Below are 56198 nucleotides of genomic sequence, written 5' to 3' on the forward strand. Positions count from 1 at the left end.
GCCTTCATCCCCAAAGGCATCAACCGCATCCTCCTGGCCACTGATGGTGACTTCAATGTCGGCGTCAGCGACTTCGACAGCCTCAAGCAAATGGCTGTGGATAAACGCAAAACCGGGATTTCGCTGACGACACTGGGTTTCGGTGTGGATAACTACAATGAACACTTGATGGAACAACTGGCCGACGCTGGCGATGGTAACTACGCCTATATCGACAACCTGCGCGAGGCACGCAAAGTATTGGTGGATCAGTTGAGTTCAACCCTCGCCGTGGTGGCGCAAAACGTCAAACTGCAGGTGGAATTCAACCCGGCGCAGGTCAGCGAATATCGCCTGCTCGGCTACGAGAACCGTGCGTTGAAGCGTGAGGATTTCAGTAATGACAAAGTCGATGCCGGCGAAATCGGCGCAGGACACACGGTGACCGCGCTGTACGAAATTGTTCCGGCGGGCGAGCAGGGCTGGCTGGAGCCGCTGCGTTACGGCAAATCCGACGCTGTTGTTTCGGCAAAGAGCGGAGAATTAGCAATGCTGCGTGTGCGTTATCAGCGTGCCGAAGGTGGGAAAAGTCTGCTGATCGAACGACCCATCGCCAATCAGGTTGCAACCGCCAGCGAGGATCTGCGTTTTGCCGCCGCCGTGGCCGCGTTCTCCCAGCAGCTCAAAGACGGCCGTTATACCGGCGACTTCAGCTTGAAGGACACAGAGGCATTGGCCCGTGGCGCTCGCGGCGATGATCGCTTCGGTCTGCGCAACGAGTTCGTGCAACTGGTCGAACTGGCGCAGAGCTTGCGCAGAGCTTGCGCAGCTCAACCGCATCGAACGCGTTGGCCACTGAACAACGGATCAAATAAGTGAGTCGTCTGAAAGGCTTCATCAGTCAGCTGTTTGCCTCGGCAGACAGCTCAACCGCCAGCAGCGATGAATCGCTGCTGGCGCGTTATCGCGAGGGCGACAGCGCGGCGTTCGAGATCTTGTACGCGCGCCATCGTCAGGGTTTGTACCGGTTTCTGCTCGGTTTGAGCGGCAAACCGGAACTGGCCGACGAGGTGTTTCAGGAAACCTGGTTGAGCCTGATCCGCAGCAGCAGTCAGCCACAAGGGCGGGCGACATTTCGTACGTGGTTGTTCCAGATTGCCCGCAATCGCCTGATCGACCACTGGCGCAAACACGGTGCCCGGCAACCGCTGCACGACAGCTACGACGAGCAAAATCACGCGGTCAGCGATGAGGCAAATGATCCCGAACAACTGCTCCGCCTCAGTCGTGACAGCCAGCGCCTGGAAAGCGCCTTGCAAACCCTGCCTGCCGACCAGCGCGAGGTGTTCTTGCTGCGCGCCCACGGCGACCTCGACCTGGCACAAATCGCCAGCCTCACCGAAACACCGCTGGAAACTGTCAAAAGCCGCTTGCGCTATGCCCAGCAAAAACTGCGTCGGCTGCTGGCCGAGGAGGTACTGACATGACTGACGCCCGCCAGACACCGGAAGACTCGGTGATTAAACATGTTCGCGAACAGCACAACGCCGAACCGCCAGCGCACCTTGATGCGTTCATCCTCAACGCTGCGCAGCGTCAAACCCCTGCGATGAAGCCAAGCCTGTGGCAACGCTGGCTCGACGCTTGCCGTAAACCCCGCTGGCAGGTTGCATTCGCCAGCCTCGTCGGCGTGGCATTGATGCTGTCACTGGTACAGCGCGCTCCTGAGCCGCTGCCTCATTACGACTATGCCCCAGCCCCCAAACTTGCCGTACCGATGACCGACACGGACTCAGCGCAACTGCACCGATTGTCCGCTCCGGCCGGCGCCATGCCGGCACCTGCGCCGATGATGGAAATGGCCGCGCCGATGCAAGATCAAACCATCAGCGCCGATGAAGCCAGATTCAGCAAACGCGCCGCCGCCCCGGCCAACGGCCTCGACGCACAACTGCGCGAAGTCCTGCGCCTGCGCGAATCCGGCCAATCGCAAGCCGCCGACAGCCTCTTCAACAACCTGCACAAACGCTACCCGAACGCCGATCTCGACGCCCGTCTTGAACAGTTGCGGAAAAAATGACCACTTGTCCCACCAGCCATTTGGCATTGCCCCGCAAAAACGCGCACTATCGGGGCATTGCCAATGCGCTGGAGGACAACGTGGCAGCAAAAATTGACCGCATCGCCCAACTGCTCAACTGCCCGGAGAAGGGCGAAGAGATGCGGCGAGCGATTACCGAGACGCGTAAGGAATTTCTGCTTAACCAGTCGGAAGAGGATGTCGTTGATGAAGACGACGTTTTTGAGGAGGTTGAGGAGGAAGAGGATGACGATGATTACGACGAGTTTGACTGGACGACGGAGTAACGTCGTTCCGGTCCATTTGCGTCATCCACAAAAAAGCCCCGGACCATCACAATCCGGGGCTTTCTCATTTAAATCAATGGTGCACCAGGCGGGATTCGAACCCACGACCCCTGCCTTCGGAGGGCAGTACTCTATCCAGCTGAGCTACTGGTGCAGCGGGCGACATCATACCTAGGTCGGCTCGGGGCGTCCATGCTGGGTTTTGGGGCGTATTGTCAGTGCGCGTGTCCGCGCAAATCGCGGTATTCCATAAAGCGGTAACGTCCTGCAAAACCCTCGCTTGGCGCTTTCTCGGGACTGTTCTATGGTTTTGTTGCGGCTGAGGCCTTTGGCTCGTTGATCTGAAAAATTCCACAAACACGCCGTTTTTGTTCTTTTTTTCGAACGACCTATTGTCCTTTAACCCCTTTGATCCTACGATCCGTTTGAGATTTCAAACGCTCGTTGACCGGGCGTTGAAGCGCCGGTGTTTCGAATCGTGCACGATTGATGCGCCACACCCGGTCACTGATTTCCCTGACGGCAGCCTTGCGAGGCGCCTTTCTACAATCATAATTTGCTCCGCGCAGGCCGCGGTGCTGTTAAGGAAAGCCGACATGCAGCTTAAAGACACCCTGTTGTTCCGCCAGCAAGCCTTCATTGATGGCGCTTGGGTCGATGCGGATAACGGTCAGACGATCAAGGTCAACAACCCGGCCACCGGCGAAATCCTCGGTACCGTGCCAAAAATGGGCGCTGCCGAAACCCGCCGTGCCATCGAAGCTGCTGACAAGGCGCTGCCGGCCTGGCGTGCCCTGACCGCCAAAGAGCGTGCCGGCAAGCTGCGTCGCTGGTTCGAACTGATGATCGAGAACCAGGACGACCTCGCGCGCCTGATGACCCTCGAGCAGGGCAAGCCGCTGGCCGAAGCCAAGGGCGAAATCGTTTACGCCGCTTCGTTCATCGAGTGGTTCGCCGAAGAAGCCAAGCGCATCTACGGTGACGTGATTCCGGGCCACCAGCCAGACAAGCGCCTGATCGTGATCAAGCAGCCAATCGGCGTGACCGCCGCCATCACCCCGTGGAACTTCCCGGCGGCGATGATCACCCGTAAGGCCGGTCCAGCACTGGCTGCCGGTTGCACCATGGTGCTCAAGCCTGCTTCGCAAACTCCGTTTTCTGCTTTCGCGTTGGCCGAACTGGCCCAGCGCGCGGGTATTCCTGCGGGCGTGTTCAGCGTGGTTTCCGGCAGCGCTGGCGACATCGGCAGCGAGCTGACCAGCAACCCGATCGTGCGTAAATTGTCCTTCACCGGTTCGACCGAAATCGGTCGTCAGCTGATGTCGGAATGCGCCAAGGACATCAAGAAAGTCTCGCTGGAACTGGGCGGCAACGCGCCGTTCATCGTGTTCGACGACGCGGACCTGGATAAGGCCGTCGAAGGCGCGATCATTTCCAAGTACCGCAACAACGGCCAGACCTGCGTCTGCGCCAACCGTCTGTACATTCAGGATTCAGTCTACGACGCGTTCGCCGAGAAGCTGAAAGTGGCTGTGGCGAAACTGAAGATCGGCAACGGTCTGGAAGACGGCACCACCACTGGCCCGCTGATCGACGAAAAAGCCGTGGCCAAGGTGCAAGAGCACATTGCCGACGCCGTAGCCAAAGGCGCCACCGTGCTGGCTGGCGGCAAGGCGATGGAAGGCAACTTCTTCGAGCCGACCATCCTCACCAACGTGCCGAAAAACGCCGCTGTGGCCAAGGAAGAAACCTTCGGTCCGCTGGCACCGCTGTTCCGCTTCAAAGATGAAGCCGAAGTGATCGCGATGTCCAACGACACCGAGTTCGGTCTGGCCTCTTACTTCTACGCTCGCGACCTCGGTCGTGTATTCCGCGTCGCGGAAGCGCTGGAATACGGCATGGTTGGCGTCAACACCGGGCTGATCTCCAACGAAGTCGCGCCGTTCGGCGGCATCAAGGCCTCGGGCCTGGGCCGTGAAGGCTCCAAGTACGGCATCGAAGATTACCTGGAAATCAAATACCTCTGCCTGGGCATCTAAGCTCGGACAAGGATCGCTGCAAACGCAAAGGGCACGAGAGCGCTGTCCCTTTGCGTGGTTTCAAACCGGAATTTTCTCTGCGGCCAGGAACGCCGTGGCAGTCGATCATCGCATGCTGCCACCGTCGATTTCTCCCGCTTAATCCTTGAACCACGCCGCCCGATGAGCGGCGAATGAGGACTGTAATGAGCAAGACTAACGCTGAACTGATGGCCCGTCGTACCGCAGCTGTTCCACGTGGTGTTGGCCAGATTCACCCGATCTTCGCTGAGTCGGCGAAGAACGCCACCGTGACTGACGTTGAAGGTCGTGAATTCATCGACTTCGCCGGCGGCATCGCGGTACTGAACACCGGCCACGTGCACCCGAAAATCATCGCCGCCGTGACCGAACAGCTGAACAAGCTGACCCACACCTGCTTCCAGGTACTGGCTTACGAGCCGTACGTTGAGCTGTGCGAGAAAATCAACGCCAAGGTGCCAGGCGATTTCGCCAAGAAAACCCTGCTGGTCACCACCGGTTCCGAAGCCGTTGAAAACGCCGTGAAAATCGCCCGTGCCGCCACTGGCCGCGCCGGCGTGATCGCCTTCACCGGCGCTTACCACGGTCGCACCATGATGACCCTGGGCCTGACCGGTAAAGTCGTGCCGTACTCGGCCGGCATGGGCCTGATGCCAGGCGGCATCTTCCGTGCGCTGTACCCGAACGAACTGCACGGCGTGAGCATCGACGACTCGATCGCTTCCATCGAGCGTATCTTCAAGAACGACGCCGAGCCGAAAGACATCGCCGCAATCATCATCGAACCTGTGCAGGGTGAAGGTGGTTTCTACGTTGCGCCGAAAGAGTTCATGAAGCGTCTGCGTGCCCTGTGCGACCAGCACGGCATCCTGCTGATCGCTGACGAAGTACAGACTGGCGCTGGCCGTACCGGCACCTTCTTTGCCATGGAGCAGATGGGCGTTGCTGCCGACCTGACCACCTTCGCCAAATCCATCGCAGGCGGCTTCCCGCTGGCCGGTGTGTGCGGCAAGGCCGAATACATGGACGCCATCGCCCCGGGTGGCCTGGGCGGCACTTACGCCGGTAGCCCGATCGCTTGCGCCGCTGCGCTGGCGGTGATGGAAGTGTTCGAAGAAGAACAACTGCTGGACCGCTGCAAGGCTGTCGGCGAGCGTCTGGTTACTGGCTTGAAAGCTATCCAGGCCAAGTATCCGGTGATCGGCGAAGTCCGTGCTCTGGGCGCGATGATCGCGGTCGAGCTGTTCGAAAATGGCGACAGCCACAAGCCGAACGCCGCCGCTGTAGCGTCCGTTGTGGCCAAGGCGCGCGACAAGGGTCTGATCCTGCTGTCCTGCGGCACCTACGGCAACGTTCTGCGCGTCCTCGTACCGCTTACCTCGCCGGACGAGCAACTGGACAAAGGTCTGGCGATCATCGAAGAGTGCTTCTCGGAGCTGTAAGCCGCGCACTGTGTGATCGGATAGACAAAAAAACCCGCTTCGGCGGGTTTTTTTCGCCCCGTGAACATATCAATTGCTTTAGCGCTGTATCGAATGGCCAGCATTGGCTAAGGTTCAGGCATTGCAAGGGAGAGCGCGCATGACTGCCGTTGATTTACCCGCCGTACCCCGAGTGCTGATTGCCGAGGCCGATCCGTGGTCCCGGGACCTGCTCAAACAAGTGCTTCTGAACGTGCGTTGCGATGCGCGGATAGACTTGTGTGCCGACGGGCAGCAAGCCCTGTCATTGCTCAGTGAAGTGCCGTATGACCTGGCGATCGTTGATTGGGAGTTGCCCGGCATCGATGGTTTGAGCGTGCTGCGCAGCGTGCGCCAGCGCAAACGCAATCCGCCGCTGCCGTTCATCCTGATGAGCAACCGCAACGATAGCGCCAGCGTGCGCGAAGCGCTTCCGTTGGCACCGACGGCCTATCTGACCAAACCACTGAACATGGAAAGCCTGACCGAGCGTTTGCAGGGTTTGCTGCTGAATGCCGGTGAAGAGGTTTTCTGTGAAGTACCGGCATTGGCGCCGGGCATGACCTTGTCGGTGTTTCTCGAGCGACGTCGTGAGCAGGCTGACGGTGCGCCGTTGATGACCGATGTGCAGGTGGCGGTGAAGCGCAGCCTCAACCCCAATGGGCTCGATCTGAAGCTGTTGGAAGATGAGATCAAAACCGACCCACAAATCACGGCGGTGCTGATCGCTGCGGCCAACAGCGCGGCGCAGCACCATGGCGCGCCGGTGCAGACACTGGCGCAAGCCCTGCATCGGCTGGGCACCGGGCAGAGCATGAACCTGATTCTGGGACTGGCACTCAAGCGCAGCGCCAGGCTCAGCGATCCATGTCTGGCGGACTATGCCGAACGTTACTGGGGGTTGTCGCTGCACACCGCTGAATATGCGCGCACCCTCGCGCGGCTGCTCGATCTCGATCAGGAACGCTGTTACTGCGCGGGCATGCTGCATCGCCTGGGTGATCTGGCGTTGCTGCGTTGTCTGCAGGAGTGGAAACAGGCCGGCGGAGAGCTGGATGAGTGGGAGGAGGTGGGCGACGCGCTGGCCGAGTTTGGTGCGGCTTATGGTTCGGCGTTGCGTACCCGATGGCGCCTGCCGCTGGAATTGCGGGAGCTGATTGCGTCGGTCTACCAACTCGGCGGCGGGGTGTATTCCCGTGAGGCGCTGGTGATGAACATGGCGGCGCAGATGGCGCATCTGACCGAGCATGAAGGCGTTGAGGAACTGGCGAAGAGTCGCACGGCGCGGTTGCTCAAGATCGGGCTGCCAGAATTGATGCGGATGCGTAAATAACCTGACTTACGCAAACCCATGTAGGAGTGAGCCTGCTCGCGATAGCGGAGTGTCAGACACCAACGGTTCGTTTGACACTCCGCTATCGCGAGCAGGCTCACTCCTACAATGGATCTCTGTGTAGCTGAGATACGGGTCAGGCAGAAATGATGCGGTTCTTGCCCTGTCGCTTAGCCTCATACATCGCCGCATCCGCGCGGGCGAACAGGCTGTCGAGGCTGTCGTCTGTCTCGGTCAGACTGGTCAACCCCTGGCTGACGGTGATACCGAATGTCTGGCCATCATGGCTGAAGCTCAACCGCTGAATCTCCTGCTGCAGCCGCTCCGCCACTTGCATGGCCATGTCCGGCGCACAACCGGGAAATACCGCTGCAAACTCTTCGCCGCCAATCCGCCCGAACAGATCCCCTCGACGTAATGACCCGCGCCCGCACTCGGCAATCCGCTGCAACACGTTGTCGCCTTCGGGATGACCGTAGGTGTCGTTGATCATTTTGAAGTCATCGATATCCAGCAGCAGAAAGGCCATTTGCGCACCCTGCACCCGCGCTACTTCGAACTCGCGATTGGCGCACTCGAAGAAGTGCCGGCGATTGCTGCTTTGTGTCAGCACGTCGGTAGTCGCCAAACGGTGCAGCTCGGTTTCCATCTGCTTCTTGTCAGTAATGTCTTCGGCGATGCCGACGATGATCACCGGCTGACCGGGTTCGTCCTGACGGTTGATGAAGCATTTGTCGCTGAGCCAGCGCACCTGGCCGTCGGCGGCGATGATCCGGTATTCGCGATCTTCCACCGCGCCTTTGTGCAGGACTTCGGCGAGGCTGCGTTCGGCGTAGTCGAGATCGTCGGGGTAGATGCTGTCGCGCCACTGGTTGTAGTCGGCGAGCAGCAGGCCGGCGGAGCGGCCAAAAATCCGTTCATAGGCGGGGCTGACGTACAGCACCTGCCGGGTTTCCCAGTTGAAGGCCCAGAGCACGGCGTTGACGCTGACCAGCAAGGAGCTGAACAGCTGCTCGCGTTCGCTCAGACGAGCGACCTCACCTTGGGCGTGCATCAACGCCATGAGGGTTTGCGCGGCCTCGGGCCACTGCGGGAAGGATGAGTCTTTTTGATTGTTGTTGACCATCGGCACAGATCTCAAAGGACGTGCCGCAATTCGACAACGGCCACAATACAGCCCGCCGGGATGGCGAAGTGTCTTTGAGATAGGCGATTTTTGGCGAAGTTCCGAAGGGTGCACCCGGGAGCCGGGTGCACCGATCAACGGTCTCAGACCGCTGCAGGACGCAACGAGTAGGTTTTCAACTGATCAGCAAATTCGCGCAGGGACTGGATGCCGCTGGCTTCTGCCTCGTGAATCCACTCTTTGATGGCAGCGAGCATGTCGTGGCCATTTGCACTGGTCTTGACCCAGATCTGCTGCAGGGCCAGGCGTTTTTCGTAGATTACCTTCAGCGCCTGGCTGTGCTCGAGCATGGTCTGGATGCGCAAGTGATGACGATCTTCCAGCAGGCTGGTTTCCCGCGACAGCAGACGTTTGGCGCGGTGGAACTGGTGACGCACCGAATGATCGACCTTGGCCAGCTCTTGCTTGACCAGCGGGCCGATTACCAGCTTGCGGTACTGGGCCATGATCTGGAAGCGGTTGTTGAGGATGGCCATGGCGGTGTCCATGTCCAGATTGCCCTTGCCTTCGACACGGTGGGCGATCGGCGTCACACGCTGGACCTTGGCCAGACGCAGGAAACAGAAGACTTTGATCCACGCCCAACCGAGGTCGAACTCCCACTTTTTCACCGAGAGCTTGGCCGAGTTAGGGTAGGTGTGATGGTTGTTGTGCAGTTCTTCGCCGCCGATCAGGATGCCCCAAGGCACCAGATTGGTCGCCGCATCGCGGCATTCGAAGTTGCGATAGCCGACCGCATGGCCCAGGCCATTGATCACGCCAGCGGCCCACACCGGGATCCACATCATCTGGATGGCCCAGATGGTGATGCCGATGGTGCCGAACAGCAGCAGGTCGATAACGCCCATGATCGCCACGCCCAACAGCGGGTAGCGGCTGTAGACGTTGCGCTCGATCCAGTCTTCGGGGCAGTTCTTGCCGTAGATGCGCAGGGTTTCCGGGTTCTGCGCTTCGGCGCGATACAACTCGGCGCCGGTGCGCAGCACGGTGGAAAGACCTTTGATGACCGGGCTGTGCGGGTCGTCTTCGGTTTCGCACTTGGCGTGATGTTTACGGTGGATGGCGGTCCACTCGCGGGTGTTCTGCGCCGTGGTCAGCCACAGCCAGAAACGGAAAAAGTGCTTCAGGCCGGCATTCAGCTCCAGCGAGCGATGGGCCGAGTAGCGGTGCAGATAGACCGTGACGGCGACAATTGTCACGTGGGTCATCAGCAGGGTGACTGCGACCAGAGACCAGGCCGACAAGCCAAGAAAACCTTCGTACCACATAGGCTATAGGGCCCTCGATAAAGATAAAAACAGCCGTTGCATTATCACCAAGCACACAGATAAAACCAGTCGCCCTTTCAGATAAGAGTCGCTGGATGTTTCTTGACCTATAATTCCAACCTTTTTGTAGGGACATGGACAGCCGAATGCGTGCCACTTACCGCGATGCTTTGCGTGCAGCGCTGCTCTATCTCGTACTTGCGGTTGTCTGGCTGCAGGGAACTGATCATTTATTAAACAATTTCTTCGATAACTCCGTCGATCTTGCCCGATGGCAACTGATCAACGGTTACGTGTTTGCGGCGCTCAGCGCCGGGCTGATCTTTCTGGCGCGGGCGCGCTTGTGCGAGTTTCTCGGAATCGGTGCGCGGTTGCGCGAGCGCCACGCTGATCGCGAACGCCTGCGTCAAGCGGCGGCCGTGTTCGATTGCACCCGCGAAGGGGTATTGGTCACCAATCACCAAGGGCTGATCGTGCACGTCAATCGGGCGTTTATCGAGATCACCGGTTATCAGCGTGAAGAAGTCCTCGGGCAGCAGCCGAGCCTGTTCAAGTCCGGCCATCATCCACCGGGTTTCTACCAAGCGATGTTTGCCACCCTGGAGTCGCAGGGCGAGTGGAGCGGCGAGATCTGGAACCGGCGTAAAAGCGGCGAGATTTATCCACAGTGGCAAACCATCCGGGTCATTCACGATGATCAGGGCGGGCTCAGCCATTACGTTGCGGTGTTTTCCGATATCAGCGCCATCAAGGATTCCGAGCATGAACTCAAACACCTGGCGCACCACGATCCGCTGACCGATCTGCCCAATCGCCTGCTGTTCAGCGACCGCGCCGAACAGGCGCTGGCTTCGGCGCAGATCCACAGGCGCGGCTGTGCGTTACTGATGCTCGATCTCGATCATTTCAAAATGATCAACGACAGCCTTGGCCATAACGTCGGCGATCGCTTGCTCAAGGCAGTCGCGGCGCGCCTGCAAGAACTGTTTGGCCCCGGTATTACCCTGGCGCGCCTGGGCGGCGACGAGTTCGCGGTGTTGGCAGAGAGTTGCCCACAGCCGGTGCAGGCAGCGGCGCTGGCGCAACGGATTCTCGATGCGCTGAAGGAGCCGTTCAGCATTGATGGCAATCAGTTGTTCATCAACGCCAGCCTCGGCATCAGCCTGTTCCCCAGCGACGCACTAAGCGCCGAGCAACTGTTGCGCAATGCCGATGCGGCGCTGTTCAAGGCCAAGAGCAGTGGCCGCAACGGTTATGCCTTGTATACCGAAGAACTCACCGCCCACGCCCAGCAACGTGTGGAGATCGCATTCGAGCTGCGCCGGGCGCTGGAGCAACAGGAACTGCGGGTTTATTACCAACCGGTGCATGACTTGAAAACCAGTCGCTTGATTGGCGTTGAAGCGCTGGTCCGCTGGCAGCATCCGCAACGTGGTCTGGTCTCGCCTGCGGAGTTCATCCCGATTGCCGAACGCACCGGTTTGATCGCTGAAATCGACGCCTGGGTCATGCAGCAGGCGTGTCGGCAAATGTGCCAATGGCAGCAGGCCGGAGTGGTGTTGTCGTTTGTCGCGGTGAATGTCTCGTCACGGCTGTTTGCCCGGCGCGAGTTGTACCAGCAGGTGGCGCAGGTGCTGCACGACACCGGACTGGATCCGGCATATCTGGAGCTGGAAGTCACTGAAAGTGCGGTGATGGATGATCCGGAAGTGGCGCTGGAGCAGATGCACCGTTTGCGCGAATTGGGTATTCGCCTGGCCATTGATGATTTCGGCACGGGTTACTCGTCACTGCTGCGGCTCAAGCGCTTGCCGGTGCAGAAACTGAAGATCGATCAGGGTTTCGTTGCCGGGTTGCCGTGGGATGAGGATGACGTGGCGATTGTCCGGGTGATCATCGCGCTGGCCCGAAGCATGGGCATGCAGGTGCATGCCGAGGGCATCGAGCAGGTTGAGCAGGCGGCGTTTCTGCTTGAGCAGGAATGTGATCTGGGGCAGGGCTATTGGTTTGGGCGACCGGCTCCGGCGCAGGAGATTGATTGGGCGAGAACTCCGGTGATTAGCTAAGACAGGGGCAAACTTGTTCCTGCGCTCAGCAAAGGGGCGCTCTGCGTCGGCCCAAAATCGCAGCGCAGAGCGCCGCCGGCTGCATTCCCACGCGGAGCGTGGGAACGATTAGCTTTTCAGTTATATAAACATTCTTAAATAGTCTTTTTAAGAATATCTGCGCCTCTCTTATATTGCTCCTACGCCGAACGCAGTGCCGCCCACTGCCAGGCATATCCCATTCAAAGGAGCAGCACCATGAGCGCATCCCTTCGCAGCGTTGACGGTCAGGACGAAACCACCATCTTGCGTGAAATCCAGAGCGCCCTGCGCGATCTGCGTTTCGGCGCGGTGGAGATCACTGTGCACAACGCACAAGTCGTGCAGATCGAACGCAAAGAGAAATTCCGTTTGCAGCAACCGGGCAAACAACCGGGCTAAAAGATCGCAGCCTGCGGCAGCTCCTACAGGGGGCTATGCGTAGGAGCTGTCGAAGGCTGCGATCTTTGAACCGGCAACACGATTCCCGAAATACATAAGAAAAAGCCACCACCAAGAATTCCAGGAGCTTTCACCATGTCGTCGATTCGCCGTTACGCTTTGGCCGCCCTGGCCAGCGCTGTGTTTGCCGGTTCCGCGGTTGCCAAGGATTACGAACTGCTCAACGTGTCGTATGACCCGACGCGCGAGCTGTATCAGGACTACAACGCTGAGTTCATCAAGTTCTGGCAGAAAGATCACGCCGGCGACACCGTGAAAATCCAGCAATCCCACGGCGGTTCGGGCAAACAGGGCCGCGCGGTGATCGACGGTCTGCGCGCTGACGTCGTGACTCTGGCGCTGGCTGGCGACATCGACGAAATCGCCAAACTCGGCAAGACCCTGCCCGCCGACTGGCAGAAGCGCCTGCCGGAAGCGAGCACGCCGTATACCTCGACCATCGTCTTCCTGGTGCGCAAGGGCAACCCGAAAGGCATCAAGGACTGGGGCGATCTGGTCAAGAACGATGTTTCGGTGATCACCCCGAACCCGAAAACCTCCGGTGGTGCGCGCTGGAACTTCCTCGCCGCCTGGGCCTACGGCCTGAAAGCCAACGGCGGTGACGAAGCCAAAGCCAAAGAATACGTACAAACCCTGTTCAAGCATGTGCCGATTCTCGACACCGGTGCACGCGGTTCGACCATTACCTTCGTCAACAACGGTCAGGGCGACGTGTTGCTGGCCTGGGAAAACGAAGCGTTCCTGGCACTGAAAGAAGATGGCGGCGCCGACAAGTTCGACATCGTCGTGCCTTCGCTGTCGATCCTCGCCGAGCCGCCAGTGGCCGTGGTCGACAAGAATGCCGAGAAAAAAGGCAACGAGCAGATCGCCGAAGCCTACCTGAAGCACCTGTACAGCCCGGCCGGTCAGGAAATTGCCGCGAAGAACTTCTACCGTCCGCGTGATAAGGACGTGGCTGCCAAGTACGCTCAGCAGTTCCCGAAACTGGAACTGGTGACCATCGACAAAGACTTCGGCGGCTGGAAAACCGCGCAGCCGAAATTCTTCAACGACGGTGGTGTGTTCGACCAGATTTATCAGGCGCAGTAATCTGACTTCAGCCACACACTAAGCCTGAAGCCAGGCGCGGAATATGTGGGAGCGAGCTTGCTCGCGAAAGCGCAGTGTCAGACGACGTAGAGTTGACTGATACTCCCTCTTCGCGAGCAAGCTCGCTCCCACATTGGTGCGTTCAGCGGAATGCTTTTTAACCAAGGACTTTTATGTCGCGTCGTATCTCCCCCGTCATACCCGGCTTCGGGCTGACGCTGGGTTACACCTTGGTGTACCTCAGCCTGATTGTGCTTATCCCGCTGGCGGCGATGTTCGTCCACGCCGCCCAACTCACCTGGGATCAGTTCTGGACGATCATCTCCGCACCGCGCGTGCTGGCCGCCCTGAAGCTGAGCTTCGGCACCGCGCTGTGTGCCGCGATCATCAACGGCATCATCGGTACGTTGCTGGCGTGGGTGCTGGTGCGCTACACCTTCCCGGGGCGCAAGGTGATCGACGCGATGATCGATCTGCCGTTCGCCCTGCCGACTGCCGTGGCCGGTATTGCGTTGACCGCGCTGTACGCGCCGGCCGGTCTGGTCGGGCAATTCGCCGCTGACCTCGGTTTCAAAATCGCTTACACCCCACTCGGTATCACTTTGGCGCTGACCTTCGTCACCCTGCCGTTCGTGGTGCGCACGGTGCAGCCGGTGCTGGCTGATATTCCCCGCGAAGTCGAAGAAGCCGCCGCGTGCCTAGGTGCGAAGCCATGGCAGGTATTCCGCCACATTCTTGTACCGGCATTGTTGCCCGCCTGGCTGACCGGTTTTGCCCTGGCGTTTGCCCGTGGTGTCGGCGAGTACGGTTCGGTGATTTTCATTGCCGGCAACATGCCGATGAAAACCGAAATCCTGCCGCTGCTGATCATGGTCAAACTCGACCAATACGATTACACCGGCGCTACCGCCATCGGAGTTTTGATGCTGGTGGTTTCCTTCGTTCTGTTGCTGCTGATCAACTTGCTGCAGCGGCGCATCGAAACCCCATAAGGAGGCGCGAACCATGTCCCAATCGTCTATTGCGGCCGCCTCTTCGGCCAATGCGGCACGCCGTGGCAGCGCCACTTCGCGCAGGGTCCTGATCGGCCTCGGCTGGCTGGTTTTTTTCCTGTTTCTGCTGCTGCCGTTGTTCATCGTGGTATCGCAGGGCTTGAAGAACGGTCTCGGCGCGTTCTTTACCGCGATCTTTGAACCGGATGCCCTGTCGGCATTGAAACTCACCGTGTTCGCCGTGCTGATTTCGGTGCCGTTGAACCTGGTGTTCGGCGTCAGCGCCGCGTGGTGCGTGAGTAAATACTCGTTCCGCGGCAAGAGCATGCTGGTGACCCTGATTGACTTGCCGTTCTCGGTGTCGCCGGTGATCGCCGGTCTGGTCTACGTGCTGATGTTCGGCGCGCAGGGCCTGTTCGGGCCGTGGCTGCAGGATCACGACATTCAGATCGTTTTCGCCTTGCCGGGCATCGTGCTGGCGACGATTTTCGTCACCGTGCCGTTTGTGGCCCGCGAGCTGATCCCGCTGATGCAGGAACAAGGCACGCAGGAAGAGGAGGCCGCGCGTCTGCTCGGCGCCAACGGCTGGCAGATGTTCTGGCATGTCACTGTGCCGAACATCAAGTGGGGCCTGATCTATGGCGTGGTGCTGTGTACCGCGCGGGCCATGGGTGAATTCGGTGCGGTGTCGGTGGTCTCCGGGCACATTCGCGGGGTGACCAACACCTTGCCGCTGCACGTCGAGATCCTCTACAACGAATACAACCACGTGGCCGCGTTCGCCGTGGCGAGCCTGTTGCTGATCCTGGCGCTCTTCATCCTGCTGCTCAAGCAGTGGAGCGAAAACCGTATCAACCGCCTGCGCGCCAGCGCCGCGGAGGAATAATTCATGTCGATCGAAGTGCGTAACGTCAGCAAGAATTTCAATGCGTTCAAGGCGCTGGACAACATCAGCCTGGATATCCACAGCGGTGAGCTGGTCGCGCTGCTCGGCCCCTCGGGCTGCGGCAAGACCACCCTGCTGCGGATTATCGCCGGCCTGGAGACCCCGGATAACGGCAACATCGTCTTCCACGGTGAAGACGTCTCCGGCCACGACGTGCGTGATCGCAACGTCGGTTTCGTGTTCCAGCATTACGCCTTGTTCCGGCACATGACCGTGTTCGACAACGTCGCATTCGGCCTGCGCATGAAACCGAAAAACCAGCGCCCGAGCGAAAGCCAGATCGCGACCAAGGTGCATGAACTGCTGAACATGGTGCAACTGGACTGGCTGTCGGACCGTTACCCGGAGCAGTTGTCCGGCGGTCAGCGTCAGCGCATCGCGTTGGCCCGTGCCTTGGCGGTCGAGCCGAAAGTGCTGCTGCTGGATGAGCCGTTCGGCGCCCTCGATGCCAAGGTGCGTAAAGAGCTGCGCCGCTGGCTGGCGCGTCTGCACGAAGATATCAACCTGACCTCGGTGTTCGTGACCCACGACCAGGAAGAAGCGATGGAAGTCGCCGACCGCATCGTGGTGATGAACAAGGGGGTGATCGAGCAGATCGGCTCACCGGGCGACGTCTACGAAAACCCGGCCAGCGATTTCGTTTATCACTTCCTCGGCGATTCGAACCGCTTGCTGCTGAGCGACGACAACCACGTGCTGTTCCGCCCGCATGAGGTGTCGTTGTCCAGGCACGAGCTGGAAGACCACCATGCTGCTGAAGTACGCGATATCCGCCCGTTGGGCGCGACCACGCGGGTGACGCTGAAGGTGGAAGGGCAAACGGATCTGATCGAGGCCGAAGTGGTGAAAGATCACGACAGCCTGATCGGCTTGGCCAAGGGTGAGACGTTGTTCTTCAAGCCGAAGGTCTGGCAGAAAGTCGCAAGCCTCTAAGATCAAAAGATCGCAGCCTGCGGCAGCTCCTACAGGGGTTTCGGTTGGTCACACATTTGTGATCGACCAAACCCACTGTAGGAGCTGCCGCAGGCTGCGATCTTTCAAGCGGCCTAAGCCGCCGCTTTGCCGTTCGGATTGACCCGCACTACCCCCGCCCGCGCCTCGATCTGCTCTTTCAATTCATGCCGCATCCCGAGCATGAACGCCACCTCGGCCACGACAAACAACGGCCCGACAATCAGCCCCGAGACATCATCGACAAACGCCGGTTTGCGCCCTTCATAGTGATGCCCGACAAACTGGATCACCCAGCCGACCACAAACATCGCTAACCCGCTGCTCAGCCAGACCATCGTGCTCTGCTGTGCCAATACATGCCCGGCCCAGACCGACAAGCCCATCAGCACGGTCATTAACACGCCAAGTTTCACCTCAAGTCGAAGGTAAAACCACGCCGAGGCCAGCGCCACGACAACGGCTGGAGATATCCACAAGCCGCCCAGCGACCATTCCGGGCGTGACAACAAAACTGCCACGGCCACCACAATCAGCGGAATGCCGATAAAGTGGCTGGCGATATTGCGCGGATCACGGTGGTAGGCGGCGTATTGACTGAGATGGTCGACGAGGCTTTTCATTGTTGTTCCTCCGGTAGGGTTCATCGCATCATCCCTCGGGATCAGGGTTCGCTCTGTCAGGCAGGCGACAATCCAGGAGTGTTTATGCAAATACGTTCACGGTTGATGAGCGGCCAATGGTTCAGTCATCTGCCGGCATCCTTTCAGGATAGTCTGCTGGCGGCTGCGCGAGAGCGACGGCTAACGGCGGGGCAGCGCTTGTTCCAGCGCGGCGATGCGCCGTGCGGCTTGTACGCGGTGCTCGATGGCGCTGTGCGTATAGGCGCGGTGAGCGAGCAGGGCAAAGAGGCGTTGTTGAGTCTGGTCGAGGCGCCGCACTGGTTCGGCGAAATCTGCCTGTTCGATGGTCAGCCGCGCACCCATGACGCCTATGCAGTCGGGCCGTGCACCTTGCTCAATATTCCTCAGGCGACGTTGCTCAAACTGCTCGACGAACACCCGGTGTACTGGCGGCATCTGGCGCTGCTGATGAGCCATAAACTGCGCCTGACCTTTATCAATCTCGAACAACTGAGCCTGCTGCCAGCCCCGGCACGCTTGGCCCATCGCTTGCTGATGATTGCTGAAGGCTACGGCGAACTCGATGCGCCACGCCGAGTGCTGCAACTGCCGCAGGAGCAGTTGGCATCGATGCTGTCGCTGTCGCGGCAGACCACCAACCAGATCCTCAAGGATTTCCAGGGGCAGGGGATTATCGGACTCGGGTATGGAGAGATCGAAATCCTTGATGCCATGCGATTGCGCGCTCTCGCCACGATCTAGGATCCAACGCCGAACCATTGTAGGAGTGAGCCTGCTCGCGATAGCGGTCTGTCAGTCAAAGATTGATCAACTGACAGATTGCTATCGCGAGCAGGCTCACTCCTACAGGGGGTTTGCGTGGGGATCAGGAACCGCGATAGGTCGAGAAACCGTACGGGCTGAGCAGCAGCGGAATGTGGTAATGCTGATCGGTCTGCTTCACTTCGAAGATCACCGGAATCTCCGGGAAGAACGTGTCGTGCTTGACCTTCTTGAAGTACTCGCCGGTCTTGAACACCACCCGGTATTCACCTGCTTCAAAAGGCTGTTTGGCCGGGAACAGTTCGGCAATTCGCCCTTGTTCATTGGTCGTGCCTTGAGCCAGTGGCTGCCAGTTCTGGCCGACGTGTTTCTCCAGCGTCACGTTGATGCCTGGCGAAGGCAGGCCGTTTTCCAGATTGAGCACGTGCACGCTCAGAGGATTGCCGGCAGCCAGAGCCAGACTGGAAAAAGCGCTCAGGCCGAGCGCGGCGAAGGTCATGCGCAAAGTGCTCATGGATGCATCTCCTTATTGGGAACGGGTAGTGGCCAGACCGGTTTTCTCGGCAGCCTTGATCGCACAGTTTTCGTCTTGCTCGCCGCCGCCGGAACCGGCCACGCCCATGGCGCCCACCAGTTCAGATCCGAGGAACAGCGGAATCCCGCCGCCAAGCAGGAGCAATTCGTCGAGGGTGTTGAGGTTGGCGGTCTGCGGATTGCTGCGGGCGCGCTCGGCGAACAATCGTGTGGCGGTTTTGGTCGACAGCGCGGTGTAGGCCTTGCGTTGGCTGGCGGCGGTGTTGTGCGGACCGACGCCGTCGCCGCGCAGGGTCACCAACAGATTGCCGCCCCGATCGAGCACCGACACCGTGCCGGTGCAGTTGGCCATTGCGCTGTCGGCGAGCAGACGTGCGGTTTTCAGGTCGAGATCAGCGTGACGCGGCAGCTCAGGACTGGCGGCAGCGGCGCCACTGAGGCCGATCATCAGGCTGGCTACAAAGTATTTGACGGTCATGGACAGGCTCCAAAAGCGAAGGTCGCCACCTTAATCGCCGGTCTTCGTCAGAACCTCGTCAGTCTGATTACAAGTTTGTAATGGGCAACGCCGCCGAAGGCGCCTAGCCTGTGTGCCTGATCAATCGAGGTGTGCCATGCGTTTGCTGGTCGTAGAAGATGAAGCCAAAACCGCGAATTTCCTCGCCAAGGGCCTGGGCGAGTCGGGTTTTGCCGTGGACGTGGCGCTCAATGGCCTCGATGGGCGCTACTTTATCGAGCAACAGGAATATGACCTGATCATCCTCGACGTGATGCTCCCCGGCCTCAATGGCTGGCAATTGCTGCAGCTGATCCGCCAGCGCGGCGCCACGCCGGTGTTGTTCCTGACCGCCAAGGACGCCATTGAAGACCGCGTGCGCGGCCTCGAGCTGGGCGCCGATGATTACCTGCTCAAGCCCTTCGCCTTCGCCGAACTGCTCGCGCGGGTGCGTACGTTGTTGCGGCGCGGGCCGATGCGCGAAGCCGAGTCGTACACCATCGCCGATCTGGAAATCGATGTGTTGCGCCGCCGCGTCAGTCGCGGCGGCCAGCGCATCGCCCTGACCAACAAGGAGTTCGCCTTGTTGCAATTGCTCGCCAGTCGTCAGGGCGAAGTGCTGTCGCGCACGCTGATCGCCTCGCAGGTGTGGAACCTGAATTTCGACAGCGACACCAACATGGTCGAGGTTGCAGTGCGGCGTTTGCGCGCGAAAGTCGATGATCCCTACATGCCGAAACTTATCCACACCGTGCGCGGTGTCGGTTATCAATTGGAAGCGCCTGACGATGCGCTCTAGGTCGATCGCCTGGCGTCTGGCGCTGGCGTTCGCATTGGTCTGCGCTTTGGTGCTGAGCGCGATTGGCGTGTTCCTCTACCGTTCGCTTGCGTCGGAAATCGCCTACCGCGACGACCTCGCGTTGCTCGGTCGACTGGAGCAAGTGCGCGCCTTGCTCGCTGACAGCGACAGCCTCGATGCCTTGCAGGCGCGGCCACGGCTGTATCAGAACATGCTCGGCAATCTCGACAGCCTGTTGCTGGTGCGCCGCGCCGATGGCTCCAGTGTGATCGCTATCAACCCGCGGCAACGCGAGTTGCCCGCGCTGAACGCTATCGCCCGCGAGCAAACACCGCAGCGCTCCGATGTGCTCACGTGGCAAGCACCGGACGGTGCCGAATTGGCGCTGTTGTCCGGCGAAGCGCAAGGGCCGAATGGCGAGCCACTGACGGTCATCGCCGGCAAAGTGCTGAGCGAGCGCGAGCAGATGCTCGGCAGCTATCGCATGCGCTTGTACCTTTCGGTTGGCCTCGGTGCGTTGATCGCCTTTGCCTTGGGCTTGCTGTTGCTGCGCCGGGGCCTGCAACCGTTGCGTCAGTTGAGCGAAGCAGTGCGCGGCATCGACCTGCGTAGCCTTGATCAACGCCTGCCTGCCAATGGCACGCCGGCAGAATTGCTTGAACCGGTGCAAGCGCTCAACGGCATGCTCGCGCGGCTGGACGACAGCGTGCAGCGCCTGTCGCAGTTCTCCGCCGATCTCGCCCACGAAATCCGCACGCCGCTGCACACCTTGCTCGCCAGTAACGGGCAGGCGCTGAATCATCCGCGCAGCACCGAGGAATATCAGGAAGTTCTCGCCTCGAACATGGAAGAGTTCGAACGGCTCAAGCGCATGGCGGAAAACCTGATGTTCCTTGCCCGCGCCGAGCAGGCCGAGCGCGCGCTCAATCTGCAAATCCTGGATTTGCATAGTGTTGGCAGTGAACTGTGTGATTACTTTGAAGCCTTGGCCGATGATCGTGACCTGCGCTTGGACAACCAACTGCACGGCAATCTGCTCGCCGATCAGCAACTGCTGCAACGCGCACTTGGCAATCTGCTGGCGAATGCCGTGCGCCACGCCGATCAAGGATCGGTGATCAGTCTGCGTCGCCGCGACGAGCCGGGTGAGTGCTGGTTGCAAGTGCACAACCATGGCCCGGCGATTGCGCAGGAACATCTGAGCAAACTGTTCGACCGCTTCTACCGCGTCGATCCTTCACGGGCAGAACCGGTGGATTCGGGTGGCTTGGGGCTGGCGATTGTGCAGTCGATCATGCAGTTGCATGGTGGGCAGGTGCGGGTGAACAGTGATGTTGGCGGCACCATTTTTGAGCTGGGCTTTGCGTTGAATTAAAGGGCGCTATCGCGAGCAGGCTCACTCCTACAATTGGAATGCGTTCCCCCTGTAGGAGTGAGCCTGCTCGCGATGGCGCCAGATCAGACAAACTGATTCTGGATCAGCGCAAGCCATCACGAAACTGCCCCGGCGTCATCCCGGTCCAGCGCTTGAACGCACGGCTGAAGCTGCTGGTATCAGCAAAGCCCAGCAAATAACTCACCTCACTCAACGAACACTGCGGATCGCGCAGGTGCAGCAGCGCCAGATTCTCGCGGCTCTCGTTGAGCAGTGTGTCGAAGCGACAACCCTCATCCGCCAGATGCCTTTGCAAACTGCGCAAACTCAGGTGCAAGGCCTGAGCAATTCGCTCAGCACTCGGCTCACCTTCCGGCAATTGTTCTTCGATGGCATCGCGCACCTTGCGCTCCCAGGTCAGCGGCTGGAGCTGAGCCATGGTGCGTTTGAGCACCGCTTCATTGTGTTCAGCGAGTTCCGGGTTGGCGTCGTCGAGGTGGCTGTCGAAGTCGGCGAGGGCGAACTCCAGGCGATCCTCGAGGCAGCCGAAATGTACCGGAGCGCGAAAGACTTTGTGCCATTGGTGCGCATCGCTCGGTTCCGGGCGGCGCAGGTACACGGCCAACGGTGCGTAATCACGGCCAAGGCGATTACGGCAGGTGCGCACGTAGATCGCGGTGAAGGCGTCTATGGCTTCGAAGGCCGGCGCCGGATTGCCTGACGGAATTTTCAGACGAAATTGATAGCGGTCGTCGCTGCGGCTCAGTTCCAGTTCCAGCGCATCGCTGACCACCGGGTGATAGCGCACGATGCGTTCAAACACTTCACGCAAACTGCCGCTGGCGACCAGCGCATAACCGAGGGCATGGAACGTGGTCGGGCTGACGAACCGCGACACGCGCAAACCAATCGCCGGGTCGCCGCTGACCTGCACGGCGATTTCCCATAGGCGCGTGGTGCCGGACAGCGGATAGCGCGCGTTGGGGTCGTCCATCAAATTGGGGTCGAGCCCGGCCTGTTGGCACAGGGCAATGCTGTCCAGCCCCAGCGCATCGAGTTGCTTGCGCAAGGCACGGGTCCAACTGGCGAGGGAGGTCGGTTCCTTCATGCTGATTGGCGCTTCCGGTCAACAGGTTGGCGTTCTCGGCTACCGCGATTCAAGCCCCGGCGAGGCACGATGCGAACATCATAAACCCGAGGATGGAAGCATGGACGGTACTTCTGCAAGTCCCCAGCGACACAATGCGGCCCAGCGATCAGCACATATTCGCCAAGTGGTGCTGGCCAAAGGCGTCGAATTGCGTGAGCGCTACCCGATTCTCAAGCATCAGGATGCGCTGGGCGCGGGGATTCTGGCGTTTGCCCTGATCGGGATGATCGGCTCGGCGACGCTGTACATCACCGGCCATATGGCGTGGTGGGCGTGCCTGTTGCTCAATGCGTTTTTTGCTTCGCTGACCCATGAGCTGGAGCACGACCTGATCCACAGCATGTATTTCCGCAAGCAACGCGTGCCGCACAATTTGATGATGGGCCTGGTGTGGCTGGCGCGGCCGAGCACGATCAACCCGTGGATCCGTCGCCATCTGCACCTCAATCATCACAAGGTCTCGGGCACTGAAACCGATATGGAAGAGCGCGCGATCACCAACGGCGAGCCGTGGGGTTTTGCACGTTTGCTGATGGTTGGCGACAACGTGATGTCGGCGTTCATCCGCATGCTGCGAGCCAAGACCTGGGCGCACAAGCTCAGCATCATCAAGCGCACGCTGAAGGTCTACGCGCCGCTGGCGCTGGTGCATTGGGGCGCGTGGTATGTGTTTCTCGGCTTTCATGCGGCCAATGGCATTGCTTACCTGCTGGGCGCGCCGATCGACTGGTCAGCAACCACGTTGTCGGTGATGCAGGTGATCGATATTGCCGCCGTGGTGATCATCGGCCCGAATGTTTTGCGTACGTTTTGCCTGCACTTCATCAGCTCGAACATGCATTACTACGGCGATGTTGAACTGGGTAACGTGCTGCAGCAGTGTCAGGTGCTCAACCCTTGGTGGTTGTGGCCGTTGCAGGCGTTCTGCTTCAACTTTGGCAGTAGCCACGGGATTCATCATTTTGTGGTGAAGGAACCGTTTTATATCCGCCAGATGACCGTGCCGGTGGCGCATAAGGTGATGCGTGAGATGGGGGTGAGGTTTAATGATTTTGGGACGTTCGGGCGGGCGAACCGGTTTGTTCGGCGGGATGAGGTGGTGGTGACCGGGGAGGCGGTGGAGGCCTGACACTGCTTCCCCTCACCCTAGCCCTCTCCCGGAGGGAGAGGGGACTGATTGGGGGATATTGGGGAAGTACGCCGACGTGAAAGAGTTTTATCGAATCCATAGTCGACTGGTTTTCACAGGTCGATGTTTAGCGAAAGACACCTTGGTCAGCTCCCTCTCCCTCCGGGAGAGGGCTGGGGTGAGGGGCTTTTGATCTTGCCCTCAATCCGGCTGAAACGGCGACTCACTCAAGATCACCCCAGTCTCCTCGACATACTGCTGCCAATGCCCGATCAACGCGCTGAGCTTGTCCGGCTGACTCAACGCCAGATCATGAATCTCCCCCGGATCACTGCTCAAATCATACAGCTGCCACGTCGCCGGCCCGACCGGCCCGGGGATCCACACCGCTTTCCACGACCCCTGGCGAATCGCCCGACGCCCGAACAACTCCCACCCTGTCACCGTGTGCTCGTCATGTACCTGCGCAGTCTCACCCGACAAGAACCCCAGCCACGATTTGCCACGCAACGGCGCCACCGGTTTGCCGTGCCAGAGCTTGCCCGGATGACGCACCCCAGCCAGATCGAGAATGGTCGGCGTAATATCCATCACCGTACCGAAACCATGGCTGATCTGTCCTTTAATCGGCAATTGCGGATAGTGCAACAGCGCCGGCACGCGAATCCCGCCCTCGGTGGTAAACGCCTTGAACAGGCGCGACGGCGCAGTCGCCACCTGCGCCCAGTTCGGCCCGTACCAGACGTAGGAGTTGGCCCGGCCAATGTTGTCGAGGCTGTTGTCGTAATGCTGGCTGAGGTACGTCACCAGTTCCGGGCCGAATTTGGGGAACGCTTCAAGCAGTGCGCCTTCGGCACCGTTGTCGGACATGAACAGGATGAACGTGTTGTCGAGTTGCCCCTGCTGGCGCAGGTAATCGACGACCCGGCCGATGTTCCAGTCCATGCGCTCGACCATCGCCGCGTAGACCTCCATCGCCCGTGCGGAAATCTGCTTTTGCTCGTCGCTCAACGCTTCCCACTGTTGGGTCAACTGAATCAATGGATGCGGCTCGACGTCCGCCTCGATCAGGCCGAGGGTTTTGAGTTTTTCCAGGCGCTCCAGACGCAGCACTTCGGGGCCAGCGTCATAGCGGCCACGGTATTTCTCGACGATCTCGGCCGGTGCCTGCAACGGCCAGTGCGGCGCGGAGAACGGCAGGTAAGCGAAGAACGGTCGGCTCTGGTCACGCTCCTTGAGGTACTGCAGTAACTTGTCGCCGAAGGCATCGGAGGAATAGAAATCCTTCGGCAACTCATCGAGAAACGTATCGTCTTCAATGTACAGCGCCGGCGTGGATCTCAGCAGGCCTGGCGTTTGCTCATCGTAGGTCGGTTCGAAACCGTAATGGTTCGCCGCGCCGGGCAGCAGCGAAAACGAGCGCTCGAAACCTCGTGCATGGGGCGCCAGTTCAGCCTTCAAACCCAAGTGCCATTTGCCACTCATCAAGGTTTGATAACCGGCCTCGCGTAACAGCTCGGGCAGTGCGACGACGCGGTCATTGAGATAACCCTCGTAACCCGGCTTGCCGATCAGCTCCGGCGTCAGTGTCTCGGCCATGGTGCCGATCCCGGCGATGTGGTGGTCGGTGCCGGTCAGCAACATCGAACGGGTCGGCGAACAGGTTGGCGCAGTATGAAAGTCGGTAAGGCGCAGGCCGTTGTTGGCCAGGGCATCAAGGTGCGGCGTGGCGATTTCGCCGCCGAAGGCACCGATGTCGGAAAAGCCGAGATCGTCGGCCAGAATCACCAGAAAGTTGGGACGTTGCGGCATCGCAAAACTCCTGTTCAGCAGGCAATGAACGTCAGCGGCAGATCGCGGATCTGCACCGGCACGCTCGGTTGGTAATGGTCGTCACTGGTCAGCTCGTGCAGCAGCTCTTCACGCAACTGATGGAAGTCGAAACTGCTGCGCTGGCGCGGATGGGGCAGGGCGATGTCGACCACCTGCTTGATGCGGCCCGGGCGCGGCTCCATCACCACCACGCGGTCGGCGAGGAAGATCGCTTCTTCGACGTCATGGGTGACGAGGATCGTGGTGATTTTTGCGCGCTCGCGGATCGCCAGCAGCTCGTCCTGCATCTGCTGGCGGGTCAGTGCATCAAGGGCACCGAAGGGTTCATCAAGCAGCAGAATGCGTGGGCTGGCGACCAGACCGCGAGCGATCGCCACACGCTGGGCCATGCCGCCGGACAGCTGATGCGGGTAGGCACGGGTGAAATCGCGCAGGCCGACCAGGTCAATGAAATCGTTGATTCGCTGTTGTTTCTGCGCAGCAGTCAGCGGTTCGTTGACCAAGCCCAGACCGATGTTGTCGGCAACGGTCAGCCACGGGAACAAGCGGTGTTCCTGAAAGACAATGCCGCGTTCGCCGCCGATGCCGCTGACGGCTTTGCCGTCCACGGTAATCTGCCCGCGAAACTGCGTATCAAGGCCCACCAACAAGCGCAGCAAGGTCGATTTGCCGCAGCCGCTGGAACCGACAATGGCGACGAATTCGCCCTCGGCGATGTCGAGGTTGAATTCGCGAATCGCCTCCAGTTCGAAACCGTCGACGTCGAAGGATTTGCCTACGTGATTGAAGCTGACAATCGGTGCGTTCATGCGTGTCTCCAGCGGGTCGCGCGAATTTCCAGGCGTTGGCCAATGAGGTTGAGCAGGGCGCCGGTGAGACCGACGAAAAGCATGCCGGCCATGATCAGGTCCATGCGCAGCAGTTGTTGTGCGCCAATCATCTGGCTGCCGATGCCGCCATTGGACGGCATGAAATATTCGGCGCCGATGGTGCCGAGCCAGGCGTAGATCAGGCTCAGTCTGAGCCCGGCGAAAATCCCCGGCGCGGCGCCCGGCAGTACCAGTCGACGCAGACGCTGGCCGAGGCTCAGGCGCAGCACTTGTGCGGCTTCGTTGAGTTGCGGTGAGAGATTGGCGACGCTGCGTTGCGTGGCGATAAACAGCGGGAAGAAGGCGGCAAGGGCGACGAACACCCACTTGGCCAATTCGCCGAGACCGAACCATGCGGTGAGCAGCGGCACCCAGGCGAAAATGGCGATCTGGCGGATGGCCGCGAGGGTCGGGCCGAGCAGGCGTTCGCTGATGTTCGACAGGCCCAGCAGCAGGCCCAACGCAAATCCGAGTCCGCCGCCGAGCAGCAGGCCACCCAGCGTGCGGCCGAGACTGAGGGCCATGCCGCTGATCAACGTGCCGTCGAGTACGCCAGCCCATGCCGTGCTCAAAACGGCCAACGGGCTGACCAGAATATTGGCGTCGACCCACTGTTGGTCACTTGCCAATTGCCACAGTGCCAACAAGCCCAGCGGTAGCAGCCACGGTTGCAGCCGCTGCCAGCCGTCATAACGCGGGCCGCGACGAATTTCGGCGGTGGCCGGATGCGGCCAGTGCACCAGTTTCTTGTCCAGTAGACCGATGCCGCGATCCATCGCCACGCCGATCAAACCGATGACGACGATGCAGACGAAAACGATGTCGAGCATGAACAGTTGTCGCGCCCAGACCATCAGGTAGCCGATGCCTTCACTGGAAGCCAGCAGTTCGACGGCCAGCAACGACGTCCAGCCGGCGGCCAGCGCCAGGCGCACGCCAGCCATGAACGCGGGGAGGGCGGCGGGCAATACCAGGCGCCGAATCAGCAGGCGTGGCGGCAGGCGCAGAACAGCGGCGGCTTCACGCAACTTCGGCTGGGCATCTCTTACGCCGACCAAGGTGTGCAGGGTCACCGGCACGACGATGGCTTTGATCAGCACCACCAGTTTCAGCACTTCGCCGATGCCGAAAAACACCATGAACAATGGAATCCACGCCAGCGTCGGTATTTGCGACAGGCCGGCGAAGGTCGGGAAGATCAAACGTTCAAGACGCCGACTGAAGCCCAGTGCTGCGCCGAGCAATGCACCGGCCGAAACCCCGGCAAGCAGGCCCCAGAACAGACGCTGCAGGCTGATCCACAAATGGCTCCATAACTCGCCTTGAGACAGCTCGACAGCGCTGTTCCACACCAGCGACGGCGCCGGCAAGATCTGCTCGCTCATCCATTCATTGCGTGCGGCCAGCCACCACAGCGCGAACAGACTGAGCGGCAGCAGCCACGGCAACAGGCGCTGGTTCAGGCTGGGCCAGGTACGGCGGCTTTTCAGCGGCGGCGCGGGGAGTGGAAGACTGAGCAAGGATTGGCGGGCCATGGGTGACCTCCGTTGTCGGGTTGGCTCAAGATCAAGATCAAAAGATCGCAGCCTTCGGCAGCTCCCACGGGGGAATGCGTCCTTGAATTGACCCCTGTAGGAGCTGCCGAAGGCTGCGATCTCGTGCGGTATTAACTAAGAGCTAATGGTTATAAATAATCTTCAATAAGTTGTTTTTAGAGATAAGCAGCGCCATTTAAGGCCTCCAGCCCACACGCATCCAATGCATTCGAAGAATATTTTCGATGCTGTTAATGCATACGCCGCTGCGAGCCCCGGCGCTGCTCGCTTAGCGTTAAAAGCTATAAAAATGTGCATTTATAGTATTTAAGCGTAGGTAGTCATTCGGCCTACTTTCGGCTCCTCAACGCCCGTCGTAATCAAGGAGCAGCACCCATGAACCTTCCCTTCAAACGTGTTTTCAGTCTGTTTGCCGTTCCGGCTCTGGCGGGCCTGCTGGCGTTTACCGCGCATGCCGACGAGCTCAAGGAAATCAGGATCGCCGTCCCAGACCTTAGCGCCGGCACTCAGCACAGTGGTGGGGGCGTGGTTGATGTGCTGCGCGATCAGCAGATCTTCGAAAAGGCTTTTGCCGATCAGGGCATCAAGATTCAGTGGAGTTTCTTCAAAGGTGCGGGACCGGTGATCAATGAGGCGTTTGCCAACGGTCAGGTTGATCTGGCGTATCTCGGCGATCTGGCGGCAATCATCGGCAAGTCCAATGGCCTGGATACTCGCTTGCTCAGCGCCAGTGCGCGTGGGGTGAAGCAGTATTTGGGGGTGGTGCCAGGCTCCGGAATCAAGACCTTGCAGGATTTGAAAGGCAAGCGTGTGGCGATCTTTCGGGGCACGGCAACCCAGTTGTCGTTTGATGCGGCGCTGGCCAGTCAGGGCCTGAGCGAGAAGGATCTGAAAGTGATCAATCTGGATTTCAATGCAGCGGTCGCGGCGTTGGCAGCCAAGCAGATCGATGCGTCATGGGGCAGCTCCGGGTTGAGCGCTTTGCAGGCCAAGGGACTGGCCGAGTTGCCGCTGAACACCAAAGATCTCGGTGGCGCAGGCAGCGTGCAGTCGGTACTGGTCGGCACGGGCAAGTTTGTCGACGCACACCCGGAAGCGGTGGCCAAGCTGCTGAAGGCGCAACAACAGGCGGTCGAGTGGCTGACACAGGACAGCAACAAGGCCGCTTATGTGCAACTTGTCTCGGGTTTGGCCAGTTATCCACCGGTGATCCTGACGCAGGATCTGCAGGATCAGAAGTTGAGCGAAGTGTTCCCGTCGACGCTGGATCCGGTGTTCCTTGGCAGCTTGCAGGACAAGGTAGATCTGGCGGCGCAGCAGAAGCTGATTCGCAAGCCGTTCAAGGTCAGCGATTGGGTGGCGCCTGAGCTGGCTGCGGCCAAGCTTTGAATCTCTAGCGCCTGATCCGGCGCCATCGCGAGCAGGCTCACTCCTACATTTGGAATGCGTTCCCCTGTAGGAGTGAGCCTGCTCGCGATAGCGTCCTAAACGGCGACGCTGACTTCCTGTCTGTCCACCGCCACCAACGTCTCGATCATCGCCCGTGCCGCCGGCGACAGGCGAAACCCGGTACGACTGACAATCCCGCAACGCGCATTCATGCTCTCCAGGTTCTGCGGCAGATTGCGCCAGTGCAGCAACACCAGCGAACCCTTGGCAATGTCTTCGACAAACGCCTCTTCCGTACCAACGCCAATCGCATTCGATTGCAGCACCACCTTCACCAGCGCCGGAAAATGCTCGGTCTCGATGGTCGGGGAAAAATCGATGCGGCCACTCAGGTTCGCCAATAATTTGCGAATCCCCGGGGGGATCAGCGTGGTCGCCAGCGGGTAGTCGAACATGTCGTTGGTCGACAGGCTTTCCTTGGCCAGTAACGGATGCCCCGGCCGGCAGAAAAACACCCCGCGTTTGGGCGTCAGTGCCTGGGTCTGGAAGTTTGGATCGGACTCGAAATGGCGGATGTCGGCGATGAAGAATTCGATCTCTTCACGGCTCAACGCGCGGCTGAGTTTTTCCCAGTTATCCACCTGAAAACAGGTGCGCACTTTCGGGTGCGCGTTGATGAATTGCGCCACGGCGTCCGGCACCAGTTTCACCGCCGGTGCCGGGCCGCAACCGAAGTGCACTTCACCGGCATCGAGCTTGGTCATCTGCGTCACCTCGGCACTGAGCAGCGCGGCACCTTGCACCAGGCTCAGGGCGTGTTGCAGCACCACTTGGCCTTCGGGCGTGGGGCGCAGATCCTTGTTGCCGCGATCCACCAGCACGCAGCCGAACTCCTGCTCGAGCCCCTGAATACTGCGGCTGAACGCCGGTTGAGTGATGCCCATCGCATCCGCCGCGCGGACAAAACTGCGGTGTTCGTTGAGGGCGATGAAGTAACGCAACTGGCGAAGATCCATATGCTTTTCCGGCATCCTAAAAATAGCTCGAAGGCATTTGCGACGAGGGTTGCTAGAGGTTTTAAATGCAAGCTCTTATTCCGTCAACGAAGCATGTGAATATCTATTAGATGTAAATGGAATATAGATAGAGCGTTGTTTCGCTGCCGTCCAAAACCGTAAGCAGTCGATGAGGGTCTACCCATGAGCAATGCCGCACTCGCAGTAAAACCCGCTGTCCACGCGCTGGAGATTCATCCGGTCGCCGGTCGTATCGGCGCCGAGATCCGTGGTGTGCATTTGTCCGGTGAGCTGGACGCCGCCACCGTCGAAGCTATCCAGCAGGCGCTGGTTCAGTACAAAGTCGTGTTCTTCCGTGAGCAGACCCAACTCGACGATCAGCGTCAGGAAGCCTTCGCCCATTTGCTCGGCGAGCCGGTGGCGCACCCGACCGTGCCGTCGCGTGAAGGCACGCGTTATCTGCTGGAGCTGGACGGTGCCGAGGGCCAGCGCGCCAACTCCTGGCACACCGACGTGACCTTCGTTGACGCCTACCCGAAAGCCTCGATCCTGCGCTCGGTGGTGGCCCCGGCCTTTGGTGGCGACACCCTGTGGGCCAACACCGCGACGGCGTACAACGGCTTGCCGACCGAGCTGCGTGAACTGGCCGACAAACTGGTCGCCGTGCACAGCAACGAATATGACTACGCCAGCGCCAAGCCGGACGTCTCGGCGGAGAAGCTTGAGCGCTATCGCAAGGTCTTCACGTCGACGGTTTACGAGACCGAGCATCCGGTGGTGCGTGTACACCCGATCAGCGGTGAGAAGAGCTTGCTGCTGGGGCATTTCGTCAAACGCATCAAGGGTTATTCGCAGGCGGATTCGGCGCATCTGTTCGGGCTGTTGCAGAGTCATGTGATCCGTCAGGAAAACACCGTGCGCTGGCGCTGGAAGGCCGGTGATGTGGCGATCTGGGATAACCGCTCGACGCAGCATTATGCGATTGATGATTACGGTACGCAGGATCGGGTGGTGCGTCGGGTGACGTTGAAGGGTGAAGTGCCGGTGGGCGCGAATGGGCAGCGTAGCCAAACCACCAAGGGTCGTGACTGAAGATCAAGAGCCCCTCATCGGAACGCCGCCCGCCCAGCCCTCTCACCGAGGGAGAGGGAGCCGACCGAGTTGTCTCGCGTTATGCATCGACCTGAAAGATCTTTATCGATTATGGATTCGGTGAAGCACGATCAGGTCGGTGTATCTCTGCAATATCCCCCGTTCAGTCCCCTCTCCCTCCGGGAGAGGGTTAGGGTGAGGGGCTCTTAAAGCTACCAAACCCCAATCTGAACAACCTTCTCGGCTTGCGGCTCACCATAGCGAAACCGCTGCCCGCGCAAATCAATCTCCTGATGACTGATCGTCGTGCGCCGCTTCAACCCCCGCACCCACTCAAACAAATACCCCGCATGCTCCTCGCGCACCGCCGCGAATTCCGGGGCATCACCCAAATCCTGCAACTCCTGCGGATCATTCAGCAAATCAAACAGCTGCGGCCGAAAACCGTCGTACGCCAGATATTTCCAGCGCTCGCTGCGCACCATGGTCATCCGGCAGCGATCGATCGGCTGGCCCAGACGCTCCCGCGCCGGCGCCTGGAAGGCGTAGTCGTATTCGCTGATTGCATAGTGGCGCCAGTGCGGATTTTCGCCGTGCAGAAGCGGGATCAACGAACGCCCTTCAAGCCGATGCTCTGCCCCCGGCAATCCCAGTGCTTCAAGAAAGGTCGGCAACGCATCGATGGTTTCCGCGAGTCGATCATCCACCGTGCCGCGTGTGACATCCGCCGCCGCCCGAGGATCACGCACGATCAACGGCACGCCCACCGCCTGCTCCAGCAAAAACTCCTTCTCACCGAGCCAGTGATCGCCCAAAAAGTCGCCGTGATCGCTGGTGAACACGATCAGCGTGTCATCCCAGCGGCCATTGCTCTGCAGAAAATCGAACAGCCGTCCGAGTTGATCATCCACCTGCTTGATCAGACCCATGTACGTAGGGATTACAGTCAATCGTACTGAATCGCGGGAAAAGTTGAGGCTTTCCTCATGTTGGCGAAAGGCAGTGTAGACGGGGTGTTTGCTGGCTTCGGAGGGTGTCGCGCGGATCGCTTCGAGAATCGATTTCGTACTGTACAAAGCGTGGTATGGCGCTGGTACGATATAGGGCCAGTGCGGTTTGATATACGAGAGGTGTAAACACCACGATTTCTCGCCTTGCTCGGTAATGAAGTCGATGGCTCGATTTGTAGTGTAGACAGTCTCTGAGTGTTGCTCGGGAATTCGTGCTGGCAAATTCGCATGACGCATTTGCCAGCCGCTGAGGATTTCACCGTGCTCGCCTTCGGCGGCGTTGGCCCAGTCGTGCCAGGGGTTTTTGCCGTCGAACCCCTGCTCGCGCAGATAATGGGTGTAGGGCGCAGATTCGCGTTTGTCGTCGAACAGCGGATCGTCGGGGTAGATGCCGTCGTGGCGCATGTAGGGTTCAAAACCGACTTCGTTGAGGATTTCGGCTTGCTCGCTTTGCGGATTGATCGCCAAGCGTTGCAGCGCATCGACATTCGCGGTGGCGTGGGTCTTGCCGACCAGCGCAGTACGAATGCCGTGGGGGCGCAGGTAATCGCCGATGGTCAGTTCTTCCAGCGGCAACGGCACGGCGTTCCACGCCACTTGATGACTGCTGACATAGCGTCCGGTGTAAGCCGACATCCGCGACGGGCCGCAAATCGTGCCTTGGGTGTAGGCGCGGCTGAAACGAACGCCGGCTGCAGCCAGGCGATCGATATTCGGTGTGTGCAGATGCGGATGGCCGTAGCAGGACAGGTAATCGCGGCGCAGTTGATCGCACATGATGTACAGCACGTTGCGCACGGGGTTTGGCGGGGTGGGCATGGGGTTCACCGGTCAATGGGACAGGCGAGGGTTTTCGCTTTCGCTGGGGGTGTTCGGCAAGTGCATTTGGGGAATGGGTTTTATGCAGGGAATGCATCGGTGCCTGCACTGGCCCCTTCGCGAGCAAGCTCGCTCCCACATTTAGCCCGCGTTCCCCTGTGGGAGCGAGCTTGCTCGCGAAGAGGTCCGATCAGACGGCGAGATTCTGCAGCGAACACACCTCCTCATCCTGCTGATCAATCGCCTTGATCTGCTCAATCATCGCCTCCGCCAACGGCGACAACCGATACCCTGCGCGGCTGACAATCCCGTAGCGGGTGTACAGCTCCTCAAGATCATCCGCCAGTCCTTCGATGCGCAAGCACACCAACTCGCCCTTGGCCTGATGCAGCGCGTCGGAATACGCCCCGACAATCCCGATCGCATCCGAACGCAGCACCACGCTGAGCAGGCTCGAGCTGTTTTCACACTCCACATTTGGTGTGAAATCCGGCCGCCCGCTGAGGTCGACTATGACTTTGCGCAGGTTCGGCGGACGAATACTTACCGCCAGGGGATAGCTCATCAATTGCTCGGCGGTGACCCGCTCAAACCCGGCCAAAGGGTGGCCGGCACGACAGCAGAAATGCCATTTGCGCGGTCGCAACCGGTAGGTCAGATAATCCGGATCTGCCTCGAAGTGCCGAGTGTCCGCGACGAAAAATTCGAACTCTTCGCTGAGTAACCGCTTGCTCAGACTCTGCCAGTCATCGACCTGAAACTGCACCCGCGCTTTCGGATAGCGCCCGATGAAGCTGCCAATCGCGCGAGGGATCAAACCCGCCGCCGGCGCCGGTCCGCAACCGAAGCGTAATTCCCCCGCTTCCAGCCCATTGAACTGACTGATCTCGTTGGCCATCTGCTGCGCGCCACTGACCAGTCGCCGCGCGTGTTCGAGCAGGACCTGGCCCTGTTTGGTCGGCGGTAATTCCTTGCGCCCGCGATCAACCAACTGGCAGCCGACGCTGTGCTCCAGCGCCTGAATGCTGCGGCTAAACGCCGACTGCGACAGGTTCACCGCCTGCGCGCCGGCGACGAAGCTGCGTTGTTCAGCCAGGGCGATGAAGTGACGAAGTTGACGCAAGTCGATATGCATTTTTCACATAAAAAATATCCGGGAAATGCATTGGATATGCATTAGGTCGACTCCTTATAAAGGCAATCTCTTATGCAGTAAATATTTGTAAATCCATAAATAAATAACTTAAAAGAATATGCAGCACTGAAGATGTCTGTGTGTTTTTTGACCAGGAGCCGCGCCATGAGTCCGTTGAACCTTGCGTCACCCTTAACACCACGACGGCTCAAACGCCTGCCTCTGGCCCTGTTGCTGGCAGGGAGCGCGAGCTGGACTCACGGCTACGCCGCCGAAGCGGAAACCCCGGCGCCGGTGCCGGCCGGCAAGCCTGCCGCCAACAGTTCACAATTGGAAACCGTGACCGTCACCACCCGCCGCCGCGAAGAAAGTTCGCAGGACGTACCGACGCCAATGAGCGTGGTCAGCGGGCAGAACCTGGAGACGCAGCGGGTCTACCGGATTCAGGATTTGCAACAACTGGTGCCCAGCGTCAACGTCGCCTACATGCACGCGCGGCAGTCCAGCGTATCGATCCGCGGCCTCGGTAATAACCCGGCCAGCGATGGCCTGGAAGGCAGCGTTGGTCTGTACATCGACAACGTCTATCTGGGCCGCCCGGGGATGGCGGTGTTTGACCTGATGGATATCGAACAGCTCGAAGTCTTGCGTGGGCCGCAGGGGACGTTGTTCGGCAAAAACACCACTGCCGGGGTGATCAACATCAGCACCCGCGCGCCAACCTTCACCCCTGAGCGCAGCATCGAAACCTCGGTGGGTGAGGACGGTTACTTCCAGACCAAGGGCACCATTTCCGGCCCGCTCAACGATCAACTGGCCGGACGCTTTTCGGCTTATCGAACCCGTAGCGACGGTGACATCAAAAACGAATACGACGGCCATGATCTCAACGGCGGCTCGCGCGAGGGCTTCCGCGCGCAACTGCTGTTCAAGCCCAATGAAGATTTCAACCTGCGCTGGATCGGTGACTACAACGAAGAGGATTCCAGCGCCGGCACCCGCGTGTTGTACAACACCGGGCCGACCATCAATGGCGTCAATCTTTACCAGTCGCGTGCCAATGCCGCCGGCGCAACGCTGGTCAACGGCTCGCACCGCAAGGTCAATCTGGACAACGATCAGCATGTCACCGTGCATCAGGGCGGCACCTCGGTGGAGGCTAACTGGACGCTGCCGAGCGACTTCACGCTGACCTCGATCAGCTCCTATCGCTTCTGGAATTTCACCCCGCGCAACGACGACGGCCTCAACGTGCCGGCGAGCTACAACGCCGGGGTGTCGGTGGAAGACAAACAGTACTCGCAGGAATTTCGCCTGGCCTCGCCCAAGGGCGAGTTCTTCGATTACGTCGTAGGCGCGTACTACTTCGGCTCGGATCTGGACAACAAATCCTTCGCTTATTACGGCCCGCAAGCCGACATCTGGAACGGCACAGCGCGCGGTGCTTTAGCCAACGTCACCAGCATTGGCAACGGCCATATCAAGACCGACAGCTTTGCGCTGTTCGCCCAAGGCACTTGGCACCTCACCGAGCGACTGGACTTCACCGCCGGGGTGCGTGGCACGTATGAAGAGAAATCAGCCTGGGTCACTCGCGATGCGCCGCTCGGTGGCGCCGCCGTTACGGGCGCTGCGGCCACGGCGCGGCGCGGGCGTGCCGGCGCTTATGATTCCGGCGATCTGAATCAGTACAGCTCGAGTCCTTCCGGGCTGCTCAACCTCAGCTATCGCATCACTGATGATGTGCTCGGTTACGCCACGTTATCCCACGGCGAGAAGTCCGGCGGGGTTAACCTCGCTGTCGGTTCCGCTCCGGTAGCGGGTGCCGATTCGCTGCTGATCGGCACCGAGCGCGCGAACAACGCCGAACTCGGCTTCAAGAGCACGCTGTGGGATCACCGTCTGCAACTCAACGCCAACGTCTTCTGGACGCAGGTCAACGCTTATCAGACCAACGCCTACGACGCGGAAAATCGCGTGCAGTACCTGACCAACGCCGGTTCCGTACGTTCACGCGGGGTCGAATTCGAAAGCACGGTGATCCCGCTGCGCGGCCTGACCCTGAACATCAACGGCTCCTACAACGACGTCAGCTACCTCTCGTACAAAGATGCCCCGTGCCCGCCGGAAGTCAGCCAGGCGCCGGGCGCTCCAGCGTCTTGCGATCTCAGCGGCCATCAAGTGGTCGGCGCTTCGAAGTGGATCGGTAACGCCAACGGCGAATACAAATGGAATCTGGATAACGGCTTCGAACCATACGTCACCGCGAGCTATGCGTTTCGCTCGAAAGCCGTCGGTACCGTCGAGGATTCCGACTACGGACAGATCCCGAGTTACGCCGTGGTCAACTTTTCCACCGGCCTGCGCGGCGATTTCAATCAGGGCCAGTGGGACGTGTCGCTGTGGCTGAAAAACGCTTTCGACAAAACCTATTACACGACTCTGTGGACGGGCGGTAACGGCGGCTATGAAGGCCTGCTCGGTACACCGCGCACCCTCGGCGTCACCGGTCGCTACGACTTCTGATTCGTCACTCAAGGAACTGCATCATGTTGCGTATCAAAACGGCTTTGCCGGTGTTGCTGTCCGGCGCAGTGCTCAGTGCCGGCGCTCTCGCCGCACCGAGTGTTTACCCGACTGGCGTCACCCGTTATGACCCGAACAAAGCGTTTAATCAGTATGTGATTTTCAGCGGTGCCGACAAACAGACGCACCTGATCGACATGAACGGCAACGAGGTGAAAACCTGGCCGCAGGCAGGTTTTCCGTCGGCGATCATCGATCCAGAACTGGTTGGCGGCGAACGCGGGCATGTGCTGCTGCAACTGAGTGAAAAGGACCCCGGCAAACTCGGATCCGCCGGTAACGGGCTGGGCAATCAAAGCGTCGGCGAACTGGACTGGAACGGCAAAGTCGTCTGGCAGTGGGGCGACAAGGCACCCGGTGGCGCGGCGCAACAACATCACGATCAGCGACGTTTAAGCAACGGCAACACCGTGGTGCTGGCGAACAAGGTGCACAAGGTCAAAGGCTTCAAAGTCCCCGAGGTGATCGACGATGCGATCTATGAAGTCAGCCCCGAAGGCGCGGTGAAATGGCAGTGGCTGGCGTCGGAACATTTGAATGAGTTCGGCTTCACGCCAGAGCAATTGAAGCTGGTACGGGCGAGTGATGATGCGGATTACCTGCACATCAACAACCTCAGTGTGGTCGGGCCGAACAAATGGTTCGATGCTGGTGATAAACGCTTCAATCCGGACAACCTGCTGTTTGATTCACGCAACGCCAATTTCATCGCGATCATCGACAAAAGCAGCGGCAAAGTGGTCTGGCGTCTCGGGCCGAATCTGCCGCTGATCAATCCGAAAGCGTCCCGTACATTGCCGCGCCCGGTTGATCAGTTCGTCGGTCAGCATGATGCACACATCATTCCGGCCGGATTGCCAGGTGCCGGCAATTTGCTGGTGTTCGATAACCAGGGATCGGCGGGTTATCCGAACGTTACCCTCGGGCTGATTTCCGGCTCGCGGGTATTGGAAATCGACCCGGTGAAAAGCGAGATCGTCTGGCAGTACAGCGCGGCCAATTCGAAGCAACCGGGGTGGGCGTTCTACAGCTCGTTTATCAGCAGCGCGCGGCGCTTGCCCAATGGCAACACGCTGATCGACGAAGGCATGAACGGACGGTTTTTCCAGGTGACGGCCAGTGGTGAAAATGTCTGGGAATACGTCAGCCCGTATTTCGGCAAGGCGCCGGGCAGCGACGCGATCAGCAATTGGGTCTATCGGGCGTTGCCTGTGAGTTATGACTGGGTGCCAACGGGTACGCCACGCTCCGAGACGGCGGTTAATGCCCCGGTTGTAGGCGTGCAACAAACCAATGCCAGTCGTTAGTTGAATTGGAATTATTGCTCGAACGAACGGCGATAAGTTATGAGCGGGTTGAAGGGTGCTTATTGCAAATTCGTTAGTAAGTCGCGTGGACAATAATTGAATGTGCAACCATCCTGACTGTCGTGAGTTTCCAGGAGGAAACTTGCTCTCATCGGAAGATACTTATCCCAACGATAAAGGAAATCGAATCATGTCGAGCATTAATGGCACTTATGTGAACGCTAACGCTGGCGCCAAACTGACGATTACCGATGGCAACGATTCCAACGGTACATTCAGTGGCACGTTCAGCCAGGGCGGCGTTAACTATGACGTCAGCTACGGGCATTACCATTTCCAGAACAGCACCGGACAACCTACCACCATCACATTTGTCGGTCTGAATGGTAATAGCGGATTTCAAGCGTGGTCATTGTTTTCTCCTGATCACAATTACGCAAAAGTTCGTGCGGCCGGTTCCCGTACTAATTTTGACGGTGAAGTAGTGACCCTGGCAGGGGAATTCGTCAAACAATAACCCGCGCGCAATTGATAAAGGCCGACGCACGAAAGTGCGTCGGCCTTTTTTATTGTTCCAGCAAAATAATAATCAACTATCTACTTGGTATTAGTTGTCCGGCAAAACCGGGTCAGGCGAATTTGATGCGTTGCGTGAATACTTTCAATGCCTGAAAAGCATGAGAATTTTCCCGCATCGCTACAGCCCACGTGGCACGTGGCTTTGGCGGAATTGATCAATTCATATATTCCATAAAGGCCTATGCATAACGTTAAAGATTACTTTCGGAGATAAGCGCCAAGCCCAATGATTCATCCATCGATTCGCCGTGGGGGATTCAACAAACGGTTGATCGGCAGTTTTGGTAGAGAACGCAAAAAGACCGCAGGGAGTGAATCAATGGGCAATGTCCAGACCGCCGCCAGCGCAGAGGAATTGCTGTGGAGTCAGACGCCGGGTGGCGAGTTGGTCGATCTCGGCCGGCCGCATCGTGTGCCGTTGGGACAGCTGCGTTTGCAGCGTGCGCCCAAAGGAATTTTGAGTCGGCGCGAAACCCTTCTGCTCGGCGTGCTCGCATTGGTGGTGCATGGCGCGGTGATCTACTGGATCAGCCAGAAGCCGACACCGCTGCTGCCGATCGTGCCGCCGGAAATTCCGCCGATGACTATCGAATTCTCGCGCCCGGCACCACCAGCACCACCGATTGTCGAGCCGCCACCGCCTGCGCCTGTGGTTGAGCCACCGCCGCCGGTAGAAGACGAACTGGCGGTAAAACCACCGCCGCCAAAACCCGTTCCGAAACCCAAACCGGTGGTTAAACAGGCCCCCAAACCAGCGCCGAAAGCCGTCGCGCAACCACCCGCGCCGCCACAACCGGCAGCCCCGGTTGCAGCGCCAGCGCCACCTGCTCCCCCCGCGCCGGCACCGGTAACCCCGGCCTCAGCGAATGCCGCGTACCTGAAAAACCCGGCACCGGAATACCCGTCGCTGGCTCAGCGTCGCGGTTGGGAAGGCACGGTGTTGCTGCGTGTGCATGTGTTGGCCAGCGGCAAACCGGGTGAGATCCAGATAGCCAAAAGCAGTGGCCGGCAACAGCTCGACGACGCGGCGCTGAACGCCGTCAAACGTTGGAGTTTCGTCCCGGCCAAGCAGGGTGATGTCGCCCAGGACGGCTGGGTCAGCGTGCCCATCGATTTCAAGATTCATTAAACCGAAACCAAATTCGCGCGAAACGTTTACACGAGGGAATCATCATGACGTTACTGGCATCTCCACTGGAATCCATCGAAAGCGCGGTGATCTGGCTGCTGGTGGTTTTTTCCGTCGCCACCTGGGGCCTGGCACTGCTCAAGGCTGTGCAGTTCGGTCGGCTGAAGGCGCAGGATCGGCGCTTTCATAAACGTTTCTGGGCGGCGTCGAGTCTGGATTCAGCCGCTGAATTGAGCGAGACCCAACCCGGCGCCGCAGCGCGGGTGGCACAGGCCGGTTACGCGGCGATTCAGGTGGGCGAGACGCCACAGGCGAATGATTTGAGCCAGGCGATCAACCATCAGGATCGCCTCGAGCGTGCATTGCGTCAGCAGATCGTTCGCGAACGGCGTTCGCTGGAAACGGGCCTTGCAGTGGTCGCAAGTATTGGTAGCACCTCGCCGTTCATTGGTTTGTTCGGCACGGTGTGGGGAATCATGGAAGCGTTGAAAGGCATCAGCGCCGCAGGTTCGGCGAGCCTGGAAACGGTCGCCGGGCCAATCGGGGCGGCACTGGTCGCCACGGGTGTGGGAATCGCCGTCGCGGTGCCGGCAGTGCTGGTTTACAACTACTTTTTGCGTCGGTTGAAACTGACGGCGGCGGATCTGGATGACTTCGCCCACGACTTCTACAGCCTGGCGCAGAAGAGTGCATTCCGCGTGTTGATCCACCCGACGGCGCACAAGGTCGCAACGCCGGGCAACGCGGCAAAAGTGAAGGAGGCGTCCTGATATGGCCTTCTCCACGCAGGACAGTGATGAGGTGCTCAGCGAGATCAACGTGACTCCACTGGTGGACGTGATGCTGGTGCTGCTGGTGGTGTTTATCGTCACCGCGCCGCTGCTGACCAACGCGATCCCGATCAACCTGCCGAAGACCGAAGCCGTGGCGCCGGTCGAGCAGAAGGACCCGCTAGTGGTGAGCATCGACGGTGCCGGCAAGCTGTTTATCAACAAGGACGAGATTCAGCCGGACTTGCTGGAATTCAACCTCAAGTCGGCCAAGGCCAAAGACCCGGAAGTGCGCGTGCAATTGCAGGCGGATGACGGAGTGAACTACGGCGAAGTGGCGCGGGCGATGGCTTCGATTGAGCGGGCAGGGATTACCAAGTTGTCGGTGATTACTGCGCGGTAACAGGATTTACGTTTTTCCGGGGCCGTCTCCTTGGCAGGGTGCGGCCCTTTTTTTGTTTCTGGCATTAAAAGCAGAACCCTCACCCTAGCCCTCCCGAAACGTCGGACCGCCCAGAGGGAGAGGGGACTGATCGAGGTGATTGTTCGAGATACGCCGACCTGAGATTTCGAGCCGAACTCAAGATTTGAACGGCATGAAGATCGGCTCCCTTCCCCCTCGCCCCCTTGGGGAGAGGGCTGGGGTGAGGGGGGAAAAGATTTCAAGCCATACACAAATCTCATATTCAATTCAGGTCTTAATAAATAGCTTCTTATTCCTTAACGAATATAAATCCGCTCCCTATACTCGTCCAGGAACAGACACGACGCAGGAGAGCTCCCCATGCGCAACGAATCAATCCGCTACCTGATTGTGCCGGGCTGGCAAGGATCGCCAGATGATCATTGGCAAAGCCACTGGCAGAACAGCCTGCCAAACAGTGCGCGGGTCGAGCAGGCCGATTGGCTGACGCCGCGTCGTGAAGACTGGGTGGCGGCACTGGCCGAGGCGATTGCCGCCGACAGCACGCCTGTCATCCTTATCGCCCACAGCCTCGGCTGCATTACCGTTGCCCATTGGGCAGCCACTGCGCCGCTGCAATACCTGCGTCAGGTGCGTGGCGCCTTGTTGGTCGCGCCGGCAGATGTCGAGCGTCCGGCGTGTGCACCGGCGCTGCGCAATTTCGCGCCGATTCCGACCGATCTGCTGCCGTTTCCGAGCCAGGTCGTCAGCTCCGACAACGATGCCGCCGTGAGCGCGCCGCGCGCACTGGAGCTGGCGCGCAACTGGGGTGCCGAGGCGGGAATTCTCGCCGGTGCCGGACACATCAACGTCAAGTCCGGGCATCAGCGTTGGGAGCAGGGTTTTGCTTATCTCTATCGCCTGCAAAACCGTATGGAACACCACGCCCGCCGCCGCGCCTGATCTTTTTTCTTTCAACGCCCCCGTCTGCCGGCGGTTTTGGGCGGGAGCCTGCCATGAGTTTCGAAACCTTCGGTCAGCCGTTGCTGACCTTTCCCGATGCGGAAAAAAGCCCCCTGAGCATTCGCGCCAAGGCGCTGGTGTTCGTCGATCCGCGCTCGCGTCAACTGCGTGAGGAGCTCGAGCAACTGGCGCCGCGCTCGACTTCGGTATTGATCCGTGGCGAGACCGGTACGGGTAAAGAACTGCTCGCCCGGCACATCCATCGCGCCAGTGACCGCAGCGGTCTGTTCGTTTCGGTCAATTGCGGGGCGATCAGCCCGACCTACGCTGATGCCGAGCTGTTCGGCTACGCTGCCGGCAGTTACAGCGGTTCAGCCAGCAGCCGTGCAGGCTGGTTCGGTTCGGCCAACGGCGGCACCTTGTATCTGGATGAAATCGGCGACTTGCCGCTGCCGATCCAGATCAAATTGCTTGCCGCGTTGGAGAACCACGAAGTCACTCGTGTCGGTGCGCATCAGCCAAGTCCTGTGGATGTGCGCCTGGTCGCGGCCACCAGCATCGATCTGGCGCAAGCGGTGGACGCCGGGAAATTCCACGAGCGCCTTTATCACTACCTCAGCGAGGGCCACCTCGAATTGCCGGCGTTACGTGCGCGTACCGGCGATATCCTGTCGCTGGCCGAGTATTTCCTCGGCATCTACAGCCAGCGTCTCGACCTTCCTGTGCCGCTGATCAGCGAAGCGGCGCAGCACGTGCTCGAACAACACAGTTGGCCGGGCAACACCCGCGAGCTGGAAAACGTCATTCATTTTGCGTTGCTGGTGAGCACAGGCGACGAGATTCTGCCGGAGCACCTGAACCTGCCCGAGGCGTCTGGCCCGCAGCTTCAGATCGAAAGGCTAGTGACACAAATCAACATCGGCGGCAGCGTCGCCGAGCGTAAGGCATTGAAAGATTTGCTGATTCGTTTGAGTGAGGGGTTGTAACCGTTTCGCTCAACATGAACAAAATGGAATATGAAGCTGAATAAACGTTATTGTCCGGGAATAAAAAATCCCGGTATTGTCCGCCCCACGCCAGCGATATCACTTCACTGGCACACGTATTAATGCCGTCGTCGATGACGACCGTGATTTTCGATAAGGACACTGCATGAAAAAGGTTCTGTTGTTTACCGCATTGGCGGCTGCTCTGACTGCTTCCCTGGCCAATGCTGGCGAAAAACTGGTGGTTGCCGCGACCCCGGTTCCGCACGCTGAAATCCTTGAGCTGATCAAACCGACCCTGGCCAAAGAAGGCGTGGATCTGGAAATCAAAGTGTTCACCGACTACGTTCAGCCGAACGTACAGGTCGGCGAGAAGCGTCTGGACGCCAACTACTTCCAGACCCTGCCGTACCTGAACAGCTTCAACCAGGGCAAATACAAGGACGACAAGTCCAAGTACCTGGTGACCGTGCAGGGCGTGCACGTTGAACCGTTCGGTGGTTACTCGAGCAAGTACAAGACCCTGGCTGAACTGCCGGACGGCGCCACCATCGCGATCCCGAACGAAGGCAGCAACAGCGGCCGCGCACTGATCCTGCTGCAGAAGGCTGGCCTGATCGAGCTGAAAGACCCGAAGAACGCTCTGGCAACGCCAAAAGACATCGCCAAGAACCCGCACAACTTCAAGTTCAAGGAGCTGGAGTCGGCCCTGCTGCCACGCGTTCTGAAAGAAGTTGATCTGGACATGATCAACACCAACTACGCGCTGGAAGCCAAGTTGAACCCGCAGAAAGATGCGCTGGTGATTGAAGGTGCTGATTCGCCGTACGTGAACTTCCTGGTGGCCCGTGAGGACAACAAGAACAGCGACGCGATCCAGAAACTGGCCAAAGCCCTGACCAGCCCGGAAGTCAAAGCGTTCATCGAGAAGAAGTACAACGGCGCGGTACTGCCGGCGTTCTGATCTGACGCTCGAACCACCCCCTTCAAGGTGTGAAAACGCCGATGGCCAGCGATGGGCATCGGCGTTCTTGTGTGTGCGTTGAAAAGCCCCTCACCCTAGCCCTCCCGGAACGTCGGACCGCCCAAAGGGAGAGGGGACTGATTGGGGGATGCTGTGGAAGTACGCCGACCTGATATGGCTTTACCGAATCCATAATCGACTCGGTCATTCAGGTCGACGTTTGACGAAAGACACTGCGGTCGGCCCCCTCTCCCTCGGGGAGAGGGCTGGGGTGAGGGTGCTGTTGATCTTGACCTCAGGCAACCTGAGCCTTCAACGCCCGCCTCAACGCCACCAACAATTTCACAATCTCCTGCGGATCCAGTCGCTGCGGCACTTTTACGTCCATGTTCTCTTCCTTGTTATGAGGTTGGCCGGGGGAGTCTGGCCAAAAGCTGTTCGTCCTTGGAGGGCTTTCATGAAAAAAAGATCCTTCCTACAGCGCAAAGAAAAATAGCCTTCTTATTCCTTCCCGGCAAACCCACAAGATAGTTTTTTGGGTGATATCAATATGCTTTAACGGTATTTAAATTCTTGTTTTTATACCTATAAAGTCGGTGTCTGCCGGACAGCCATCCGCTGCCCATGGACTGCACCACCGTCGCTTACCGAGCGGCGTTCAGGGCGTTTCATGACCTTCGATTACGCATTTATCCTCAGCACCCTGCCGGCGTTTCTCAAAGCCGTGGGCGTAACGCTGCAGGTCGGTTTTATCGCCATTGGCACCTCGCTGCTGGTGGCGCTGCTCAACGCGACGATTCTGGTGTTCCGCACGCCGTACCTGCAAAGACTGGTGGGTCTGTATGTGGAACTGGCACGCAACACGCCGTTGCTGATTCAGTTGTTCTTCGTCTACTTCGCCTTGCCGGCGTTGGGGATCAAAGTCTCTGGTTTCACTGCCGCGATCATCACCATGACCTTTCTCGGCGGCGCTTACCTCACCGAAGTGCTGCGCGCCGGCGTCGATGCGGTGCCGCAGGCACAACTGGAATCAGGGCGCTCAATCGGCCTGTCCCATGGCCAGTTGCTGCGCTACGTGATCCTGCCGCAAGCGGGGATTCTCAGCCTGCCGTCGTTGTTCGCCAATTTCATTTTCCTGCTCAAGGAAACCACCGTGGTCTCGGCGGTGGCCGTGCCGGAAATCCTCTACACCACCAAGAGCTACATCGCGCTCTACTACAAAACCTACGAAATGCTCGCCGTGCTGACGCTGATCTGCGTGCTGCTGTTCTTGCCGCTGTCGCTGCTGCTCAGCCGTCTGGAAAGGAGGCTCCAGCATGGCCAGTTCGGGTCTTGAACTGCTCTGGGTGTCGTTGCCGCAATTGGCCAAAGGTGCCGGACAAACCCTGTCGATCTCGTTTCTGAGCATCGCCATCAGCACCGTCGGCGGCGTGCTTAACGGTGTGTTGCGCACGCTCAACGTGAGGTGGCTGAACGCGCTCTTACGGGTGTATCTGGAGTTGTTCCGGGCGATTCCGGTGCTGGTCTGGCTGTACCTGTTGTTCTTCGGCTTGCCGATTTTCTTCGGACTGAGCCTGCCGAGTTTCTGGTGCGCAGTGCTGGTGCTGTCGCTGTGGGGCGCCAGTGAAGTCGGCGAAGTGGCGCGCGGTGCGTTGCATTCGTTGCCGCGCGGGCAGCGTGAAGCGGGGCTTTCGATTGGTTTGAACGCCGCGCAACTCTACGGCTACGTGCTGCTGCCGCAAGCGCTGAAACGCATGACACCACCGACCATCAACGTCTATACGCGGATCATCAAGACCAGCTCATTGGCGGTGCTGATCGGTGTGGTCGATGTGATCAAGGTCGGCCAGCAGATCATCGAGCGTACCTACGAATCGGTGCTGATCTACGGCGCGCTGTTCCTGTTTTTCTTTTTCATCTGCTACCCGCTCTCGGCCGCTTCGCGCGTGCTGGAGCGGCGCTGGACGCAAGCATGAGCGCATTGATCGAGTTTCACGGTTTCAACAAATTCTACGGCGAGCAGCAGGTGCTCAACGACATCGACCTGCAGGTGCAGAGTGGCGAAGTGATCGTCATCCTCGGCCCTAGCGGTTGCGGCAAAAGCACCTTGCTGCGTTGCCTCAATGGTCTGGAAGAAGCCCACAGCGGCAGCCTGAAATTTGTCGGCCGCGAGCTGCTGGACAAGTCCACCGACTGGCGCGAGATCCGCCAGCAGATCGGCATGGTGTTCCAGAGTTATCACCTGTTCCCGCACATGAGCGTGCTCGACAATTTGCTACTTGGCCCGCTCAAGGTACAGAAGCGTCAGCGCCGCGAAGCGCAACAGCAAGCCGAAGCGCTGCTCGAACGCGTTGGCCTGGCGGACAAGCGCGATGCCTTCCCGCGTCAGCTCTCCGGCGGCCAGCAGCAACGCATCGCCATCGTCCGCTCGCTGTGCATGAACCCACGGGTGATGCTCTTCGACGAAGTCACCGCCGCCCTCGACCCGGAAATGGTCAAGGAAGTTTTGCAGGTCATTCAGGGCCTCGCTCGTGAGGGCATGACCCTGTTGATCGTCACCCATGAAATGGCCTTCGCCCGCGCGGTGGCCGATCGCATCGTGTTCATGGATGCCGGGCGCATCCTTGAACAGAACCCGCCCGAGATTTTCTTTACGAACCCGCAAACCGCACGCGCGCAGCAGTTTCTGGAGAAGTTCTCCTTTGTGGCAACACTGCCAAAAACGAATCCGACAAAGGAACTGGAACTGTTATGAAAACTGCCGCTTTTTTACTGCCTCTGCTCAGCCTCGCCTTGCTTGCCGGTTGCAGCAAAACCGAAGAACCGCCGAAGCCGAAAGTCGCCAGCGAAAGCACTGCGCCGGCCGGTTATCTGGACAAGATCAAGGCTCGCGACAAGTTGATTGTCGGTGTCTTCACCGATAAACCACCATTCGGTTTTGTCGATGAAGCGGGGCGCTACGTCGGTTTCGATACCGACATCGGCCGCCGTTTCGCCAAGGATCTGCTTGGCGATGAAAACAAGGTCGAGTTCGTCGCCGTCGAGCCGGCGAGTCGCATCCCTTTCCTGCAAAGCGACAAGGTCGACCTGATCCTCGCCAACATGACCGTGACCCCGGAGCGCAAGGAGGCGGTGGAATTTACTAACCCGAATCTCAAGGTCGCGGTGCAGGCGCTGGTACCGCAAAGCAGCTCGGTGAAAAACCTTGATGACCTGGCGACCCGCACCACCATCGTCACTACGGGCACTACCGCCGATATCTGGCTGACCAAGAATCACCCGGACTGGAAACTGCTGAAGTTCGAGAAAAACTCCGAATCGCTGCAAGCCCTGGCCAATGGTCGTGGCGATGCGTACGCACAGGACAATCTGGTGTTGTTCAGCTGGGCCAAGCAGAACCCGGGCTATCGCGTGCTGGATGAAAAACTGGGGGCTGAAGCGCCGATCGCGCCGGCGGTGAAGAAGGGCAATCTCGAGTTGCGTGACTGGGTGAATACCGAGCTGACCAAGCTGGGTGAAGAGAAGTATCTGCTCAAGCTGTATGACCAATATGTGCGTAAAGAGCTGAGCGATGACACCAAGCCTGAGAGCGTGATTGTCGAGGGTGGCAAGTGGCAGGGGTGATTGTCTGTTGAGTCGGTGGTGAGGCCCGCCCCTCACCCCAGCCCTCTCCCGAAGGAGAGGGAGCCGACCGAGGTGTCTTGCATCAGACATCGACCTGACAAACCGAGTCGATTATGGATTCACAGACGCATTTCGCGTCGGCGTCATGTCGATTTTGGATTCACAGATGCATTTTCACGTCGGCGTCACTCCTGAGCATCCCCCAATCAGTCCCCTCTCCCGAAGGAGAGGGAGCCGACCGAGGTGTCTTGCATCAGACATCGACCTGACAAACCGAGTCGATTATGAATTCACAGACGCATTTCGCGTCGGCGTCATTTCGATTTTGGATTCACAGATGCATTTTCACGTCGGCGTCACTCTTGAGCATCCCCCAATCAGTTCCCTCTCCCTCTGGGAGAGGGTTAGGGTGAGGGGCTTTTGCCTGAATCACTCAATCCGGCCAGTTCCACGCCGGCTCATCCAGCACCCGCTGGCCGACAATTCCGGTCTGCCCCAGGGTTTTCTCCAGCACGATGCAATTGCACTCCGGGTCTTCCTGCAACGCCGAAATCAACCGCCGCGCATGCGACACCACCCACACCTGACACTGCTCCGAGGCACGGATAATCAACCGCGCCAGTGCCGGCAACAGATCCGGGTGCAGGCTGGTCTCCGGTTCGTTCAGCACCATCAGCGACGGCGGCCTCGGCGTTAGTAGCGCCGCAACCAACAGCAAATAACGCAACGTGCCGTCCGACAACTCCGCCGCCGATAACGGCCGCAACAAGCCTTCCTGATAAAACTCGATGGCAAACCTTCCACCGGCCTGAGCTTCGATATGCACCCGTGCGCCAGGAAACGCATCGGTAATCGCCGCACGCATGGCGTCGCCGTCACCGATTTCGATAATGGTCTGCAACGCCGCTGCCAGATCACGGCCGTCGTGATGCAGCACTGGTGTGCGTGTGCCGAGTTGTGGCTGACGCACCGGTGCATCGGCATCGCTGCGAAAGTGATCATAAAATCGCCAGCGGCGAATGAACTCACGCATCTGGAACACTTCCGGCGAGCTGCGCAGGCTGCCGACCTGATCGAACAGACTGTCGAAATTCGGTGTGTGTTGCGCCAGTACGTCCCATTTGCGCTCGGCGCGTGCGCGGATCATCGGGCCGTCGCGATCCACCAGCAGGCTGGCGGGGCGGTAAAGCGCGCCGGCCCAGATGCATTCGCGCTTGATCTGCGGGTCGAGGCTGAAGCGCGAAGGAATGGGGCGCGACTGCTCGGGCAGCATGAAGTGGCCGTTCGAGTCGGGGAGTCCGAGGCTGATCGAGTAGCTGAAATCTTCCCCGGCGAACCCCAGGCGCAGTCGCTTCACGCCTTGGCGTACCGTCGACTGGATCGGCACTTCACCATTGCGCATGCGTCTGCTGATGGTTTCCGGTCCGGCCCAGAAGGTCGACTCTAGCCCACCCTCACGGGCCAGTGCATTGACCACCCCGCCCTGAGCGGTTTCCGCCAACAGGCGCAAGGCCCGGTAGAGGTTGGACTTGCCGCTGCCGTTGGGGCCGGTGATCAGGTTCAGCCGGCCGAGCGGGATCACCAGTTTGTTGATCGAGCGGTAATTGGCCACCGCGAGAGTATTGAGCATGGAATTCCTTCTCTTGAGGCGCCCATTGCAGGAGCTGCCGCAGGGAAATATGAGGATCGAACGGGCGAACGTTGAACCCTGTTCTAAGCTCACAGTCGTATCGTCACTTGCACGTTCGTACACAGGAAGGAGTCTGCATGGCGAGTCCCGGTTTGAAAACAGCGGTCATGCTGAGTCTGATCACGTTGGTGACCGCCTGCGGCGAGAAAAAAGCCCCTGAGGAATACCTTCCCAGGGTCTTTGTACAGGAAGTGAAACCCACGGATTACGCCGCTTCGGTGACGTTGACCGGTGACGTGCAGGCGCGCGTGCAGACCGAATTGTCGTTCCGCGTCGGCGGCAAGATCATCCAGCGTATGGTTGACGTCGGTGACCGGGTCACGGCCAGGCAAGTGCTGGCCAAACTCGACCCCAAGGATTTGCAGACCAACGTCGACTCGGCTCAAGCCCAGGTCGTCGCTGAACAGGCCCGGGTGAAACAAAGTGCGGCCGCCTTCGTGCGCCAGCAAAAACTCCTGCCCAAGGGCTACACCAGCCAGAGCGAATACGATTCCGCCCAGGCCGCGTTGCGCAGCAGCCAGAGCGCCTTGAGCGCGGCGCAGGCGCAACTGGCCAACGCCAAGGATCAACTCAGTTACACCTCACTGATCGCTGACGCGCCGGGTGTCATCACTGAGCGCCAAGCCGAAGTCGGCCAAGTGGTTCAGGCCACCGCGCCGATTTTCAGTCTGGCCCGCGATGGTGATCGCGATGCCGTGTTCAACGTTTATGAATCACTGCTCGCCGAGCGTCCTACGGACAACAAGATCACCGTCAGCCTGCTCGACAATCCCGAGATCAAAACCACTGGCACCGTACGCGAAGTCACCCCGGCAGTGTCGGCGCAGTCCGGCACCGTGCAAGTCAAGGTCACCCTCGACAAACTGCCGCCGGGCATGCAGCTCGGTTCGGTGGTCAGTGCCACGGCCAAAGGCTCAGGTAAATCGGCGGTTGAACTGCCGTGGTCAGCGCTGACCAAAAACGTTAGTGACCCGGCGGTGTGGATGGTCGACGACAAAGGCGAGGCGCAGCTGCACACCGTCACCGTCGGCCGTTACCTGACGGGCAAAGTCATCATCAGCGAAGGCCTCAAGGGCGGCGAGAAAGTCATCGTCGCTGGCGGGCAGTTGTTGCACCCGGGGATGAAAGTCGAGATTGCCGAAAACACCTACAAGGATCTGCAACCGGGAGCACAGCCATGAAGCAACTGTGGCTGTTACCGATGGCTGTGTTGTTGGCCGCCTGCTCGAAGAAAGAACCGCCCCCGGAGCCCGTGCGCCCGGTGCTGTCGGTCAAGGTCGAAGCGCTGAGCGAGGAAAACCTCGGGCGTTTTGCCGGCAGCATTCAGGCGCGTTACGAGAGCAACACCGGTTTCCGCGTCGGTGGCCGTATCGCCAGCCGTAACGTCGATGTCGGCGCCGAAGTGGAGAAGGGCACGCTGCTCGCCACACTCGACCCGTCCGATCAGCAAAACCAGTTGCGTTCGGCCCAAGGCGATCTGGCGAAAGTCCAGGCGCAATTGATCAACGCCCAAGCCAACGCGCGCCGTCAGCAGGCACTGTTCGATCGCGGCGTTGGCGCGCAGGCACAACTGGACATTGCCACGACCGATCTGAAAACCACCCAGGCCTCGCTGGATCAGGCGCGCGCGGCGGTCAATCAGAGCAAGGACCAGCTCGGCTACACAGAATTGCGCTCCGACCACAAAGCCGTTGTCACTGCGTGGAATGCCGAGGCCGGGCAGGTGGTCACCGCCGGCCAGCAAGTGGTGACCCTGGCGCAACCGGACATCAAGGAAGCGGTGATCGATCTGCCGGATACATTGGTTGATCAGATTCCCAGCGACGTAGTGTTCTCGGTGGCCGCGCAACTCGACCCGAGCATCAACACCACAGCGGTCATTCGCGAGATTGAGCCTCAAGCGCAGAGCGCCACGCGCACCCGGCGTGCACGCCTGACCCTGGCCGACACGCCGGACGGCTTTCGCCTCGGCACGGCGATCAGCGTGACCCTGAGTTCAGCGATCAAGCCGCGCATCGAATTGCCCGTCACCGCGCTGCAGGAGGTCGACGGCAAATCACGGATCTGGGTGATCGACACGCAAAACAAAACCGTCAGCCCGCGCGACATCACGGTGATCAGTCGCAGCGACAGCAGCGTGGTGCTGGCGGGCGGCGTGAAAAACGGCGAGCGCGTGGTCAGCGCCGGCGTCAACAGCCTCAAACCCGGACAATCCGTGAAACTTGACGAGGACAGTCAATGAAAGGCTCTTTCAACCTCTCCGAATGGGCCCTCAAGCATCAGTCATTCGTCTGGTACCTGATGTTCGTCGCGTTGCTGATGGGCGTGTTCTCGTACTTCAATCTGGGCCGCGAAGAAGACCCTTCATTCACCATCAAAACCATGGTGATCCAGACCAAATGGCCGGGCGCGACGCAGGAGGAAACCCTCAAGCAGGTCACCGACCGCATCGAGAAAAAACTCGAAGAACTCGACTCCCTCGATTACGTGAAAAGCTATACGCGCCCCGGCGAATCGACGGTGTACGTGTACCTGCGCGACACCACCAGTGCCAAGGACATCCCGGAAATCTGGTACCAGGTGCGCAAGAAGATCGATGACATTCGCGGGCAGTTTCCCCAAGGGATTCAGGGGCCGGGATTCAACGACGAATTCGGTGATGTGTTCGGTTCGGTGTATGCGTTCACCGCTGACGGTCTGACCATGCGCCAGTTGCGCGACTACGTCGAGCAGGCCCGCGCCGAGATCCGCAACGTACCGGGGCTGGGCAAGATCGAAATGGTCGGCCAGCAGGACGAAGTGATTTACCTCAACTTCTCCACGCGCAAACTGGCCGCGCTGGGTATCGACCAGCGTCAGGTGGTGGAAAGCCTGCAATCACAAAACGCCGTAACCCCGGCGGGTGTGATCGAGGCTGGCCCCGAGCGGATTTCCGTGCGCACCTCGGGGCAGTTCGCTTCGGAGAAGGATCTGGCCGAGGTCAATCTCAAGCTCAATGACCGTTTCTATCGTCTGGCCGACATTGCCGACATCAGCCGTGGTTACGTCGACCCGGCCACCCCGGAGTTCCGCTTCGACGGCAAACCGGCGATCGGTCTGGCCATTGCCATGCAGAAGGGCGGCAACGTTCAGGAGTTTGGTAAGGCGCTGCACACACGCATTGATGAGCTGACGGCGGACTTGCCGGTGGGCGTCGGCGTGCACACCGTTTCCGATCAGGCTGTGGTGGTGGAAGAGGCTGTCGGCGGCTTTACCAGCGCGCTGTTCGAAGCGGTGATTATCGTACTGGTGGTGAGCTTCATCAGTCTCGGCGTGCGCGCCGGTCTGGTGGTGGCGTGCTCGATTCCGCTGGTGCTGGCGATGGTGTTTGTGTTCATGGAGTACAGCGGCATCACCATGCAGCGGATTTCCCTCGGCGCGCTGATTATCGCCCTCGGCTTGCTGGTGGACGACGCGATGATCACGGTGGAGATGATGGTCACCCGGCTGGAGATGGGCGAGACCAAGGAGCAGGCGGCGACATTTGCCTACACCTCGACCGCGTTCCCGATGCTCACCGGTACGCTGGTGACCGTCGCCGGTTTCGTGCCGATCGGCCTCAACGCCAGTTCTGCCGGTGAGTACACCTACACGCTGTTTGCGGTGATCGCGGTGGCGATGATCGTCTCGTGGGTGGTGGCGGTGTTCTTCGCCCCGGTAATCGGCGTGCACATTCTCAGTGCCAACGTGAAACCTCATGAAGCCGAGCCCGGCCGCATCGGACGCGCGTTCAATGGCGGGCTGTTGTGGGCCATGCGCAATCGCTGGTGGGCGATCGGGATCACCGTGCTGTTGTTTGCCCTGTCGATTTTCTGCATGCGTTTTGTGCAGAACCAGTTCTTCCCGGCGTCGGATCGCCCGGAAATTCTCGTCGACCTGAACCTGCCGCAAAACGCCTCGATCGACGAAACCCGCAAAGCCGTCGACAAGCTCGAAGCGACGCTCAAGGGTGATCCGGACATCGTGCGCTGGAGCACCTACATCGGTCAGGGCGCGATCCGTTTCTATCTGCCCCTCGACCAGCAATTGCAGAACCCGTACTACGCGCAACTGGTGATCGTCAGCAAGGATTTCGAGGCCCGTGAGGCGTTGAGCCAACGCCTGCGCGAGCGCTTGCACAAGGACTTCGTGGGCATTGGCAGTTACGTGCAGGCGCTGGAAATGGGCCCGCCGGTGGGGCGTCCGATCCAGTACCGGATCAGCGGCAAGGACATTGATCAGGTGCGCAAGCACGCCATCGACCTGGCCACCGAACTGGACAAGAATTCGCACATCGGCGAGATCATTTACGACTGGAACGAACCGGGCAAAGTCCTGCGCATCGACATCGCCCAGGACAAGGCGCGCCAGCTCGGGCTGTCGTCCGAAGACGTGGCGAAACTGATGAACAGCATCGTCAGCGGCTCGCCATTGACTCAGGTCGATGACGATATCTACCTGATCAATGTGGTCGGGCGCGCGGTGGATTCGGAACGCGGCACTCCGGAAACCCTGCAAAACCTGCAGATCGTCACCCCGAGCGGCACGTCGATTCCGCTGCTGGCGTTCGCCACCGTGCGTTATGAACTGGAGCAGCCGCTGGTGTGGCGTCGTGACCGCTTGCCGACCATCACCATCAAGGCCTCGGTGCGCGACGAGATCCAGCCGACCGATCTGGTGAAACTGCTCAAGCCGTCGATTGATGCCTTTGCTGACAAACTGCCAGTGGGCTACAAGGTCGCCACCGGTGGTACGGTCGAGGAAAGCGGCAAGGCCCAAGGGCCGATTGCCAAGGTTTTGCCGTTGATGCTGTTTTTGATGGCGACCTTCCTGATGATCCAGTTGCACAGCGTGCAGAAGATGTTCCTCGTCGCGAGTGTCGCGCCGCTGGGGCTGATCGGCGTAGTGCTGGCGCTGGTGCCGACCGGCACGCCGATGGGCTTCGTGGCGATCCTGGGGATTCTCGCGCTGATCGGCATCATCATCCGTAACTCGGTGATTCTGGTGACGCAGATCGATGAGTTTGAGAAGAAGGGCTATGCGCCGTGGGATGCGGTGGTGGAAGCGACCGAGCACCGGCGCCGGCCGATCCTGTTGACCGCGGCAGCGGCGAGCATGGGCATGATCCCGATTGCCCGGGAAGTGTTCTGGGGACCGATGGCTTACGCGATGATTGGCGGGATTGTGGTGGCGACGTTGCTGACGCTGCTGTTCCTGCCGGCGCTGTATGTGGCCTGGTACAAGATTCGCGAACCGAAGAAGGATTGAGTCAACAGCGCCCCTCACCCTAACCCTCTCCCGGGGGGAGAGGGGACTGACCGCGGTGTCTGAAGCTATCCATCGACCTGAAGGATCGGGTCGATTTTGGATTCAGCGAAGTTCGATCAAGTCGGTGTACTTCTACAATCTCCCCCAATCTGCTCTGGGAGAGGGCTGGGGGTGAGAGGCTTGTCTCTGACTCGACTCAAGCCTTACGCCAAACGCTGGCCAACCAAGGCTGCTGCTCACGCGGCAGCCCGGCCGGCCGATAGTAATGCTCAAGCTCGACAAACCCCGCTTCCGTCAATAACCCCTGCCACGCCGCCAGATCGTGATACGAACCGTACCGCGGCCCGTTCCAGCCCTCACGGTTATCCCCGCGTGGATTCGAGCTGAACAGCACACCACCGGGCTTCAGGGCACCATGCAATTGCTTGAGCACCCGCGGCAACTCCTGCAACGGCACATGAAACAACACCGCGTTGGCGAAGATGCCGTCGAAGCGTTCGGCCGGCAGATCCAGCTTCAGAAAGTCCTGTTGCAGCACCTCGCAGCCACTGTCCTCACGGGCCATTCGCGCAAACTCTTGCGAGCCGTCGAGCCCCACAGCGACATGCCCCATGCGCGTAAACGTTTGCAGATCTCGCCCTGGACCGCAGCCAAAATCCAGAATCGTGTATGGCGCCGTGCCCTGAATATGCCGTAGCAACGCATCGGTGTTCTGGCTGACATCGTGATCGCGGGTGCCTTCGCGGAAGTCTTCGGCCACTGAGTTGTAATGGCCGAGGGTGGTGGCGGTGATCTGTTCGAGATCGGTGGGGGTCTGCTTCATGGTCGGTATACGCGGGCAGTTGGGATTCGCCGAATATACGCCATGAAGCGGGGCGGCTGCGCAGCCCATCGCGAGCAGGCTCACTCCTGCATTTGAAATGCGTTCCCCCTGTAGGAGTGAGCCTGCTCGCGAAAGCGGTTGTGAAGTCGCTACATGAACTCGGCCAGACTCAGCGCTTGTTCAACCCCCGCGCCAAGCGATCCCCACCCAACTGAATCACCGCGACCAACGCCACCAGCAACACAATCACCGTCAACATGATCTGGCTGTCAAAGCGCTGATAGCCGTAGCGATAAGCGATATCCCCCAAGCCACCGGCACCAATCGCCCCGGCCATGGCCGAGGAGTTGATCATCGTCACCAGCGTAATCGTGAACCCGCCGACAATCCCCGGCAGCGCTTCGGGCAATAGCACATGCCAGACAATGTGCCAGCGCCGGCAACCCATCGCCTGCGCGGCTTCGATCAAACCATGATCGACCTCGCGCAGACTCACTTCGGCAATCCGCGCAAAGAACGGCGTCGCCGCAATCGTCAGCGGCACCACGGCCGCCCACACTCCGTACGTGGTGCCGACAATCAACCGGGTAAACGGAATCAGCGCGACCATCAGAATCAGAAACGGGATCGAGCGAAACAGGTTCACGAACGCGCCCAAGGCACGATTCAGCACCGGCGCCTCGTAGATGCCGCCCTTGTCGCTGGTGACCAGGATCACCGCCATGGGAATCCCCACCAGCAAGGCGATCAGCGACGACACGCCGACCATCAGAAACGTGTCGATAAAACCCTGCAACAAGCGATCAAACCACATAACCCAGTACCTCCACCCGTTGCGCCCAAGGCGTGGCGCGTTCACGCAGTTGCTCGGCGCTGAACGAAGAGCCGCTCACCGCCAGCAACAATTGCCCCAGCGCATGCCCCTGTATCCGTTCGACGCCGCCCTGAAGCAGCTTCACCCGGCCACCCAATGCAGCGAACAGTGCCGCCAGATCCGGCTCGTCACTGGCGCTGCCGGTGAACTGCAAACGCAGCACCACAGCGGCGTCGGAGGACGGCGCTTGAGCTTGCAAACGACTCCGCAGTTCTTCCGGCAACGCGTGTTGCAGCGGCGCGAGCAAGGTCTGGCTGACCTCGTGCTGCGGATTGCCGAACACTTCCCAGACCGGGCCTTGCTCAACCACCCGGCCATGCTCCAGCACGACGACGCGGGCGCAGATTTCGCGAATCACAGCCATCTCATGGGTAATCAATATGATGGTCAGGCCCAGGCGTTGGTTGATCTCGCGCAGCAGGCCGAGGA

Annotated in this window: 51 protein-coding genes and 1 tRNA gene (2 of these 52 cut by a window edge); 35 read left to right on the forward strand and 17 right to left on the reverse strand. The window is 59.6% G+C overall.

Annotation, left to right across the window (positions count from 1 at the left end):
• The 4 genes in view from H8F23_RS18455 to H8F23_RS18470 are tightly spaced (at most 26 nt apart) and all read left to right on the forward strand, a layout consistent with a single transcriptional unit that may run on beyond the window.
• Positions 1-858 carry the 3' portion of a vWA domain-containing protein gene (locus H8F23_RS18455; RefSeq protein ID WP_194935346.1) on the forward strand. Its footprint begins 837 nt before the window's first position, so only the last 858 of its 1695 coding nucleotides appear in the window; the start codon falls outside the window, past its left edge; the stop codon is at positions 856-858.
• A 26-nt stretch (positions 859-884) separates the two neighbouring features.
• Positions 885-1466, forward strand: a complete 582-nt coding sequence (locus tag H8F23_RS18460; RefSeq protein WP_194935451.1) for an RNA polymerase sigma factor — start codon at positions 885-887, stop codon at positions 1464-1466.
• Complete coding sequence (locus tag H8F23_RS18465; protein WP_194935347.1) at positions 1463-2059, forward strand: hypothetical protein; 597 nt, start codon at positions 1463-1465, stop codon at positions 2057-2059. Before H8F23_RS18460 ends, H8F23_RS18465 begins: the two co-directional genes overlap by 4 nt.
• 20 nt (positions 2060-2079) lie before the next feature.
• The gene (locus tag H8F23_RS18470; protein ID WP_194935452.1) at positions 2080-2346 is read left to right on the forward strand and encodes a hypothetical protein; all 267 of its coding nucleotides are present in this window, start codon (positions 2080-2082) and stop codon (positions 2344-2346) included.
• Between the two features lie 77 nt (positions 2347-2423).
• On the opposite strand, the gene H8F23_RS18475 is transcribed toward H8F23_RS18470, so the two are convergent.
• A tRNA-Arg gene (locus tag H8F23_RS18475) sits at positions 2424-2500 on the reverse strand.
• A 442-nt stretch (positions 2501-2942) separates the two neighbouring features.
• Here H8F23_RS18475 and gabD point away from each other — a divergent pair.
• From gabD to H8F23_RS18490, 3 genes are all read left to right on the forward strand, one after another.
• On the forward strand, positions 2943-4385 hold the full coding sequence (gene gabD, locus H8F23_RS18480; protein WP_007917688.1) for an NADP-dependent succinate-semialdehyde dehydrogenase: 1443 nt from the start codon (positions 2943-2945) through the stop codon (positions 4383-4385).
• A 185-nt stretch (positions 4386-4570) separates the two neighbouring features.
• Positions 4571-5848 (forward strand): 4-aminobutyrate--2-oxoglutarate transaminase, encoded by a 1278-nt coding sequence (gene gabT / locus H8F23_RS18485; protein ID WP_007917687.1) that lies wholly within the window; start codon positions 4571-4573, stop codon positions 5846-5848.
• A gap of 139 nt (positions 5849-5987) precedes the next feature.
• The gene (locus H8F23_RS18490; protein ID WP_194935348.1) at positions 5988-7199 is read left to right on the forward strand and encodes a response regulator; all 1212 of its coding nucleotides are present in this window, start codon (positions 5988-5990) and stop codon (positions 7197-7199) included.
• Between the two features lie 136 nt (positions 7200-7335).
• On the opposite strand, the gene H8F23_RS18495 is transcribed toward H8F23_RS18490, so the two are convergent.
• Positions 7336-8325 (reverse strand): GGDEF domain-containing protein, encoded by a 990-nt coding sequence (locus tag H8F23_RS18495; protein ID WP_093440388.1) that lies wholly within the window; start codon positions 8323-8325, stop codon positions 7336-7338.
• A gap of 143 nt (positions 8326-8468) precedes the next feature.
• The gene (desA, locus tag H8F23_RS18500) at positions 8469-9653 is read right to left on the reverse strand and encodes a delta-9 fatty acid desaturase DesA (RefSeq protein WP_194935349.1); all 1185 of its coding nucleotides are present in this window, start codon (positions 9651-9653) and stop codon (positions 8469-8471) included.
• Between the two features lie 146 nt (positions 9654-9799).
• On the opposite strand from desA, the gene dibA reads away from it, so the two are divergent.
• The 6 genes from dibA (at position 9800) to H8F23_RS18530 (ending at position 16159) form a co-directional block, all read left to right on the forward strand.
• Positions 9800-11719, forward strand: coding sequence for a phosphodiesterase DibA (gene dibA, locus H8F23_RS18505; protein WP_194935350.1), 1920 nt, complete (start codon positions 9800-9802; stop codon positions 11717-11719).
• Positions 11720-11956: 237 nt separating this feature from the next.
• A complete protein-coding gene (gene oscA, locus H8F23_RS18510) occupies positions 11957-12139 on the forward strand; it encodes a sulfur starvation response protein OscA (protein WP_034151822.1) in 183 nt (60 codons plus the stop codon).
• 135 nt (positions 12140-12274) lie between these two features.
• A complete protein-coding gene (locus tag H8F23_RS18515; RefSeq protein WP_034151823.1) occupies positions 12275-13288 on the forward strand; it encodes a sulfate ABC transporter substrate-binding protein in 1014 nt (337 codons plus the stop codon).
• A gap of 173 nt (positions 13289-13461) precedes the next feature.
• Positions 13462-14280, forward strand: coding sequence for a sulfate ABC transporter permease subunit CysT (gene cysT / locus H8F23_RS18520; RefSeq protein WP_007917680.1), 819 nt, complete (start codon positions 13462-13464; stop codon positions 14278-14280).
• Between the two features lie 13 nt (positions 14281-14293).
• Positions 14294-15166: a sulfate ABC transporter permease subunit CysW gene (gene cysW / locus H8F23_RS18525; RefSeq protein ID WP_108224225.1), complete on the forward strand. Its 873-nt coding sequence runs from the start codon at positions 14294-14296 to the stop codon at positions 15164-15166.
• 3 nt (positions 15167-15169) lie between these two features.
• Positions 15170-16159, forward strand: coding sequence for a sulfate/molybdate ABC transporter ATP-binding protein (locus H8F23_RS18530; protein ID WP_095113898.1), 990 nt, complete (start codon positions 15170-15172; stop codon positions 16157-16159).
• A 113-nt stretch (positions 16160-16272) separates the two neighbouring features.
• Here H8F23_RS18530 and H8F23_RS18535 read toward each other — a convergent pair whose 3' ends face one another.
• Entirely contained in the window at positions 16273-16800 is a 528-nt protein-coding gene (locus H8F23_RS18535; protein WP_194935351.1) for an Mpo1 family 2-hydroxy fatty acid dioxygenase, read from the reverse strand.
• 84 nt (positions 16801-16884) lie between these two features.
• Between H8F23_RS18535 and H8F23_RS18540 the strand changes: the two genes are divergently transcribed.
• Complete coding sequence (locus H8F23_RS18540) at positions 16885-17562, forward strand: Crp/Fnr family transcriptional regulator (RefSeq protein ID WP_194935352.1); 678 nt, start codon at positions 16885-16887, stop codon at positions 17560-17562.
• Between the two features lie 124 nt (positions 17563-17686).
• Here the strand turns inward: H8F23_RS18540 and uraH are convergent, their stop codons facing one another.
• Together uraH and H8F23_RS18550 are read right to left on the reverse strand one after the other, a co-directional pair.
• The gene (uraH, locus tag H8F23_RS18545) at positions 17687-18097 is read right to left on the reverse strand and encodes a hydroxyisourate hydrolase (RefSeq protein WP_093440416.1); all 411 of its coding nucleotides are present in this window, start codon (positions 18095-18097) and stop codon (positions 17687-17689) included.
• Between the two features lie 12 nt (positions 18098-18109).
• The gene (locus H8F23_RS18550) at positions 18110-18595 is read right to left on the reverse strand and encodes a GlcG/HbpS family heme-binding protein (RefSeq protein WP_194935353.1); all 486 of its coding nucleotides are present in this window, start codon (positions 18593-18595) and stop codon (positions 18110-18112) included.
• A 136-nt stretch (positions 18596-18731) separates the two neighbouring features.
• Between H8F23_RS18550 and H8F23_RS18555 the strand changes: the two genes are divergently transcribed.
• Together H8F23_RS18555 and H8F23_RS18560 are read left to right on the forward strand one after the other, a co-directional pair.
• On the forward strand, positions 18732-19412 hold the full coding sequence (locus H8F23_RS18555) for a heavy metal response regulator transcription factor (RefSeq protein ID WP_016987597.1): 681 nt from the start codon (positions 18732-18734) through the stop codon (positions 19410-19412).
• Complete coding sequence (locus H8F23_RS18560) at positions 19402-20787, forward strand: heavy metal sensor histidine kinase (protein ID WP_194935354.1); 1386 nt, start codon at positions 19402-19404, stop codon at positions 20785-20787. Before H8F23_RS18555 ends, H8F23_RS18560 begins: the two co-directional genes overlap by 11 nt.
• Before the next feature lie 103 nt (positions 20788-20890).
• On the opposite strand, the gene H8F23_RS18565 is transcribed toward H8F23_RS18560, so the two are convergent.
• Positions 20891-21895, reverse strand: coding sequence for an AraC family transcriptional regulator (locus H8F23_RS18565; protein WP_194935355.1), 1005 nt, complete (start codon positions 21893-21895; stop codon positions 20891-20893).
• A 100-nt stretch (positions 21896-21995) separates the two neighbouring features.
• On the opposite strand from H8F23_RS18565, the gene H8F23_RS18570 reads away from it, so the two are divergent.
• Complete coding sequence (locus H8F23_RS18570; protein ID WP_194935356.1) at positions 21996-23066, forward strand: fatty acid desaturase; 1071 nt, start codon at positions 21996-21998, stop codon at positions 23064-23066.
• 201 nt (positions 23067-23267) lie between these two features.
• Here H8F23_RS18570 and H8F23_RS18575 read toward each other — a convergent pair whose 3' ends face one another.
• The 3 genes from H8F23_RS18575 to H8F23_RS18585 are packed head-to-tail and all read right to left on the reverse strand — an operon-like array spanning position 23268 to position 27303.
• Entirely contained in the window at positions 23268-24878 is a 1611-nt protein-coding gene (locus H8F23_RS18575; protein WP_194935357.1) for an arylsulfatase, read from the reverse strand.
• A 14-nt stretch (positions 24879-24892) separates the two neighbouring features.
• Positions 24893-25708, reverse strand: coding sequence for an ABC transporter ATP-binding protein (locus tag H8F23_RS18580; protein ID WP_194935358.1), 816 nt, complete (start codon positions 25706-25708; stop codon positions 24893-24895).
• On the reverse strand, positions 25705-27303 hold the full coding sequence (locus H8F23_RS18585) for an ABC transporter permease (RefSeq protein ID WP_194935359.1): 1599 nt from the start codon (positions 27301-27303) through the stop codon (positions 25705-25707). The genes H8F23_RS18580 and H8F23_RS18585 overlap by 4 nt, the downstream gene beginning before the upstream one ends.
• 396 nt (positions 27304-27699) lie before the next feature.
• Between H8F23_RS18585 and H8F23_RS18590 the strand changes: the two genes are divergently transcribed.
• Positions 27700-28713, forward strand: a complete 1014-nt coding sequence (locus H8F23_RS18590; RefSeq protein WP_194935360.1) for an ABC transporter substrate-binding protein — start codon at positions 27700-27702, stop codon at positions 28711-28713.
• Positions 28714-28808: 95 nt separating this feature from the next.
• On the opposite strand, the gene H8F23_RS18595 is transcribed toward H8F23_RS18590, so the two are convergent.
• Positions 28809-29729, reverse strand: a complete 921-nt coding sequence (locus H8F23_RS18595; protein ID WP_007917649.1) for a LysR family transcriptional regulator — start codon at positions 29727-29729, stop codon at positions 28809-28811.
• Positions 29730-29912: 183 nt separating this feature from the next.
• On the opposite strand from H8F23_RS18595, the gene H8F23_RS18600 reads away from it, so the two are divergent.
• A complete protein-coding gene (locus H8F23_RS18600) occupies positions 29913-30821 on the forward strand; it encodes a TauD/TfdA dioxygenase family protein (protein WP_194935361.1) in 909 nt (302 codons plus the stop codon).
• A 212-nt stretch (positions 30822-31033) separates the two neighbouring features.
• Here H8F23_RS18600 and H8F23_RS18605 read toward each other — a convergent pair whose 3' ends face one another.
• Both H8F23_RS18605 and H8F23_RS18610 read right to left on the reverse strand, forming a co-directional pair.
• Entirely contained in the window at positions 31034-32650 is a 1617-nt protein-coding gene (locus tag H8F23_RS18605) for an alkaline phosphatase family protein (RefSeq protein WP_194935362.1), read from the reverse strand.
• A 190-nt stretch (positions 32651-32840) separates the two neighbouring features.
• Complete coding sequence (locus tag H8F23_RS18610) at positions 32841-33785, reverse strand: LysR family transcriptional regulator (protein ID WP_093440466.1); 945 nt, start codon at positions 33783-33785, stop codon at positions 32841-32843.
• 165 nt (positions 33786-33950) lie between these two features.
• On the opposite strand from H8F23_RS18610, the gene H8F23_RS18615 reads away from it, so the two are divergent.
• The 13 genes from H8F23_RS18615 (at position 33951) to H8F23_RS18675 (ending at position 47096) form a co-directional block, all read left to right on the forward strand.
• Positions 33951-36311, forward strand: a complete 2361-nt coding sequence (locus H8F23_RS18615) for a TonB-dependent receptor (protein ID WP_194935363.1) — start codon at positions 33951-33953, stop codon at positions 36309-36311.
• A gap of 23 nt (positions 36312-36334) precedes the next feature.
• Entirely contained in the window at positions 36335-37678 is a 1344-nt protein-coding gene (locus tag H8F23_RS18620) for an aryl-sulfate sulfotransferase (protein WP_194935364.1), read from the forward strand.
• A gap of 190 nt (positions 37679-37868) precedes the next feature.
• On the forward strand, positions 37869-38195 hold the full coding sequence (locus H8F23_RS18625) for a hypothetical protein (protein ID WP_038359731.1): 327 nt from the start codon (positions 37869-37871) through the stop codon (positions 38193-38195).
• A 381-nt stretch (positions 38196-38576) separates the two neighbouring features.
• The gene (locus H8F23_RS18630; protein ID WP_194935365.1) at positions 38577-39386 is read left to right on the forward strand and encodes an energy transducer TonB; all 810 of its coding nucleotides are present in this window, start codon (positions 38577-38579) and stop codon (positions 39384-39386) included.
• A 44-nt stretch (positions 39387-39430) separates the two neighbouring features.
• A complete protein-coding gene (locus tag H8F23_RS18635; protein WP_093440486.1) occupies positions 39431-40156 on the forward strand; it encodes a MotA/TolQ/ExbB proton channel family protein in 726 nt (241 codons plus the stop codon).
• A gap of 1 nt (position 40157) precedes the next feature.
• Entirely contained in the window at positions 40158-40559 is a 402-nt protein-coding gene (locus H8F23_RS18640; RefSeq protein WP_003220570.1) for an ExbD/TolR family protein, read from the forward strand.
• A gap of 381 nt (positions 40560-40940) precedes the next feature.
• Positions 40941-41522 carry an alpha/beta hydrolase gene (locus H8F23_RS18645; protein WP_093440491.1) on the forward strand — a complete coding sequence of 194 codons (582 nt, stop codon included), beginning with the start codon at positions 40941-40943 and terminating at the stop codon, positions 41520-41522.
• A gap of 53 nt (positions 41523-41575) precedes the next feature.
• Positions 41576-42508 carry a sigma 54-interacting transcriptional regulator gene (locus H8F23_RS18650; protein ID WP_186620788.1) on the forward strand — a complete coding sequence of 311 codons (933 nt, stop codon included), beginning with the start codon at positions 41576-41578 and terminating at the stop codon, positions 42506-42508.
• A 166-nt stretch (positions 42509-42674) separates the two neighbouring features.
• Positions 42675-43472: a MetQ/NlpA family ABC transporter substrate-binding protein gene (locus H8F23_RS18655; protein WP_007918708.1), complete on the forward strand. Its 798-nt coding sequence runs from the start codon at positions 42675-42677 to the stop codon at positions 43470-43472.
• A 670-nt stretch (positions 43473-44142) separates the two neighbouring features.
• Positions 44143-44808, forward strand: a complete 666-nt coding sequence (locus H8F23_RS18660; RefSeq protein ID WP_038359751.1) for an amino acid ABC transporter permease — start codon at positions 44143-44145, stop codon at positions 44806-44808.
• The gene (locus H8F23_RS18665) at positions 44789-45448 is read left to right on the forward strand and encodes an amino acid ABC transporter permease (RefSeq protein ID WP_194935366.1); all 660 of its coding nucleotides are present in this window, start codon (positions 44789-44791) and stop codon (positions 45446-45448) included. The genes H8F23_RS18660 and H8F23_RS18665 overlap by 20 nt, the downstream gene beginning before the upstream one ends.
• Complete coding sequence (locus H8F23_RS18670) at positions 45445-46227, forward strand: amino acid ABC transporter ATP-binding protein (protein ID WP_194935367.1); 783 nt, start codon at positions 45445-45447, stop codon at positions 46225-46227. The genes H8F23_RS18665 and H8F23_RS18670 overlap by 4 nt, the downstream gene beginning before the upstream one ends.
• Complete coding sequence (locus H8F23_RS18675; RefSeq protein WP_194935368.1) at positions 46224-47096, forward strand: transporter substrate-binding domain-containing protein; 873 nt, start codon at positions 46224-46226, stop codon at positions 47094-47096. The genes H8F23_RS18670 and H8F23_RS18675 overlap by 4 nt, the downstream gene beginning before the upstream one ends.
• A gap of 433 nt (positions 47097-47529) precedes the next feature.
• On the opposite strand, the gene H8F23_RS18680 is transcribed toward H8F23_RS18675, so the two are convergent.
• On the reverse strand, positions 47530-48726 hold the full coding sequence (locus H8F23_RS18680; protein WP_194935369.1) for an AAA family ATPase: 1197 nt from the start codon (positions 48724-48726) through the stop codon (positions 47530-47532).
• Between the two features lie 137 nt (positions 48727-48863).
• Between H8F23_RS18680 and H8F23_RS18685 the strand changes: the two genes are divergently transcribed.
• From H8F23_RS18685 to H8F23_RS18695, 3 genes are read left to right on the forward strand one after another with little or no spacing between them, the layout of a single operon-like run.
• The gene (locus tag H8F23_RS18685) at positions 48864-49967 is read left to right on the forward strand and encodes an efflux RND transporter periplasmic adaptor subunit (RefSeq protein ID WP_194935370.1); all 1104 of its coding nucleotides are present in this window, start codon (positions 48864-48866) and stop codon (positions 49965-49967) included.
• The gene (locus H8F23_RS18690) at positions 49964-51028 is read left to right on the forward strand and encodes an efflux RND transporter periplasmic adaptor subunit (protein WP_194935371.1); all 1065 of its coding nucleotides are present in this window, start codon (positions 49964-49966) and stop codon (positions 51026-51028) included. The genes H8F23_RS18685 and H8F23_RS18690 overlap by 4 nt, the downstream gene beginning before the upstream one ends.
• Positions 51025-54072, forward strand: a complete 3048-nt coding sequence (locus H8F23_RS18695; protein WP_194935372.1) for an efflux RND transporter permease subunit — start codon at positions 51025-51027, stop codon at positions 54070-54072. Before H8F23_RS18690 ends, H8F23_RS18695 begins: the two co-directional genes overlap by 4 nt.
• Before the next feature lie 196 nt (positions 54073-54268).
• Here the strand turns inward: H8F23_RS18695 and H8F23_RS18700 are convergent, their stop codons facing one another.
• From H8F23_RS18700 to H8F23_RS18710, 3 genes are all read right to left on the reverse strand, one after another.
• Positions 54269-54895 carry a class I SAM-dependent methyltransferase gene (locus tag H8F23_RS18700; protein ID WP_194935373.1) on the reverse strand — a complete coding sequence of 209 codons (627 nt, stop codon included), beginning with the start codon at positions 54893-54895 and terminating at the stop codon, positions 54269-54271.
• A gap of 169 nt (positions 54896-55064) precedes the next feature.
• Positions 55065-55709: a methionine ABC transporter permease gene (locus tag H8F23_RS18705; RefSeq protein WP_034151854.1), complete on the reverse strand. Its 645-nt coding sequence runs from the start codon at positions 55707-55709 to the stop codon at positions 55065-55067.
• Positions 55699-56198, reverse strand: the 3' portion of a protein-coding gene (locus tag H8F23_RS18710) for a methionine ABC transporter ATP-binding protein (RefSeq protein ID WP_194935374.1). It continues 622 nt past the right edge of the window; 500 of the gene's 1122 nt are visible here — the last part of the coding sequence; its start codon lies off the right edge, out of view; the stop codon is at positions 55699-55701. The genes H8F23_RS18705 and H8F23_RS18710 overlap by 11 nt, the downstream gene beginning before the upstream one ends.

The organism is Pseudomonas neuropathica, assembly GCF_015461835.1.
Classification (GTDB): domain Bacteria; phylum Pseudomonadota; class Gammaproteobacteria; order Pseudomonadales; family Pseudomonadaceae; genus Aquipseudomonas; species Aquipseudomonas neuropathica.

What these genes read in the sequence shown, in the direction of transcription:
- H8F23_RS18465 (WP_194935347.1), top strand. Translation starts at nt 1,463, where the DNA reads ATGACTGACGCCCGCCAGACACCGGAAGACTCGGTGATTAAACATGTT.
- gabD (WP_007917688.1), top strand. Translation starts at nt 2,943, where the DNA reads ATGCAGCTTAAAGACACCCTGTTGTTCCGCCAGCAAGCCTTCATTGAT.
- gabT (WP_007917687.1), top strand. Translation starts at nt 4,571, where the DNA reads ATGAGCAAGACTAACGCTGAACTGATGGCCCGTCGTACCGCAGCTGTT.
- H8F23_RS18490 (WP_194935348.1), top strand. Translation starts at nt 5,988, where the DNA reads ATGACTGCCGTTGATTTACCCGCCGTACCCCGAGTGCTGATTGCCGAG.
- H8F23_RS18495 (WP_093440388.1), bottom strand. Translation starts at nt 8,325, where the DNA reads ATGGTCAACAACAATCAAAAAGACTCATCCTTCCCGCAGTGGCCCGAG.
- desA (WP_194935349.1), bottom strand. Translation starts at nt 9,653, where the DNA reads ATGTGGTACGAAGGTTTTCTTGGCTTGTCGGCCTGGTCTCTGGTCGCA.
- dibA (WP_194935350.1), top strand. Translation starts at nt 9,800, where the DNA reads ATGCGTGCCACTTACCGCGATGCTTTGCGTGCAGCGCTGCTCTATCTC.
- oscA (WP_034151822.1), top strand. Translation starts at nt 11,957, where the DNA reads ATGAGCGCATCCCTTCGCAGCGTTGACGGTCAGGACGAAACCACCATC.
- H8F23_RS18515 (WP_034151823.1), top strand. Translation starts at nt 12,275, where the DNA reads ATGTCGTCGATTCGCCGTTACGCTTTGGCCGCCCTGGCCAGCGCTGTG.
- cysT (WP_007917680.1), top strand. Translation starts at nt 13,462, where the DNA reads ATGTCGCGTCGTATCTCCCCCGTCATACCCGGCTTCGGGCTGACGCTG.
- cysW (WP_108224225.1), top strand. Translation starts at nt 14,294, where the DNA reads ATGTCCCAATCGTCTATTGCGGCCGCCTCTTCGGCCAATGCGGCACGC.
- H8F23_RS18530 (WP_095113898.1), top strand. Translation starts at nt 15,170, where the DNA reads ATGTCGATCGAAGTGCGTAACGTCAGCAAGAATTTCAATGCGTTCAAG.
- H8F23_RS18535 (WP_194935351.1), bottom strand. Translation starts at nt 16,800, where the DNA reads ATGAAAAGCCTCGTCGACCATCTCAGTCAATACGCCGCCTACCACCGT.
- H8F23_RS18540 (WP_194935352.1), top strand. Translation starts at nt 16,885, where the DNA reads ATGCAAATACGTTCACGGTTGATGAGCGGCCAATGGTTCAGTCATCTG.
- uraH (WP_093440416.1), bottom strand. Translation starts at nt 18,097, where the DNA reads ATGAGCACTTTGCGCATGACCTTCGCCGCGCTCGGCCTGAGCGCTTTT.
- H8F23_RS18550 (WP_194935353.1), bottom strand. Translation starts at nt 18,595, where the DNA reads ATGACCGTCAAATACTTTGTAGCCAGCCTGATGATCGGCCTCAGTGGC.
- H8F23_RS18555 (WP_016987597.1), top strand. Translation starts at nt 18,732, where the DNA reads ATGCGTTTGCTGGTCGTAGAAGATGAAGCCAAAACCGCGAATTTCCTC.
- H8F23_RS18560 (WP_194935354.1), top strand. Translation starts at nt 19,402, where the DNA reads ATGCGCTCTAGGTCGATCGCCTGGCGTCTGGCGCTGGCGTTCGCATTG.
- H8F23_RS18565 (WP_194935355.1), bottom strand. Translation starts at nt 21,895, where the DNA reads ATGAAGGAACCGACCTCCCTCGCCAGTTGGACCCGTGCCTTGCGCAAG.
- H8F23_RS18570 (WP_194935356.1), top strand. Translation starts at nt 21,996, where the DNA reads ATGGACGGTACTTCTGCAAGTCCCCAGCGACACAATGCGGCCCAGCGA.
- H8F23_RS18575 (WP_194935357.1), bottom strand. Translation starts at nt 24,878, where the DNA reads ATGCCGCAACGTCCCAACTTTCTGGTGATTCTGGCCGACGATCTCGGC.
- H8F23_RS18580 (WP_194935358.1), bottom strand. Translation starts at nt 25,708, where the DNA reads ATGAACGCACCGATTGTCAGCTTCAATCACGTAGGCAAATCCTTCGAC.
- H8F23_RS18585 (WP_194935359.1), bottom strand. Translation starts at nt 27,303, where the DNA reads ATGGCCCGCCAATCCTTGCTCAGTCTTCCACTCCCCGCGCCGCCGCTG.
- H8F23_RS18590 (WP_194935360.1), top strand. Translation starts at nt 27,700, where the DNA reads ATGAACCTTCCCTTCAAACGTGTTTTCAGTCTGTTTGCCGTTCCGGCT.
- H8F23_RS18595 (WP_007917649.1), bottom strand. Translation starts at nt 29,729, where the DNA reads ATGGATCTTCGCCAGTTGCGTTACTTCATCGCCCTCAACGAACACCGC.
- H8F23_RS18600 (WP_194935361.1), top strand. Translation starts at nt 29,913, where the DNA reads ATGAGCAATGCCGCACTCGCAGTAAAACCCGCTGTCCACGCGCTGGAG.
- H8F23_RS18605 (WP_194935362.1), bottom strand. Translation starts at nt 32,650, where the DNA reads ATGCCCACCCCGCCAAACCCCGTGCGCAACGTGCTGTACATCATGTGC.
- H8F23_RS18610 (WP_093440466.1), bottom strand. Translation starts at nt 33,785, where the DNA reads ATGCATATCGACTTGCGTCAACTTCGTCACTTCATCGCCCTGGCTGAA.
- H8F23_RS18615 (WP_194935363.1), top strand. Translation starts at nt 33,951, where the DNA reads ATGAGTCCGTTGAACCTTGCGTCACCCTTAACACCACGACGGCTCAAA.
- H8F23_RS18620 (WP_194935364.1), top strand. Translation starts at nt 36,335, where the DNA reads ATGTTGCGTATCAAAACGGCTTTGCCGGTGTTGCTGTCCGGCGCAGTG.
- H8F23_RS18625 (WP_038359731.1), top strand. Translation starts at nt 37,869, where the DNA reads ATGTCGAGCATTAATGGCACTTATGTGAACGCTAACGCTGGCGCCAAA.
- H8F23_RS18630 (WP_194935365.1), top strand. Translation starts at nt 38,577, where the DNA reads ATGGGCAATGTCCAGACCGCCGCCAGCGCAGAGGAATTGCTGTGGAGT.
- H8F23_RS18635 (WP_093440486.1), top strand. Translation starts at nt 39,431, where the DNA reads ATGACGTTACTGGCATCTCCACTGGAATCCATCGAAAGCGCGGTGATC.
- H8F23_RS18640 (WP_003220570.1), top strand. Translation starts at nt 40,158, where the DNA reads ATGGCCTTCTCCACGCAGGACAGTGATGAGGTGCTCAGCGAGATCAAC.
- H8F23_RS18645 (WP_093440491.1), top strand. Translation starts at nt 40,941, where the DNA reads ATGCGCAACGAATCAATCCGCTACCTGATTGTGCCGGGCTGGCAAGGA.
- H8F23_RS18650 (WP_186620788.1), top strand. Translation starts at nt 41,576, where the DNA reads ATGAGTTTCGAAACCTTCGGTCAGCCGTTGCTGACCTTTCCCGATGCG.
- H8F23_RS18655 (WP_007918708.1), top strand. Translation starts at nt 42,675, where the DNA reads ATGAAAAAGGTTCTGTTGTTTACCGCATTGGCGGCTGCTCTGACTGCT.
- H8F23_RS18660 (WP_038359751.1), top strand. Translation starts at nt 44,143, where the DNA reads ATGACCTTCGATTACGCATTTATCCTCAGCACCCTGCCGGCGTTTCTC.
- H8F23_RS18665 (WP_194935366.1), top strand. Translation starts at nt 44,789, where the DNA reads ATGGCCAGTTCGGGTCTTGAACTGCTCTGGGTGTCGTTGCCGCAATTG.
- H8F23_RS18670 (WP_194935367.1), top strand. Translation starts at nt 45,445, where the DNA reads ATGAGCGCATTGATCGAGTTTCACGGTTTCAACAAATTCTACGGCGAG.
- H8F23_RS18675 (WP_194935368.1), top strand. Translation starts at nt 46,224, where the DNA reads ATGAAAACTGCCGCTTTTTTACTGCCTCTGCTCAGCCTCGCCTTGCTT.
- H8F23_RS18680 (WP_194935369.1), bottom strand. Translation starts at nt 48,726, where the DNA reads ATGCTCAATACTCTCGCGGTGGCCAATTACCGCTCGATCAACAAACTG.
- H8F23_RS18685 (WP_194935370.1), top strand. Translation starts at nt 48,864, where the DNA reads ATGGCGAGTCCCGGTTTGAAAACAGCGGTCATGCTGAGTCTGATCACG.
- H8F23_RS18690 (WP_194935371.1), top strand. Translation starts at nt 49,964, where the DNA reads ATGAAGCAACTGTGGCTGTTACCGATGGCTGTGTTGTTGGCCGCCTGC.
- H8F23_RS18695 (WP_194935372.1), top strand. Translation starts at nt 51,025, where the DNA reads ATGAAAGGCTCTTTCAACCTCTCCGAATGGGCCCTCAAGCATCAGTCA.
- H8F23_RS18700 (WP_194935373.1), bottom strand. Translation starts at nt 54,895, where the DNA reads ATGAAGCAGACCCCCACCGATCTCGAACAGATCACCGCCACCACCCTC.
- H8F23_RS18705 (WP_034151854.1), bottom strand. Translation starts at nt 55,709, where the DNA reads ATGTGGTTTGATCGCTTGTTGCAGGGTTTTATCGACACGTTTCTGATG.